Source organism: Haloferax sp. Q22, from assembly GCF_001482285.1.
Taxonomy (GTDB): domain Archaea; phylum Halobacteriota; class Halobacteria; order Halobacteriales; family Haloferacaceae; genus Haloferax.
Genome location: NZ_LOEP01000018.1, coordinates 109,213 through 164,253 on the forward strand (window position 1 = coordinate 109,213; position 55,041 = coordinate 164,253).

Annotated in this window: 57 protein-coding genes, 1 tRNA gene and 1 pseudogene (2 of these 59 cut by a window edge); 30 read left to right on the forward strand and 29 right to left on the reverse strand. The window is 67.3% G+C overall.

Annotation, left to right across the window (positions count from 1 at the left end; genetic code table 11):
* Nucleotides 1-942 carry the 5' portion of a small ribosomal subunit Rsm22 family protein gene (locus AM590_RS08365; RefSeq protein WP_058827077.1) on the reverse strand. 462 nt of this gene lie to the left of the window's left edge, so only the first 942 of its 1,404 coding nucleotides appear in the window; the start codon lies at nt 940-942; its stop codon lies beyond the left edge, outside the window.
* Nucleotides 943-1,030: 88 nt separating this feature from the next.
* Nucleotides 1,031-1,855, reverse strand: a complete 825-nt coding sequence (locus AM590_RS08370; protein ID WP_058827078.1) for a prephenate dehydrogenase/arogenate dehydrogenase family protein — start codon at nt 1,853-1,855, stop codon at nt 1,031-1,033.
* A gap of 126 nt (nt 1,856-1,981) precedes the next feature.
* Between AM590_RS08370 and AM590_RS08375 the strand changes: the two genes are divergently transcribed.
* The 3 genes from AM590_RS08375 (at nt 1,982) to AM590_RS08385 (ending at nt 4,327) form a co-directional block, all read left to right on the forward strand.
* The gene (locus AM590_RS08375; RefSeq protein WP_058827079.1) at nt 1,982-2,677 is read left to right on the forward strand and encodes a hypothetical protein; all 696 of its coding nucleotides are present in this window, start codon (nt 1,982-1,984) and stop codon (nt 2,675-2,677) included.
* A gap of 114 nt (nt 2,678-2,791) precedes the next feature.
* Nucleotides 2,792-3,637, forward strand: coding sequence for an NAD(P)-dependent oxidoreductase (locus AM590_RS08380; protein ID WP_058827080.1), 846 nt, complete (start codon nt 2,792-2,794; stop codon nt 3,635-3,637).
* Nucleotides 3,638-3,805: 168 nt separating this feature from the next.
* Entirely contained in the window at nt 3,806-4,327 is a 522-nt protein-coding gene (locus AM590_RS08385; RefSeq protein WP_058827081.1) for a hypothetical protein, read from the forward strand.
* Nucleotides 4,328-4,382: 55 nt separating this feature from the next.
* Here AM590_RS08385 and AM590_RS08390 read toward each other — a convergent pair whose 3' ends face one another.
* Nucleotides 4,383-5,558, reverse strand: a complete 1,176-nt coding sequence (locus AM590_RS08390) for a Xaa-Pro peptidase family protein (protein ID WP_058827082.1) — start codon at nt 5,556-5,558, stop codon at nt 4,383-4,385.
* A gap of 323 nt (nt 5,559-5,881) precedes the next feature.
* On the opposite strand from AM590_RS08390, the gene aroA reads away from it, so the two are divergent.
* Both aroA and AM590_RS08400 read left to right on the forward strand, forming a co-directional pair.
* On the forward strand, nt 5,882-7,174 hold the full coding sequence (gene aroA, locus AM590_RS08395) for a 3-phosphoshikimate 1-carboxyvinyltransferase (protein ID WP_058827127.1): 1,293 nt from the start codon (nt 5,882-5,884) through the stop codon (nt 7,172-7,174).
* A 66-nt stretch (nt 7,175-7,240) separates the two neighbouring features.
* A complete protein-coding gene (locus AM590_RS08400) occupies nt 7,241-8,482 on the forward strand; it encodes an alkaline phosphatase family protein (protein ID WP_058827083.1) in 1,242 nt (413 codons plus the stop codon).
* Here AM590_RS08400 and AM590_RS08405 read toward each other — a convergent pair.
* On the reverse strand, nt 8,471-9,001 hold the full coding sequence (locus tag AM590_RS08405; RefSeq protein WP_058827084.1) for a DUF6653 family protein: 531 nt from the start codon (nt 8,999-9,001) through the stop codon (nt 8,471-8,473). The genes AM590_RS08400 and AM590_RS08405 overlap by 12 nt on opposite strands.
* Before the next feature lie 106 nt (nt 9,002-9,107).
* On the opposite strand from AM590_RS08405, the gene aroC reads away from it, so the two are divergent.
* From aroC to AM590_RS08435, 6 genes are all read left to right on the forward strand, one after another.
* Nucleotides 9,108-10,265: a chorismate synthase gene (gene aroC / locus AM590_RS08410; RefSeq protein ID WP_058827085.1), complete on the forward strand. Its 1,158-nt coding sequence runs from the start codon at nt 9,108-9,110 to the stop codon at nt 10,263-10,265.
* A gap of 199 nt (nt 10,266-10,464) precedes the next feature.
* Nucleotides 10,465-12,360, forward strand: coding sequence for a 2-oxoacid:acceptor oxidoreductase subunit alpha (locus tag AM590_RS08415; protein WP_058827086.1), 1,896 nt, complete (start codon nt 10,465-10,467; stop codon nt 12,358-12,360).
* Between the two features lie 3 nt (nt 12,361-12,363).
* A complete protein-coding gene (locus AM590_RS08420) occupies nt 12,364-13,302 on the forward strand; it encodes a thiamine pyrophosphate-dependent enzyme (protein WP_004043633.1) in 939 nt (312 codons plus the stop codon).
* 118 nt (nt 13,303-13,420) lie between these two features.
* A complete protein-coding gene (lrpA1, locus tag AM590_RS08425; RefSeq protein ID WP_004043634.1) occupies nt 13,421-13,849 on the forward strand; it encodes an HTH-type transcriptional regulator LrpA1 in 429 nt (142 codons plus the stop codon).
* 114 nt (nt 13,850-13,963) lie between these two features.
* Nucleotides 13,964-15,307 carry a DNA polymerase IV gene (gene dinB, locus AM590_RS08430; protein WP_058827087.1) on the forward strand — a complete coding sequence of 448 codons (1,344 nt, stop codon included), beginning with the start codon at nt 13,964-13,966 and terminating at the stop codon, nt 15,305-15,307.
* 63 nt (nt 15,308-15,370) lie between these two features.
* Nucleotides 15,371-17,128: an ATP-binding protein gene (locus tag AM590_RS08435; protein ID WP_058827088.1), complete on the forward strand. Its 1,758-nt coding sequence runs from the start codon at nt 15,371-15,373 to the stop codon at nt 17,126-17,128.
* Between the two features lie 54 nt (nt 17,129-17,182).
* Here AM590_RS08435 and tpiA read toward each other — a convergent pair whose 3' ends face one another.
* From tpiA to AM590_RS08490, 10 genes are all read right to left on the reverse strand, one after another.
* On the reverse strand, nt 17,183-17,827 hold the full coding sequence (tpiA, locus tag AM590_RS08440) for a triose-phosphate isomerase (RefSeq protein ID WP_008320970.1): 645 nt from the start codon (nt 17,825-17,827) through the stop codon (nt 17,183-17,185).
* Between the two features lie 177 nt (nt 17,828-18,004).
* Entirely contained in the window at nt 18,005-18,526 is a 522-nt protein-coding gene (locus AM590_RS19830) for a multiprotein bridging factor aMBF1 (RefSeq protein ID WP_081909201.1), read from the reverse strand.
* Between the two features lie 70 nt (nt 18,527-18,596).
* A complete protein-coding gene (locus tag AM590_RS08455) occupies nt 18,597-20,021 on the reverse strand; it encodes a PAS domain-containing sensor histidine kinase (RefSeq protein ID WP_058827128.1) in 1,425 nt (474 codons plus the stop codon).
* A gap of 195 nt (nt 20,022-20,216) precedes the next feature.
* Nucleotides 20,217-20,819: a CDP-alcohol phosphatidyltransferase family protein gene (locus AM590_RS08460; protein ID WP_058827089.1), complete on the reverse strand. Its 603-nt coding sequence runs from the start codon at nt 20,817-20,819 to the stop codon at nt 20,217-20,219.
* Entirely contained in the window at nt 20,816-21,325 is a 510-nt protein-coding gene (locus AM590_RS08465; RefSeq protein WP_058827090.1) for an adenylate kinase family protein, read from the reverse strand. The genes AM590_RS08460 and AM590_RS08465 overlap by 4 nt, the downstream gene beginning before the upstream one ends.
* Nucleotides 21,322-22,407, reverse strand: coding sequence for a histidinol-phosphate transaminase (gene hisC / locus AM590_RS08470; protein WP_058827091.1), 1,086 nt, complete (start codon nt 22,405-22,407; stop codon nt 21,322-21,324). The genes AM590_RS08465 and hisC overlap by 4 nt, the downstream gene beginning before the upstream one ends.
* Nucleotides 22,408-22,464: 57 nt before the next feature.
* The gene (locus AM590_RS08475) at nt 22,465-24,045 is read right to left on the reverse strand and encodes a GMC family oxidoreductase (protein WP_058827092.1); all 1,581 of its coding nucleotides are present in this window, start codon (nt 24,043-24,045) and stop codon (nt 22,465-22,467) included.
* Nucleotides 24,038-24,658, reverse strand: a complete 621-nt coding sequence (locus AM590_RS08480; RefSeq protein WP_058827093.1) for a gluconate 2-dehydrogenase subunit 3 family protein — start codon at nt 24,656-24,658, stop codon at nt 24,038-24,040. Before AM590_RS08480 ends, AM590_RS08475 begins: the two co-directional genes overlap by 8 nt.
* 41 nt (nt 24,659-24,699) lie before the next feature.
* Nucleotides 24,700-25,092, reverse strand: a complete 393-nt coding sequence (locus AM590_RS08485; protein WP_058827094.1) for a DUF1648 domain-containing protein — start codon at nt 25,090-25,092, stop codon at nt 24,700-24,702.
* 37 nt (nt 25,093-25,129) lie between these two features.
* Nucleotides 25,130-25,861: a fumarylacetoacetate hydrolase family protein gene (locus AM590_RS08490; RefSeq protein WP_058827095.1), complete on the reverse strand. Its 732-nt coding sequence runs from the start codon at nt 25,859-25,861 to the stop codon at nt 25,130-25,132.
* Between the two features lie 307 nt (nt 25,862-26,168).
* On the opposite strand from AM590_RS08490, the gene AM590_RS08495 reads away from it, so the two are divergent.
* Both AM590_RS08495 and AM590_RS08500 read left to right on the forward strand, forming a co-directional pair.
* A complete protein-coding gene (locus AM590_RS08495; protein ID WP_042663792.1) occupies nt 26,169-26,885 on the forward strand; it encodes a metal-dependent hydrolase in 717 nt (238 codons plus the stop codon).
* A gap of 103 nt (nt 26,886-26,988) precedes the next feature.
* Nucleotides 26,989-27,387, forward strand: a complete 399-nt coding sequence (locus AM590_RS08500) for an OsmC family protein (protein WP_006600356.1) — start codon at nt 26,989-26,991, stop codon at nt 27,385-27,387.
* 102 nt (nt 27,388-27,489) lie between these two features.
* On the opposite strand, the gene AM590_RS21265 is transcribed toward AM590_RS08500, so the two are convergent.
* The 3 genes from AM590_RS21265 to AM590_RS08510 form a co-directional block, all read right to left on the reverse strand.
* Complete coding sequence (locus AM590_RS21265; RefSeq protein WP_004968055.1) at nt 27,490-27,624, reverse strand: hypothetical protein; 135 nt, start codon at nt 27,622-27,624, stop codon at nt 27,490-27,492.
* Nucleotides 27,625-27,702: 78 nt separating this feature from the next.
* A complete protein-coding gene (locus AM590_RS08505; protein WP_058827096.1) occupies nt 27,703-28,299 on the reverse strand; it encodes a DJ-1/PfpI family protein in 597 nt (198 codons plus the stop codon).
* Nucleotides 28,300-28,407: 108 nt separating this feature from the next.
* A complete protein-coding gene (locus tag AM590_RS08510; protein WP_058827097.1) occupies nt 28,408-29,190 on the reverse strand; it encodes an HAD-IIA family hydrolase in 783 nt (260 codons plus the stop codon).
* Nucleotides 29,191-29,268: 78 nt separating this feature from the next.
* On the opposite strand from AM590_RS08510, the gene AM590_RS08515 reads away from it, so the two are divergent.
* From AM590_RS08515 to AM590_RS08535, 5 genes are all read left to right on the forward strand, one after another.
* Nucleotides 29,269-29,523 (forward strand): hypothetical protein, encoded by a 255-nt coding sequence (locus tag AM590_RS08515; protein ID WP_058827098.1) that lies wholly within the window; start codon nt 29,269-29,271, stop codon nt 29,521-29,523.
* A gap of 72 nt (nt 29,524-29,595) precedes the next feature.
* Nucleotides 29,596-30,381 (forward strand): GTP cyclohydrolase III, encoded by a 786-nt coding sequence (locus AM590_RS08520; RefSeq protein ID WP_058827099.1) that lies wholly within the window; start codon nt 29,596-29,598, stop codon nt 30,379-30,381.
* A 3-nt stretch (nt 30,382-30,384) separates the two neighbouring features.
* On the forward strand, nt 30,385-31,383 hold the full coding sequence (locus AM590_RS08525; RefSeq protein WP_058827100.1) for a zinc-binding dehydrogenase: 999 nt from the start codon (nt 30,385-30,387) through the stop codon (nt 31,381-31,383).
* Nucleotides 31,384-31,389: 6 nt separating this feature from the next.
* The gene (locus AM590_RS08530) at nt 31,390-31,767 is read left to right on the forward strand and encodes a 6-carboxytetrahydropterin synthase (protein WP_042663785.1); all 378 of its coding nucleotides are present in this window, start codon (nt 31,390-31,392) and stop codon (nt 31,765-31,767) included.
* Nucleotide 31,768: 1 nt separating this feature from the next.
* A complete protein-coding gene (locus tag AM590_RS08535) occupies nt 31,769-32,866 on the forward strand; it encodes a glycosyltransferase family 4 protein (protein WP_058827101.1) in 1,098 nt (365 codons plus the stop codon).
* 23 nt (nt 32,867-32,889) lie between these two features.
* On the opposite strand, the gene hdrA is transcribed toward AM590_RS08535, so the two are convergent.
* The gene (hdrA, locus tag AM590_RS08540; protein WP_058827102.1) at nt 32,890-33,372 is read right to left on the reverse strand and encodes a dihydrofolate reductase HdrA; all 483 of its coding nucleotides are present in this window, start codon (nt 33,370-33,372) and stop codon (nt 32,890-32,892) included.
* Nucleotides 33,373-33,495: 123 nt separating this feature from the next.
* Nucleotides 33,496-33,876, reverse strand: a complete 381-nt coding sequence (locus tag AM590_RS08545) for a hypothetical protein (protein WP_058827103.1) — start codon at nt 33,874-33,876, stop codon at nt 33,496-33,498.
* Nucleotides 33,877-33,980: 104 nt separating this feature from the next.
* Between AM590_RS08545 and AM590_RS08550 the strand changes: the two genes are divergently transcribed.
* Entirely contained in the window at nt 33,981-34,238 is a 258-nt protein-coding gene (locus AM590_RS08550) for a hypothetical protein (RefSeq protein WP_042663780.1), read from the forward strand.
* Between the two features lie 195 nt (nt 34,239-34,433).
* Here the strand turns inward: AM590_RS08550 and AM590_RS20445 are convergent.
* From AM590_RS20445 to AM590_RS08565, 4 genes are all read right to left on the reverse strand, one after another.
* Nucleotides 34,434-34,610, reverse strand: a tRNA-Trp gene (locus AM590_RS20445).
* Between the two features lie 56 nt (nt 34,611-34,666).
* On the reverse strand, nt 34,667-34,894 hold the full coding sequence (locus AM590_RS08555) for a DUF5795 family protein (protein WP_013035372.1): 228 nt from the start codon (nt 34,892-34,894) through the stop codon (nt 34,667-34,669).
* A gap of 93 nt (nt 34,895-34,987) precedes the next feature.
* A complete protein-coding gene (locus tag AM590_RS08560; protein WP_058827104.1) occupies nt 34,988-35,374 on the reverse strand; it encodes a secondary thiamine-phosphate synthase enzyme YjbQ in 387 nt (128 codons plus the stop codon).
* Between the two features lie 42 nt (nt 35,375-35,416).
* Nucleotides 35,417-36,295 carry a DUF5794 domain-containing protein gene (locus AM590_RS08565; RefSeq protein ID WP_058827105.1) on the reverse strand — a complete coding sequence of 293 codons (879 nt, stop codon included), beginning with the start codon at nt 36,293-36,295 and terminating at the stop codon, nt 35,417-35,419.
* Nucleotides 36,296-36,973: 678 nt separating this feature from the next.
* On the opposite strand from AM590_RS08565, the gene guaB reads away from it, so the two are divergent.
* From guaB to AM590_RS20805, 4 genes are all read left to right on the forward strand, one after another.
* A complete protein-coding gene (gene guaB / locus AM590_RS08570; protein ID WP_058827106.1) occupies nt 36,974-38,470 on the forward strand; it encodes an IMP dehydrogenase in 1,497 nt (498 codons plus the stop codon).
* Between the two features lie 203 nt (nt 38,471-38,673).
* Nucleotides 38,674-39,762, forward strand: coding sequence for a TrmB family transcriptional regulator (locus AM590_RS08575; protein WP_058827107.1), 1,089 nt, complete (start codon nt 38,674-38,676; stop codon nt 39,760-39,762).
* Between the two features lie 153 nt (nt 39,763-39,915).
* On the forward strand, nt 39,916-40,506 hold the full coding sequence (locus AM590_RS08580) for a HalX domain-containing protein (protein ID WP_004977278.1): 591 nt from the start codon (nt 39,916-39,918) through the stop codon (nt 40,504-40,506).
* A 180-nt stretch (nt 40,507-40,686) separates the two neighbouring features.
* Complete coding sequence (locus AM590_RS20805) at nt 40,687-40,827, forward strand: hypothetical protein (RefSeq protein WP_008093006.1); 141 nt, start codon at nt 40,687-40,689, stop codon at nt 40,825-40,827.
* Here the strand turns inward: AM590_RS20805 and AM590_RS08585 are convergent, their stop codons facing one another.
* From AM590_RS08585 to AM590_RS08605, 5 genes are all read right to left on the reverse strand, one after another.
* Nucleotides 40,828-42,843, reverse strand: coding sequence for a hypothetical protein (locus AM590_RS08585; RefSeq protein ID WP_058827129.1), 2,016 nt, complete (start codon nt 42,841-42,843; stop codon nt 40,828-40,830).
* 134 nt (nt 42,844-42,977) lie between these two features.
* The gene (locus AM590_RS08590; protein WP_058827108.1) at nt 42,978-43,700 is read right to left on the reverse strand and encodes a hypothetical protein; all 723 of its coding nucleotides are present in this window, start codon (nt 43,698-43,700) and stop codon (nt 42,978-42,980) included.
* 139 nt (nt 43,701-43,839) lie between these two features.
* Nucleotides 43,840-44,265, reverse strand: coding sequence for a universal stress protein (locus AM590_RS08595; protein ID WP_058827109.1), 426 nt, complete (start codon nt 44,263-44,265; stop codon nt 43,840-43,842).
* A 99-nt stretch (nt 44,266-44,364) separates the two neighbouring features.
* The gene (locus tag AM590_RS08600) at nt 44,365-45,516 is read right to left on the reverse strand and encodes a pyridoxal phosphate-dependent aminotransferase (protein WP_058827110.1); all 1,152 of its coding nucleotides are present in this window, start codon (nt 45,514-45,516) and stop codon (nt 44,365-44,367) included.
* Complete coding sequence (locus AM590_RS08605; RefSeq protein WP_256364939.1) at nt 45,513-46,004, reverse strand: Lrp/AsnC family transcriptional regulator; 492 nt, start codon at nt 46,002-46,004, stop codon at nt 45,513-45,515. The genes AM590_RS08600 and AM590_RS08605 overlap by 4 nt, the downstream gene beginning before the upstream one ends.
* 130 nt (nt 46,005-46,134) lie before the next feature.
* Here AM590_RS08605 and AM590_RS08610 point away from each other — a divergent pair, with 130 nt between their 5' ends.
* On the forward strand, nt 46,135-46,764 hold the full coding sequence (locus AM590_RS08610; RefSeq protein ID WP_058827111.1) for a PH domain-containing protein: 630 nt from the start codon (nt 46,135-46,137) through the stop codon (nt 46,762-46,764).
* On the forward strand, nt 46,761-47,408 hold the full coding sequence (locus tag AM590_RS08615; protein WP_058827112.1) for a PH domain-containing protein: 648 nt from the start codon (nt 46,761-46,763) through the stop codon (nt 47,406-47,408). The genes AM590_RS08610 and AM590_RS08615 overlap by 4 nt, the downstream gene beginning before the upstream one ends.
* 63 nt (nt 47,409-47,471) lie before the next feature.
* On the opposite strand, the pseudogene AM590_RS08620 reads toward AM590_RS08615, so the two are convergent.
* A pseudogene (locus AM590_RS08620) lies at nt 47,472-48,929 on the reverse strand (Na+/H+ antiporter NhaC family protein).
* 230 nt (nt 48,930-49,159) lie between these two features.
* Between AM590_RS08620 and AM590_RS08625 the strand changes: the two are divergent.
* The 5 genes in view from AM590_RS08625 to AM590_RS08645 are tightly spaced (each overlapping or abutting the next) and all read left to right on the forward strand, a layout consistent with a single transcriptional unit that may run on beyond the window.
* Nucleotides 49,160-50,956, forward strand: coding sequence for a BatA and WFA domain-containing protein (locus AM590_RS08625; protein ID WP_058827113.1), 1,797 nt, complete (start codon nt 49,160-49,162; stop codon nt 50,954-50,956).
* On the forward strand, nt 50,956-53,412 hold the full coding sequence (locus AM590_RS08630) for a VWA domain-containing protein (protein ID WP_082677693.1): 2,457 nt from the start codon (nt 50,956-50,958) through the stop codon (nt 53,410-53,412). The genes AM590_RS08625 and AM590_RS08630 overlap by 1 nt, the downstream gene beginning before the upstream one ends.
* Nucleotides 53,409-54,032, forward strand: a complete 624-nt coding sequence (locus AM590_RS08635; RefSeq protein WP_058827114.1) for a chromosome partitioning protein — start codon at nt 53,409-53,411, stop codon at nt 54,030-54,032. The genes AM590_RS08630 and AM590_RS08635 overlap by 4 nt, the downstream gene beginning before the upstream one ends.
* Complete coding sequence (locus AM590_RS08640; RefSeq protein WP_256477609.1) at nt 54,022-54,990, forward strand: hypothetical protein; 969 nt, start codon at nt 54,022-54,024, stop codon at nt 54,988-54,990. Before AM590_RS08635 ends, AM590_RS08640 begins: the two co-directional genes overlap by 11 nt.
* A protein-coding gene (locus tag AM590_RS08645) for a MoxR family ATPase (protein WP_058827115.1) crosses the window boundary here: on the forward strand, nt 54,983-55,041 show its 5' end (the start). The gene runs 964 nt beyond the window's last position; 59 of the gene's 1,023 nt are visible here — the first part of the coding sequence; the start codon lies at nt 54,983-54,985; the stop codon falls past the right edge of the window. Before AM590_RS08640 ends, AM590_RS08645 begins: the two co-directional genes overlap by 8 nt.

The following is a 55,041-nucleotide window of genomic DNA, read 5'->3' on the forward strand; positions in this document are numbered from 1 at the left end:
GTCGAACGACCAGCCCCGGTCTGAGGGCGCGTAGCCGTCCCAGAGGCGGAGCGTCGGTGAGTACACCGTCACGTCGCCGTCGACGGGCGCGACCTCGCGTTCGACCTCGCGGAGGCCGATGCTCGTGTTCCGGTCGGCGGGCGCGATGGCGACGATTGCGCCGTCGTCGGCGAGAACGTCGAGGTATTTCTCGACGACCGCGACGGGGTCGTCGAGTTCGCTCAGGACGCTGGCGAAGAGGATGATATCGTACTCGCCGTCGGGGTCGAACGCCTCGGCAGTCTCGCGGTGGACGGTCGTCCGGAAGTTCCGGCGGGTCTCGCTGAGCATCCGGTCGAGCACGTCGGCGGAGGCGCTCGGCTCGACCGCGTGGTAGTCCACGACGGCGTCGTCGGGGAGGTAGTCGTGGAGGCCGAGCGCGGGACCTCCCGTCCCGGCACCCACGTCGAGCACGCGGGGGTTTCGCGGGAGCAGGCTCCGCTCTGCGAGGTCAGAGAGGACGTAGCCGACGACCGCGTAGTAGTCCGGGAGGTGGTATATCCCGTAGCCGAGCGCAGCGTCCTCGTCGTACTCGACGGGGTTACCCCGGTAGTAGTCCTCTTTGAGTTGGCGGACGCGCTCCCGGAGGCGGTCGCCCGACTCACCGACGTGCCAGTTCGCGCCGTAGCGTCCGATGAGCAGGTCTTCGAGGGCGAACGAGTAGTCGTCGGGGAAGGCCGCGGGCGACCAGTTCTGAAACGGTGCGGGGTCGTCGTTGGCGGGGACGAACGTGCCGTCGTCGCGCTCGAACAGGCCGAGGTCGTGGGCCTCCTCGCGGAGCGTCTGTTTCACCACGGCGGGATGCGGCGCGCCCTCGATGTACTCGGCTATCTCGTCGGGGTCGATGGGGCGGACGTTTCTGAGGTACTTCGCGTTGTCGCGGACGGCGTCTCTGTCTATCATCGGTGGGCTGTGGAGCGAGTCGCCGTCGCCCGCGCGGTGGGTGTCGGACTCACCGCGGGGCGTCGGCGTCGGTGTCTCCCTTCACTCGTCACTCGAACGGGTCGTGCTTGTCGGTCTGGTCTCGGGTGCGGTCGGCGGCGCTCGCGTCGCCCGCATCGCCCGACGAATCGACGCCGGCGTCGTTGCCGCGGGAGACGCGCCGGTAGAGGTCGGCGAACGCCTCGTCGTCGGCCGTCGCGAGGTCGCGGGCCGCGTCGGCGACGCGGTCGGCCCCGTCGCCGAACGACGATTGGATGTCCGCGTACACGCGCGGAGTGCCGCCGGACACCGAGTCGACGAGTTCGTCGAGCGCGGCGGAAATCGGCGTGGCGAACTCCTCGCGCACGTCGTCGGCGGCGAGGCCGAACGAGAGGACGGCGGCGTGGGCGGCCGCTTGGACCGTCTCCATCGCCGCGTCGTGTTCCTCCGGCGTCGTCTCGAAGACTCGGTTGCCGGCCGCGTCGAGGTCGGCGAGGAGGGCGTCGGTGTAGGTGCCCGATTCGTCGGCGACGGCGGCGACGTTGCCGGGGGCGTTGTGCGGGGCGAAAAGCGGGTGGAGGCTGAGTCGCTCGCGGTCGGGGAGGTGGTCGCGCATCGCCGCCACCGGAGGTCCCATCGCGCCGGTCACGTCGCACATCGCGGCGTCCGCGCGGTGGGCGTTGTCGGCGACGGCGTCGGCCGCGAGTCGCATCGGAACGGCGAGACAAACCACGTCGAACCGCTCGTCGCCGTCCAGCGGGACCGCCCGGCCGCCCAGCGCGTCCGCTGCGGCGACCGCGCTCTCGGGGTCCGCGTCGGCGAACGCGAGGTCGGCGTCGACGGTGCGGCCGAACCAGCGTCCCATTGCGCCCGCGCCGACGATGAGCACGTCCATCGGTACGGGTGTGGAGGTGCAGCGGCCAAAAGGGAATCGGTGGCGGCGGGTGTGGCGAGACCAGTCGGCTGGAGGCGTCCGAACCACCAGTTATTTCGATGACAGAATAGATGCTAACGAACGACGATGCCCTCCCCCAGTTCAGACTCCGATGCCGAACAGCGGACCCGACGACGCGTCCTCGCCGGGTTCGGGTCAGCGGTCGTCGCCAGCGCCGCCGGCTGTGGCGGACGAGTGCCCGGATTCGGCCCCGAACGAGTCGGTGCTGAGACGACGGTACGGGACGGAAGCGGTTTGGGGCCTCCCGAAATCGTCTGGCGGTACCCGCGACGCGAGGGCGACGAGGACGGTATCGGATACGCGGCCGTGGAAGCGAGACGGGTCGACCGCCTCGAAGGCCGCTTCCCGACGCTATCGCTCCAGTTCAACTCGACCATCGGTGGGCTCGCCGCCGACGAACCCTACGAGGGGTACCGCCCCGACTGGTTTCGCTTCCGGTTCGAACCGCCGTCGTCGTACGAGAAGGCGACCAGCTACGCGACCCGCGTCGAGCCGCCGGGACAGTGGGAGGGATTTTCGACGTACTACGACCGCAAGAGCACCACTAAGCGGACCGTGATCGAACTCCGAGACGTGCAGACGCAGGGGACGATTATCGTCCCGGCCGTGTTCGCCCCGACGACAGAGTCGCTCCCGAAGACGCTGTACTGCCAGTTTACTGTGCAGGCGTCCCATCCCGGTATCGCCGGGAAGACGGTGCGTGCCAGCGGTGAGGGCAATCTCCCGCTGGACGGTCTCCGTGGATTCTCGGCGTCGGACTGAGCGACCTCTGCGCAGGACTCCCGGCGAGACGTCCACCTGCACCCGGCCCGCAAACCACGTTCAACCGACACCCGGTGTACGAACCATCAAGTGGTCGATGGCCGATAAGAAACTATGGCATTCGATGATGTGGATTTCGAGGGTCGGACGGCCTTCATCACGGGAACCAGTCGCGGTATCGGGAAGGCCATCGCGCTCGACCTGGCCGACCGAGGTGCGAACGTCGTCTCGACGGGCAAGACCGTCGACGGGCGCGAGGACCTCCCCGGGACCATCGTCGAGACGACGGAGGAGATACGCGAGCGCGGCGGCGACTCCATCTGGTGTCAACTCGACGTGCGCGACGACGACTCGGTGCAGACGGCCATCGACGAGACGGTCGACGCCTTCGGCGGCATCGACTTCGTCGTCAACAACGCGGGCGCGATTCACATCGCCGGCTTCGAGGACACGCCGCCGAAGCGGTTCGACCTCCTCATGGACGTGAATGCCCGCGGGGCGTACGCGACCACGCACGCCGCGCTCCCGTACCTCCGCGAGAGCGACCACGCCCACGTCGTCACTTTCTCGCCGCCGATGCCCGCCCGCCCCGCCCCGGGAAAGGTCGCCTACGCGCTCTCGAAGTACGGCATGACGTTCATCGCGCAGTCGCTCGCGGGCGAACTCGACGCCGACGACATCGGCGTGAACGCGCTGTGGCCGGTCGCGGCCATCGAGTCCGAGGCGACCCGACACTTCGGGATGGGCGCGCCCGAGGATTGGCGCACCCCGCAGATTATGTGCGACGCCGTCGCCGAGCTGTTCTCGCGCGACCCGACCGACTGTACTGGCAACGCGTTCTACGACGAGGAACTGCTGTCCGAAGCGGGCGTCGACGACCTCTCGTCGTACGCCGTCGTCGAGGGGAGCGAACCGGGACCGATGTCGGCCCAGCTGTTCGATCCCGAATACGAACGGTGACCTCGATTATCGACGCTGAGACTCGGGAGCGGACGTTTATAATGGGTGAACTCGAGACCACTCGTGATGAGTTCATTGGTCGTCGCAACTAGAGAGACAGTCCTCTCGACGCGACGGTTTATCGAATCGGCAATTAGACTTATCTACTGGTGGAGAATCGCCTAGCCCATGGAGTTCCCTCGCCTCCCGACACGAGATACGAGCGGCCAGAAAGTCGTCTTGCCGGACGACTTAGAGGGTGAACAGACGCTCGTGCTCATCAGTTTCGACCGCCGCCAGCAGTCGCTGGTCGGGTCGTGGCGCGGGTACGCGAAGGAGTTGTGCGAGACGTACGGACATTTCGAGTACTACGAACTGCTCGTCCTCGGCGGGCGGAGCGGGATGATGCCGCCGATGTCCGGCGGCGGGATGTCGCCGGGTGCCGCCCGGAGCCGCCCCCACGACAACGCGCTCATCGCACGGGTGAACAAGACCGCGCTCCAGCGCCGCCTCGGACTGCTCGGCGAGGGCAACATCTACGCGCTTCTCATCGAAGATGGGACCGTCGTCCGGCAGGCAGCGGGCGTACTCACGCCCGAGACGGGTGATGCGCTGGAAGACCTGCTAAAACAGTGGCGCGAGGCCAACTCCGGCTGGACCGACGCGCCCGCCGCGTGCGGTTCGACCGGCGACAACGCCCTCGACAGCTAAGTTTTCACGCCGACCGTGATTCCGGTTCCGACCGCTTTCGCGTCCGTCATCCCGGCTACTCGACGACGAATTCGACCGGGTACTCCGTCAGGTTCTCGTAGCCGTCCTCGGTGACGACGACGAGGTCTTCGATTCTGACGCCGCCGATTTCGGGGTCGTACAGCCCCGGCTCGATGGTGATGACGTGACCGGGTCGAAGCTCCTCACCGCTCGGGCTCAGCGAGGGGAGTTCGTGCACGTCGAGGCCGACACCGTGGCCCGTGCTGTGGATGAAGCCGGTCTCCGCCGAGGGGTCCGCGCGGAGCGTGTTCTCGCCGGCCGCCTCGTACACGTCGCAGACGGCGTCGTGCACGTCGGCTCCGGTCGCGCCCGGTTCGACGGCGTCGAGAGCGGCCTCGAACGCCTCCTCGGTGAGGTCGAACCACTCGCGGATTTCGGGCGACGGCTCGCCTTTCACGAACGTCCGGGTCATATCGCCGTTGTACTTCGTCTCCTTGTCGCGCGGGAAGATGTCGATGATGACGGCCTCGTCGGCCCGGAGCGGGCCGCTCCCGCGGTCGTGCGGGTCGGCGGCGTCGGCCCCGCAGGCGACGATGGTCTCGTCGAGGGCACAGCCGTGTCGCAGGAGCGTCACCTCGATTTCTTCCTTGACGCGCTCGCTCGTCAGGGGTTCGCCCTCGTAGGTGAGCGTGCCGTCGTCGGCCACGTCGGCGTCGCGGATGAGGCCCTCGGCGGCGCGCATCGCGGCCTCGTTGGCGTCCTGTGCGGCGTGGACGTGCTCGACTTCCTCGTCGGCCTTCACCGCGCGGATGTTCGTGAGCACGTCGTCGGTCTCGGCCTCGACCACGACGCCCTCGTCGCGCAGGGCGTCGGCGGTGCCGAGCGGGAAGTCCGCGGGGACCGCGAGCGAGTCGATATCGTGGTCGGCGAGGAACGCCGCGACCGTCTTCGCCTTCCCGACGACCGAACCGTGTTCGGCGTGCTTGTCGCGGTAGTCGTAGTCGGAGAGCCGCGAGACGGTGTCGGCGCGGCTCTCTTTCTTCGCGCGGCCGAACTCCAGCGTTGAGACGAGGAGATGGATGCCCGCGGGCGTGTAGAGCGTCACATACGGGTCCGGCGCGTCGAACCCAGAGAGGTACAGCTGGTTGGAGTCGCTCCCGTCGGCCGAGATGAGATAGCCGTCGAACTCGTCGCCGAGGAACTCGGCCAGCGGTGAGAAATCGGGTTCCATACTCCGGGGTTCGCCCGGCCGGTAGTAAAGCTCTCGCGTCGCAGTCGGCGGGTTCCGGTATCGGCCCCGCGACGCGTCTCTTCGGGCGGGAGACGTGTCGCGAGTTCGCCGCCGGAACGCGCCGCGAGCGGCCGCAGAGATCCGCGCGACTCGGTGTCGCGTTCGCCCGGACCGCCCGTGCCGTCCATCCCGAGTGTAGTACGCTCGCCCGCGATATATGTTTGTTGGCAAACAAGAAACCGAGCGACCGCGCCGCCGTCGCCGTCCGGGAGAACGTCGCCGCGTCCGGTACCCTGATACCGGACCCTGCCGACCCCTCGCGTATGGACGCGCACGTCTCCCCGTCTCGGGTCGCCGGACGCACCCGAGCGCCGCCGTCGAAGAGTTACACCCACAGAGCCGTCCTCGCCGCGGGCTACAGCGACGAGGCGGTCGTTCGCGACGCGCTTGTCAGCGCCGACACCAAGGCAACCATGCGCGCGGTCGAGGCCTTCGGCGGGTCGGTCGACCGCGACGGCCAGACGGTCGAAGTCGCCGGCTTCGGCGGCCGCCCGGGCACGCCCGACGACGTGGTCAACTGCGAGAACTCGGGGACGACGATGCGCCTCGTCACCGGTTGTGCCGCCCTCGGCGAGGGCCTGACGGTCCTCACGGGCGACGCCTCGCTCCGGTCGCGGCCCCACGGCCCGCTTCTCGACGCCGTTTTCGACCTCGACGGCCGCGCTGAGAGCACGCGCCGGAACGGGCAGGCCCCGCTCGTCGTCGGCGACGGCATGACCGGCGGCACCGTCGAGATTCCCGGCGACGTGTCCTCGCAGTTCATCACGGCGCTCCTCATGGCCGGCGCGGTCACAGAGGAAGGCATCGACGTGGAACTCACGACCGAACTCAAGTCCTCGCCGTACGTCGATATCACGCTCGAACTCCTCGCCGACTTCGGCGTGGAAGCGACCCGGACCGACGACGGCTTCTCAGTCCCCGGCGGCCAGTCGTACGCCCCCGAAGGCGGCGCGTACAGCGTCCCCGGCGACTTCTCGTCTATCTCGTATCTGCTCGCGGCCGGCGCGGTCGCGGGCGCGGAGGGCGAGGACGTTGTCATCGAGGGCGCGCGACCGTCCGCGCAGGGCGACAGCGCCATCGTCGACATCGTGCGCGACATGGGCGCGACGGTGGACTGGGACGAGGAGGCCGGCGAACTGACCGTCTCCGCGGCCGACCTCACCGGGACGACCGTGGACGTGGGCGACACGCCCGACCTGCTGCCGACCATCGCGGTCCTCGGCGCTATCGCCGACGGCGACACGGTCATCGAGAACTGCGAGCACGTCCGCTTCAAGGAGACCGACCGCGTGAGCGCGATGGCGGAGGAACTCGCGAAGATGGGCGCGAACGTCACCGAACAACAGGACCGCCTCACGATTCACGGCGGCGAGACCGACCTCGTCGGCGCGGCGGTCGACGGCCGCGGCGACCACCGCATCGTCATGTCGCTCGCCGTCGCCGGCCTCGTCGCGGACGGCGAGACGACGATTGCGGGGAGCGAACACGTCGACGTGTCGTTCCCGAACTTCTTCGAGGCGATGTCCGACCTCGGTGCCGACATGACCGAAAACTGAGGGCGCGATCCGACAACGAACTGACCGGACAGAACCTTTTTCGCCCGCCCGGACGCCGACGGTGGTATGTTCGACGCCGACGCGCAGGCGCTCCGCGAGCGACAGTCGGACGGTGACTACCTTCTACCGGCCTACGGCGACTGGTGTTTCTCGCGGATTCCGGGGACCGTCGCCGACCTGCTCGGCGCGGACGCCGGGCCGCGACTCCCCGCGTCGGCGACAGCGGACTACGACGACGTGTCGCGGGTGGTCGTCTTCCTCGTCGACGGCTTCGGCCTCGCCCAGTGGGACGGCGAGCGCGACCGGATTCCCTTCCTCCGCGAGTTCGAGCGCGCGGGTCGCGTCACGCCGCTCACCTCCGTCTTCCCCTCGGAGACGGCCGCCGCGATGAACACGTTCCACTCGGGGGCGCTCCCGGCAGCACACGGCGTCGTCGGCTGGAACGTCTACGACCCCGACGCCGACGAGATGTTCGAGGCGTTGCCCTTCCTCCGGAAGGACGGCACCGAGCCGGAGCGACTCGACCGCGGCGACGTGGCCGACTGCGAGAGCGTCTATCCCGACCTCGCCGCCGCGGGCGTCGAGACGCACCACGTGACGCCGTTCCCGTCCGAGGAGACGGTCCCGCACACCTACGACCCGGAGGACCTCTCGACGTTTTCGGACGCCTTCGCGGCGGCGGCCGAGTCGGCCGCGGACCCGTCGTACGTCTTCGCGTACCTCCCGCAGACCGACGCCGTGGCGCACGCCGAGGGCGTCGACTCCGAGGCGTACCGCGAGACGGCCGTCGAGACGTTCGACCGCGTGGAAGACGCGATAGCGACGCTCGCCGAAACGACCGACGACGAAGACGCGGGCGAGACGCTCGTCTGCGTCACCGCCGACCACGGCCTCGTCGACACCGACCCCGAGCGCAACCCCGACCTCTCGGAACCGCCGTTCGACCTCGTCTCGGACCTGCGGACGCTCACGGACGGGACGCCGATTCGGTTCTCGGGAAGCCCGCGGAACGTCCACCTTCACCTGAGAGACGACCGAATCGACCCCGTCTACGACCTGCTCACGGCCGAGTTGGACGCGCGGGTGTTCCGGAGGCGCGAGGTGCTGGATCGGGGACTGTTCGGCCCCGAGCCCTCGCCGACGTTCGAGCGGCGACTCGGTGACCTCGTGGTCGTCCACCGAGACCTCGGCGTCTGGTACGGCGACGAGGAGCCGGGGAACCTCGGCTTCGTCGCCATGCACGGCGGGCTTCACCCCGACGAGATGCTGATTCCGTTCGCCACGGCGACGCTGGACTCACTCCGCTGAGTCAGCGTCGGGGCCGCGACCCGTCACGCCCGTCTCCTTCACGATGGCGTCGACCCACCAGAGCTTGAGGGCCATCACGCCGAGCGTGCCGAGGAGCGTGCCGACCGGCCTGCGCCGAATCGCCGAGACGAAGGCGTAGGCCGTGACCGGGATGTTGAGGACGTTGAGCACGTTCGGGTAGTCGAGACCCATCGTCCCGCGCTCGGCGTCGAGCCACTCGCGCTCGGCGAGAACGATTCGACTGAGGTAGTTGTCCGTGCGCGCGGGGCGCGGGAACAACACCGGGTTGACCGCGGTGAACGCGAGGGCGGCGAGAAAGAGCCGGCGGTCCCGTCGGTAGACGGCGTACATCAACACCGGGTAGACGAGGATGCGCGTGCCGGCGCTCCACGGGTTGGCGTGGCGCTCCCAGAAGGTCGCTTCGAGGCGGTCGCGGAGTCCGGAAGCGGAAGGGGACGCGGCGTCGGGGTCGGGAGCGGAATTGGAGGCGTTGGGGTCGGAGGGAGGCGTCGATTCCATACGGCGGGTTCGTCGGCATCGACCATGAACGTGGGGTCGCCGAACCCCCGCCCACGATTGCGCCTTTCTACAAACACTAAATGGGCGGCCACCCGAGGGGCGGGTAATGAACGGCAACGAATTCGGTCGTCTCTTTCGGATGACCACCTACGGCGAGAGCCACGGCGACGCGATGGGCGTCACCGTGTCCGGCTGTCCCGCCGGCGTGGAGCTCTCGGTCGAAGACGTACAGCACGAACTGGACCGACGCAAGCCGGGCCAGTCGATGATTACGACGAGCCGCGGCGAACCGGACGCCGTCGTCGTCAACTCCGGCGTGCAGGACGGCTACACGACGGGCACGCCCATCGGGATGGTCGTCCAGAACAAGGACGCGCGCTCGGGCAAGTACGAGCCCTACGTGACCGCGCCGCGGCCCTCCCACGGCGACTTCACCTACTCGGCGAAGTTCGGCACGCGCAACTGGGGTGGCGGCGGTCGCTCGTCCGCGCGCGAGACGGTGAACTGGGTCGCCGCCGGCGCGGTGGCGAAGCAGGTCATCGAGCAGAGCGACTACGACATCGAGGTGAAGGCGCACGTGAACCAGATCGGCGACGTGGAAGCGCCGGAGGTCTCCTTTGACGACCTGCGCGAGCACACGGAGGAAAACGACGTGCGGTGTGCGCACCCCGAGACGGCGGCGGAGATGCAGGAACTCATCGAAGAGTACCAGAAGGAAGGCGACTCCATCGGCGGCTCGATCTACTTCGAGGCGCAGGGCGTTCCGCGCGGCCTCGGTGCGCCGCGGTTCGACTCGTTCTCGGCGCGGCTCGGACAAGCGCTCATGTCGGTTCCGGCGGCGACGGCGTTCGAGTTCGGTCTCGGCCGCGAGGCCCGCGAGTGGACCGGCCACGACCGCAACGAGAACTGGGAGTTCGACGAGGAGGGCGACCCCCGCCCGGTCGGCAACAAACACGGCGGCATCCAGGGCGGCATCACGACCGGCGAACCCGTGTACGGCGAACTGACGCTCCACGCGCCCACGTCCATCCCGAAGAAGCAACGGACCGTGGACTGGGAGACCGGCGAGGAAAAGGAGATTCAGGTCGTCGGCCGGCACGACCCCGTGCTCCCGCCCCGCGGCGTCCCAGTCGTCGAGGCGATGCTCTACGTGACTATCCTCGACTTCATGCTCCTCGGCGGACGCATCAATCCCGACCGCCTCGACGGGCAGGCCGGCGAGTACGACACACCGTACCACCCGTCCAGTCCGGACAACGAGTAGCGAATCCGATTCCGCGTTATCGTTCACTCTATTCCGCGGGCGTGACAGCCCGTTTGTCCACTTTCGATGGTGGGACGGTGAGTCAGTTTAACAATATTAAGTCCTTCATTATCTTTCCTTGTTAATCCATAGCAAAGTCTTTAATCGGACCCTCCCCAACTTTTCAGGTAGCGCCCCAGCGGGGCCGTGAGCTCAACATATGACTGACCACGAACTTATCTGGCGGATCGCAGGGGGTTCCGGTGACGGTATCGCCTCGACGAGCCAGAACTTCGCCAAAGCCCTGATGCGAGCGGGGCTACACGTTTTCACGCATCGCCACTATCCATCGCGCATCCGCGGTGGCCACACGTACACCGAAGTGCGCGTGAGCGCAGATCCCGTCAAGTCTCGCGGCGACGGGTACAATTTCCTCCTCGCGCTCGGTGACTCCTTCGCCCGCAACCCGAGCGAGGGTGCCTACTACGGCAACGAGGAGATCAAGCCGCTCTCGGAGAACCTCGACGAACTCAACGAAGGCGGGGTCATCGTCTACGACTCCGGTCTGCTCGACGCCTCCGAGATCGAGGACTTCGACGAGCGCGTCGAAGAGAACAACTGGCACGTCTACGATATCGACCTGCGCACCATCGCTCGCGAACACGGTCGCGAGGTCATGCGCAACACCGCCGGTGTCGCCGTCACGTGCGCCATCGCCGACATCGAACCCGACGTCATCAAGAGCCTGATGTCGGACGCGATGCCCGACAAGATTCTCGAACCGAACCTGACCGTCTTCGACGACGCCTACGAGATGGTCCAAGAGGAGTACGACGTCGAGGCTCCCGACGTGTCCGCGCCGACCGGCGAACACGACGAAGAGCAGGTGCTTCTCTCCGGCTCCGACGCCATCGCGTACGGTGCCATCGACGAAGGCTGCCGCTTCATCGCGGGCTACCCGATGACCCCGTGGACGGAAGTCTTCACCATCATGACCCAGAACCTCCCCGAGCTCGGCGGCATCTCCGAGCAGGTGGAGGACGAAATCGCCGCGGCCGCACTGGCAATCGGTGCCTCCCACGCGGGCGTCAAGGCGATGTCCGGCTCGTCCGGTGGCGGCTTCTCGCTCATGTCCGAGCCGCTCGGTCTCGCGGAGATCACCGAGACGCCGCTCGTCCTCGTCGAGGCCATGCGCGCCGGTCCCTCGACGGGTATGCCGACGAAGCCCGAGCAGTCCGACCTCGAGCACGTCCTGTACACCTCGCAGGGCGACTCCCACCGCATCGTCTTCGCGCCCGGCACCGCCGCCGAGGCGTACTACCAGACGCGCAAGGCGTTCCAGATCGCCTACGAGTACCAGATTCCGTCCATCGTCCTCTACGACCAGAAGCTCGGGGGCGAACTCTCGAACGTCCCGGCGTCGGTCTTCGACGAGGAACCGAACGCCGACCTCGGCTCGGTCCTGACGGAAGCGGAACTCGAAGACGCGCCGCACGACGACTCCGGCAAGTACCAGCGCTTCCAGCACGACACCGAAAACGGCGTCTCGCCGCGTTCGCTGCCGGGCCAGAAGGGCGGTCGTTACCTCGCAACGGGTAACGAGCACATGCCCGCGGGTCACATCTCGGAGTCCCCCGAGAACCGCGTCGCGCAGATGAACCGCCGCATGCAGAAGGTCGACAACATCCGTGCCGAACTCGACGCCGACGGCGAGTTCAACACGGTCCACGGCGACGAAGACGCCGACCTCGGTCTCATCACCTTCGGCAGCCAGCAGGGCACCGTCGAAGAGGCCGCCGACGTTCTCAACGAGAAGGGCCACTCGGTCAAGGTCCTCGGCGTCTCCGAGATGATGCCGTTCCCGAAACAGCAGGTCGCGGACTTCCTCGACAGCGTCGACGAGGCGCTCGTCGTCGAGATGACCGCCTCCGCCCAGTTCCGCGGACTCATCTCCAAGGAACTCGGCGGCTACGGCGACCAGATGTCGAGCCTCCTCAAGTACAACGGCAACCCGTTCGAGCCCGCCGACATCGTCGAGGGCTTCGAGACGGCGCTCCTCGAAGGCGAGGAGCTCCCAGACAACCGCACGAAGTTCGTCCCCAAGGTGGGTGAATAAATCATGAGTGCATTCAGCGCAATCGGTGAAGAAACGGAGCAGGACCAAAACGAGTTCACCCCCGGACTCGAACCCCAGCCGACGTGGTGTCCGGGCTGCGGTGACTTCGGTGTCCTCAAGGCGCTCAAGGGCGCGGCGGCCGAACTCGGCCTCTCGCCCGACGAGATGATGGTGACGACCGGTATCGGCTGTTCCGGCAAGCTCAACAGCTACTTCAACAGCTACGGGTTCCACACCATCCACGGCCGCTCGCTGCCCATCGCCCGTGCCGCGAAGCTGGCGAACCCCGGCCTGACCGTGGTCGCCGCCGGCGGTGACGGTGACGGCTACGGCATCGGTGGCAACCACTTCATGCACACCGCCCGTGAGAACCACGACATCACCTACATCGTGTTCAACAACGAGATCTTCGGCCTCACGAAGGGCCAGACCTCGCCCACGTCGCCGATGGGTCACAAGTCGAAGACCCAGCCCCACGGCTCGGCCAAGACGCCGCTCCGCCCGCTTTCGATGTCCCTGAACGCCGGGGCGTCGTACGTCGCGCGGACGGCCGCCGTCAACCCGAACCAGGCGAAGGACATCATCGTGGAAGCCATCCAGCACGACGGCTTCTCCCACGTCGACTTCCTCACGCAGTGTCCGACGTGGAACAAGGACGCCCGTCAGTACGTCCCGTACATCGACATCAACGACTCCGACGACTACGAGTTCGACAACACGAACCGCTCGGAGGCCTCTGAGATGATGTTCGAGACGGAGAACGCCCTCCACGAGGGCACCGTCCTCACCGGCCGGTACTACGTCGACGAAGACCGCCCGTCCTACCAGCAGGAGAAACAGCGCATCGGCGAGATGCCCGAAGAGCCGCTCGCAGAGCGCTACTTCGACGACTCCTACGAATGGGAGCGGACGTTCGACAACTTCCTCGACAAGCACAAATAACGCCGCCGACGCCGTAGTCGGCGCTCGGTTTCCGGCCGGCGGCCGCGCCGGTTCGATGTGACCGAGAAGCCTTTTCGGATTCGCAAGATATTTTTCTCCCGTGAGAAAACCAACGGGCATGGAAACCACGTCCACGGAAGGACGCATCCTCGCGGTCTTGGAGGAAGACGCGAAGGCGTCGTATGCCCAGATCGCAGACAGGGCGGACGTGTCGAAGCCGACGGTTCGGAAGTATATCCGAAAACTCGAAGACGACGGCGTCATCATCGGTTACTCGGCCGACATCGACCCGAAGAAACTCGCCGGGCAGTCTATCGCCATGGTCGGCATCGACGCGACCAGCGAGCGCTACGTCGAGGTCACGCGTATCCTCAAGGAACTCGACTCGGTGGAGGCGCTGTACACGTCCTCCGGCGACCACATGCTGATGGCCGAGGTCCGCGCCGTCGACGGCGACTCCCTCGGCGACGTCATCTCCGACGAGATTCTGTCTATCGACGGCGTCACGGCCGCACACCCCTCGTTCCTGCAGGAGCGACTGAAGTAACACGACGACGACCGATTTCGTCCGACGCCACCGACCCGCCGCGTCCTTCCGTCCTCGTTTTACTTTCGCCGCGCTATCTGAAGCTTCAGGTACATCGCGCCCGTCACCTCGACCATGGCGGAGGAGACGCTGCCGGGCACGACCGCCGACGACGGCCCCGACAGCATCGTCCTTCACGTCGACATGGACTGTTTTTACGCCGCCTGCGAGCGCCTGCGCGAGCCCGAACTCGACGGCGAACCGGTGGTCGTCGGCATGGGCTACGAACCCGGCGAGGGCCACGGCGCGGTCGCCACGGCGAGCTACGAGGCCCGCGAGTTCGGCGTCGAGAGCGCCCAGCCGATTTCGACCGCGCTCGAACGCCTCCCGCGAATCGAGAGCCTCGACCCCGACGACGACCCTGCGGCGGCGGGCCACTACCGAACCGTCGACCTCGAGTTCTACAAGGAGGTCGCCGCCGACGTGAAGGCGATTCTCCACGACTGCGCCGACGTGGTCCGCGAGGTGAGCATCGACGAGGCCTACCTCGACGTGACAGACCGGACTGGGTGGGACCTCGCGGCCTCGGGCGACCGGACGCTCGCGCAGGGCTTCGCCCGCTACGTGAAACAGCGCATCGCCCGCGAGGTCGGCGTCGCGGCCTCCATCGGCGTCGCGCCGAACATGTCGACCGCGAAAATCGCCTCCGATTTCGACAAGCCCGACGGGCTGGTCGTCGTCCGCCCCGGTGAGGTGCGGTCGTTCCTCGCACCCATCCCGGTCGAAGAGGTCCACGGCGTCGGCCCCGTGACGGCCCGAAAGCTCGGGACGCTCGGCATCGAGACGGCGGGCGACCTCGCCGAGGCCGACGCCTCGGTCCTCGAAGCCGAGTTCGGCTCGCGCGGCCGCGAACTCCACGAGCGGGCCCGCGGTTACGACGACCGGACGGTCACGCCGACGGGCCGGCCCAAGAGCCTCTCGCGGGAGTCGGCGTTCACCGAGCCGACCGACGACATCGAAGACAAGCGGGAGGTCATCCGCGCCCTCGCGGCGGACGTGGCCGACCGCGCGAACTCTCGCGGGGCGATGTACCGGACCATCGGCATCAAGGTGGTCGTCCCGCCGTTCGACATCAACACGCGGGCGACGTCGCTTTCCGGGCCCGTAGACGACCCCGAACTCGTCGAGTCAGTCGCGCTCGACTTACTTGACGACAAGTTCGCGGAGACGACTGTCCGAAAACTCGGCGTCCGCGTCTCGAAGCTCTCCTTCGCGGACGCCGACCAGTCGAGCCTCGACGGTTGGGAGTCGGCCGGGTCCGGCGACGACAACCCCGATGACCGCGTCGGTGACGACGGCATCTCAGACGACCGCGTCGGCGACGACGTCAGCGACGAAGCCGGCGACGACGAGCCCCCGAACGCAGGGGGTGGGGTCCGCTCGCATGAGGGCCAGTCGTCGCTCGTCGAGTTCGACTGAGTCTTTCGATACGACGGGGCGAGGGGGAGGAACTATGGCGTCCGAGAGAGTCCACCAAATCGGATGACGGATTCGGACACGGAAACCATCTCGGTCGCCGAGATCAGCGACGGTCCAGGGGGAGAGGGAATCGAAGAACCGGGGACGACGGTCGACCTACCGGTGGTCGATATCCTCACCGGCCGGGGGTTCGTCACCGGCAAGTCGGGGTCGGGGAAGTCGAACACGGCGTCGGTCATCATCGAGAACCTGCTGTCGGCGAACTTCCCGGTGCTCATCGTCGACACGGACGGCGAGTACTACGGCCTCAAACAGGAGTTCGAACTGCTCCACGCCGGGGCCGACGACGAGTGCGACATTCAGGTGAGCCCCGAGCACGCGGAGCGACTCGCCACGCTCGCGCTCGAACAGAACGTTCCCATCATCCTCGACGTGTCCGGCTACCTCGACGACGCGGCCTCCGACGAACTGGTGACGGAGGTCGCAAAACACCTCTTTGCGAAGGAAAAAAAGCTCAAGAAGCCGTTTTTGATGCTCATCGAGGAGTGCCACGAGTACATCCCCGAGAAAGGCGGGATGGACGAGGCGGGCAAGATGCTCATCAAAATCGGGAAGCGCGGCCGCAAGCACGGCCTCGGCGTCGTCGGCATCTCCCAGCGCCCCGCCGACGTGAAAAAGGACTTCATCACCCAGTGCGACTGGCTCGTCTGGCACCGCCTCACGTGGCGCAACGACACCAAGGTCGTCGGGCGCATCCTCGGGTCGGAGTACGCCGACGCCATCGAGGACATGGGCAACGGCGAGGGTTTCCTTGTCACCGACTGGTCCGAGTCGATTCGGCGCGTGCAGTTCCACAAGAAACAGACGTTCGACGCGGGCGCGACGCCGGGCCTCGACGACTTCGAGCGCCCGGACCTGAAGTCCGTCGACGGCGACCTCGTCTCGGACCTCAAGGAGATATCCGACGAGAAGGCCAGACAGGAGAGCCGCATCGCCGACCTCAGACAGGAGATAGACAAGAAAGACGCACGGATTCGACAGCTCGAACGGGAGTTAGAGGAGGCGCAGGACCTCTCTCGGATGGCCGACCAGTTCGCGCAGGCGATGTTCCAGAAGGCCGAAGCGCCCTATCGCGGCGGCGACGGCCGTAACCTCAACCGCCCCACCGACAAGCAGGCCGCGCTCGGCGAGTACAACGAGGCCAGCGATGGCGACGTGGCGGACGCGGCCGCCGACGCCGCCGCAGAGGCCGACGATACGACCGATAACGCCGGCGACACACCGCCTCGGCGACCGCTCGAAGCGCCGTCCGGCCCGCCGTGGCCGACCCACGGACTGCTCTCCGAAGGCGACGAGGCGGAGGCCAACGGCGCGGGCGACGCGGGCGCTGCGGCCCCACCGGCTGACGACGAGTCGTGGATGGCGGCCGCCGAGATGGGCGACTTCGAACCGGCCGAACTCCACCCTGCGCCGGGTGCCGAGAGCCGCCGCGACGTAGTCGACCGCATGACGGCCATCGTGAACGCGCTGGGGGACGTGCACCACGGAATGCTCGCGCACTACCGGGAGCGCGGCATCTCAGACCCGCTCGCCGCCCACGTCGCCGCGGGCGAGACAGGCGACCAGCATCTCGCCTACGGCCGAAACCGGTCGCTCCGCCGGGCGGGATTCATCCGTCACGCCGGCCGTGGGAAGTACGAGTACGCGCTGCCGGACCTCGTGAGCGACGAGTACGCGGACCTCTTGGGCGACGACGAACTCCGGGAGACGGTCGCGGCTATCGAGGCGTCGTTCGTCGAAGAAGAAGCCGACGGCGAGTAGACGCGAGACGCGACGCGGGCCGTCGGTCGGAGTCAAAGCGGTTTTTCGACGCGCTTACAGCCCGGAGACGAGGTCTTCGAGCGCCGCGCGCGGGTCGTCGGCCTTGGCGACGCCGGAGGCGAGCAGGATGCCGGACGCGCCGAGTTCCTCGGCGGTCACCACGTCGTCGCCGGTCGAGATGCCCGCGCCGCAGTAGACATCAACGTCGTCGTCGACGTTGGCCGCAGCGTCGACGGCGTCGGTGACGATGCCGGGGTCGGCGGTCGCGACGGAGACGTCGCCGCCGATGAGTTCCGGCGGCTCGACGGCGACCGAGTCGGGGCCGAGCGCGGAGACCGCGCCGATTTGGGCGGGGTTGTTGGCGCAGACGCAGGTTTCGAGGCCCGCTCGCTCGGCGGCCTGCACGGAGCCGTCGATGTCGGCGAGCTTCAGGCGCTTTTCGGAATGGTTGATGAGCGTGCCGACCGCGCCGGCCTCGGCGACGGCCTCGGCGAGGGTGCTGCCGGTGTGGCTGCCGTGGCCGTTCGGGTCGACGTGCTGGGCCCACGTCTCGACGCCGGTGTCGGCGACGCGGGAGATGTCGGCCGCCTGCGGGGAGACGGCGATGCGGACGCCGGACTCCTCGGCCACGTCGCGCGCGGCGGTGGCGACTTCGATCGGGTCACACGGGTACGCCTTGAGATTGACTAGGATGAACACAGTCGAACTCGCGTCCGGCGAGACTAATAAATTGGTTTTCGGGGCCGCGATTGCCACGAGACGGCGTCTCTCGGGCGGAAAATCGTGATAAACGGAACGGGGGACTCGGTCGAGCGGTCCCCCACGACGGTCGTCGGCGTTGTCGGCGTCGGCGGCAGTCGCTGGGGCGGGGTCGCGTCAGTCCTTGCGCTTGACGACGTCGCCGAGAGTGGTCGTCGTGGAGCCGCCACCGGACCACTCGGAGTCGTCGTCGCTCTCGCCTTCGACCAGCGAGATATCGAGCTTGCGTTCGATTTTCTTCCGGACGGAGTCCGGCGGCATGATGTCGCCGCGTTCGAGCTTGCGGATGAGGCTCGCCTTCTCGTTGAGCGACTGGGCGAGCTCTTCTTGGCTCATTCCGCGGGACTCCCGCGCCTGCCGGATGCGGTCGTCGTAGTCGGTCGCGATTTCGTCCATGTCGTCGAACATGTCGCGGCGGCGGCGCTTCGACGACGAGGAAGAAGACGACCCCGAGGAGCGAGAGGAGTTCGAGCCCGACGAGGAGGAGGTGGAGTACTTCGTGCTCGCGCTGGAAGTCGACTCGGTGCGGACCTCCGTGCCGAACTCGGCGCAGTCGTCACACAGCTGTAGTTCTGCGCCTTCGACCTTCACAGTCTTCAGAGAGGCTTGGTCGGAGCCGCACATCTCGCACTGAGGCATACACTCACGTACCCGCCCGCCGCGTATAAAAGGCACGCCACCGGCCACCGAATCGACCGGGACGTGGTCGCTACCGACTCCCGTCCGTCAGCGGGAGTGTCAGTCGGACGGTGCTCCACCCGTCGCGTCGGTCGTAATCGACTCGGCCGCCCGCGGATTCGACCACCCATTTGACGACCCACAGCCCCAGCCCGGAGCCGTGGCTGAGTTGCGTGATGTCCTCGTCGCCGAAGACGGCGGCCCACTCGATTTCTGGGATGCCGTCGCCGTCGTCGCTGACGCGGATGGTCGCGTCGTTCTCGCACCGTTTCGCCTCGATGCGGACCGTCACGTCCTCGGAGGTGTGTTCGAGCGCGTTCTCCACGACGTTGGCGAGCGCCTGCGCGAGTTTCGGCCCGACGGACACCGGGAGCGACGGCGGGAGGTCGAGGTCGAACGTCGCCGCGGGGTATCGGGTCCGCCGCGACTCGACGACGGCGTGGACCGTCGCGGTCGCATCGACCACCTCGTCGGGCCGTTGGTCGTCGAGGACGGCGGCGGCGGTTCGGGCCTTCTCGCTGACCCGCAGGAGCGTCTCGGTGTGGTCGGCGATTCGCGCGGCCGCGTGGTCGACCCGCGGGTCGGCCGTCGCCTCACGTATCTCTTCTGCCATGCCGAGGACGACGTTCATCTCGTTTCGGAGGTTGTGCCGGAGGACGCGCTGGAGCACCTGTAAGTGCTCTCTGGCCCGGCGCTGACTGGTGATGTCTGAGTAGATTGAAAAACCGTACTGCCTCCCGTCGCCGCGGCTGTAGGGGATACCTCGGTAGAGGAACTCCCGTCTCCCCCACGCGGTCTGGCGGGTGACGATGGCGTGATTGGCCTTCCCGTCGGCGGTTCGCTGGTCGAAGTCGACCGCCTCGTCGTCGGCGTTCGGCGGGACGATGAAGTCGTTGAGCGACTCGCCGCGCACCTCCGCCGCGTCGTAGCCGAAGACGGCCTCGAACCCCGGATTGACCGACCGGATAATCGGTTCGACGCCGACGATTTCGAACTCGATGACCGCGTCGTCGACGAGGTCGAACAGGTGGTCGAACCGGTCGCGCTCTGTGTGCAGTCGCGCGGCCGCCGGCTCCGACAGTTCGCGGCAGACCGCGCCGACGACCCGGCCCGCGCCGGTGGCGTCCGAGTCGCCGGCGCGGTTGGCGTCTCCGCTTCCGGCACCGGCTCTGCCACTGCCGGCTCCGTCACCGGGATACGGGGCAAACTCGATTTCGACCCCGACGGCTTCGGCCGCCCCGCCGCCGACTCCCGAGAGCCGACAGCGGCACCGACGGCTCTCCCACCCACTCGCCGCTCGCACGGCGGCAGCAGCCTCGCGAACCTCCGGCCAGTCTCCGTCGGCGAGGAAGTCCGAAAACGGTCGCCCGCGGAGCGCAGCGGTGTCCGTCCCGAGATGTGCCGCGAATCCCGCTCCCGCGTGGACGACGACGCCCGCCGCGTCGAGGACGAACATCACTCGGCGACGGCCGAGCACCGCGGGCGCTCACTCACGGCGCGAGAAAACAGATATCGTGGGGTTCGGTGGCGAAATTGCGCGAGTATGTGAGTGTGTGTTGCGCAGTTGTGTCTCATTCGATTCGTTCTCTGGTGATGATCTGAAACATATAAATCCGCGGTAGCGGGCAACATCCTCGGGCAGTTGGTCGGGTTACGTCAGGTCGCCCCACGCGCCCCAGAAGCGCTGGACTGCGGTGAGGTGGCCGACGACGGCGAAGAACACGAGGAGCCAGCCGACGAGCGTGAACCCGCCGAGCGTGCCGGTGTAGACGGCGGACGCGAGGCCGACGAGACCCATGAGCGCCAGTCGGTCGGCGCGCCCGACGAGACCGCCGTAGGCGCGGCCGAGCCCGACCGCCTGAATCTGCGTGCCGAGGTAGGAGGTCATGAGGACGCCCGTGACGGCGGCGAGACCCAGCGCGAACGAGTCGATACCCGCGGCGAGACCGACGAGGACGACGATGTCGGCGTAGCGGTCGAGGACGTGATCCAGTAGGTCGCCGGCCTTCGAGGAGACGCCCTGTTCGCGGGCGAGGGCGCCGTCGACGAGGTCAAGCCAGCCGTTACAGAAGACGAACACCGCGCCGAGGCCGTACCAAAGCGGGTCGGCGAGGCCGAAGGCGACGCCGGCAGCGACGGCGAACCCGAAGGCGACGACGCTCACGCCGTTCGGCGAGAGGCCGGCGGCGTCGGCGACCGAGACGAACGGGGCGAGCAACTTGTCGGCGGTGTCGCGGTACTGGTCCAGCGTCATAGGTAGTCGATGAAGTCGACGGTCCCCGCCGAGGGTTCGCGCTCGCCCGCGACGACCGCCGCGATGTCGTCGGCGACGGCGTCGGGGTCGCGGTCGGTCGTGTCGATTTCGTACACCGACTCCTCGCCGTGGAACTCGACGGCCTCGCCGAGAATCACGTCCAGCGCTTCGGACTCGCGGTTCTCTCGCGCCTTGGCCTCGGATTCACCGCGGTCGAGAAGGCGCTGTTCGAGGATGTCAGGGCGACAGCGAAGCACGACCACGCGGTCGGCCTCGAAGTGGTGTGCGAGGTGGCTCTCGACGATGCCGTCCCAGTCGCCGAGTTCGTCGCGGGCGGCGTCGAGGTCCACCACGAGCGTGTCGCGGTCCTCGTCGCGCTCGGTCCAGAGGCCTTCGTCCTTGACGAGTCGGTTGAGGTGGACCACGTCGAGGTCGAGATCGTCGGCGACGCGCTCGGTGGCGGTGGTCTTGCCGGTCCCGGGCGTGCCGGTGACGACGACTCTCACGCCGGCGGCACCTCCGAGACGATGCGGTTGAGCACGTCCACGGCGCGCTTCGTCTGTGCTTCGGTGCCGCAGGAGACGCGGATGCACTCCGGCAGGCCGAAGCTCCCGCAGTCGCGGACGATGACGCCCTCGCGTTGGGCGGCCTCGGTGACGGCGGTGGCGTCGCCGACCTCAACGAGGACGAAGTTGCCCTCGCTTTCCCACGTCGGCGCGTCGAGGTGCTCGCGGAGGTACGCGCGGGACCACCGGGCCGACTCGACGGACTTCTCGACGTGTTCCTCGTCGTCGAGCGCGGCGAGCGCGGCGCGGCAGGCGACCTCGCTGGCGGCGAACGGCGTGTTCACGCGGGCGTAGGCGTCGGCCCACGCTTCGGGGACGCAGGCGTAGCCGATGCGGAGGCCGGCCAGCCCGTACGCCTTCGAGAACGTCCGCAGGACCGCGATGTTGTCGTACTCCGAGAGCAGGTCGATGGCCGACGGTTCCTCGGCGAACTCGCCGTAGGCCTCGTCGACGACGAGGAGCGTGTGGTCCTCGACCGACTCGGCGAGTTCGACGAGTTCGTCCCGCGGGAGCACAGAGCCCGTCGGGTTGTGCGGCGTCGTGAGGTAGACCATGCGCTCGCCGTCGTAGGCGTCGAGGACGAGGTCGGCGGTCTGATCGAAGTCGTCGCCCTTCGACACCTCGTACTGGGCGGCGTCGCCGTGGTGGTAGCGGGCGCTCATCGAGTAGTACGAAAAGCCGGGCGACGGTTCGAGAATCCGGTCGTCCGGTTCGAGCATCGCGCGCGTCAGGTAGTCGATAGAACCGTCAGCGCCGGGCGACACCCACACCTGTTCGGCTTCGAGGCCCCACTTGTCGGCGAGGCGTTCTGTCAGGTCCGTGTGGGCCGTCTTCGGGTAGACGCTCACGGTCGGGGCGGCGTCCTCGATGGCGGCAACCGCCTTCGGACTCGGGCCGTGGGGGTTCTCGTTCGAGGAGAGTTTCGTCAGGTCCTCGGGGTCCATCCCGAGTTCGCGGGCGACCTCCTCTGTCCCGCGGCCGGGTACGTAGGGAGCGTGCGCGGAGAGGTCCCGTGGTTGCATGGTCGGAAAATGCGGGTCGCGGTTCTTAAGCGTGCGTACTCCGGGACGGTGCGGTCCTCATCCGAGCGTCGCCCGAAGCGACTCGGCGAGTCGAAGCGAGAGCGCCGCGATGGTGAGCGTCGGGTTCATCGCCCCGCCGGTCGGGAAGACGCTCGACCCCGAAATCCAGAGGTTGTCGAGGTCGTGGGCCCGGCACTCGGCATCGACGACGCTCGACTCGGGGTCGTCGCCCATCCGCGTCGTCCCCATGTGGTGGTACGCGGGGCCGGTCTCGTCGGGGCCGACGGTCCAGCGGTCCTCGACGCCGAGGTCGTCCAGCACACGCGCCTGAATCTCGTTGGCCCGCGAGAGCGCGGCTTCCGTCTGTTCGTCGACGGACCAGTGTATCTCGGGGACGGGGTCGCCGAGGTCGTCGGTCGTCTCCCGGTCGAGGCCGACGTAGTTGTCCTCGCGGGGGAGCTGTTCGACCAGCGCGCCCATGGACACGTGCGTACCGTAGCTCTCGTCCAACTGGTCGAGCAGGTCGTCGCCCCACGTGTCGGCGTGGAGGGCGTCGATGACCGGCGACGGGCCGGCGTAGTTGAGAAACTCCAGTTTGAGGCCGTTGACCGGGTCGGCGTCGTCGTAGAACTGGTGGCACTCACTGGTGTTGAAGCCGACGTGGTTCTGTCGCGTGGGGCGGTCGAGGCGGCCGCCCATCCCGGCGAACAGGTGGTCCATGAAGTACCGACCGACGGCGCCCGAGGAGTTAGCGAGGCCGTCGGGGTAGCGGTCGGAGTCGGACAGCAACAGCAGTCTGACGTTCTCGACGCCGCCGCAGGCGAGGACGAACTGGGTCGCCTCCTGCCTGTGGGTCTCGCCGTCGGGTGTCGTGTAGGCGGCGGCGACCACGCGCTCGCCCGCCTCGTCGTGTTCGAGCCGTCGGACTCGCGCCCGGTCGATGACCCGCGCGCCCGCGGCTTCGGCCTTCTCGACGTGGGACTCGGCGGTGTACTTCGCGCCGGAGGGACAGACCGGCTTGCACGTTCCGTAGCCGACGCAGGGCGACCGGTCGTCGTACGGTTCGGAGTTGCGGGCGTTGCCCACCGAGTGCATGTCGATGCCGAGGCGCTCGCAGGCCTCGGCGAAGATGGAGTCCGAGTGCGACGGCCGGAAGGCGGGAAGCGGGTAGGGCTCGTCCCGTGGCGGCGCGTAGGGGTTGTCGGCCGCGCCCGCGACGCCGAACTCGCGCTCTGCGGCGGCGTAGTACGGTCGGAGGTCGTCGTAGCCGATTGGCCAGTCGGCCCCGACGCCGTGTCTGGCGTCGAGTTCGAAGTCGCGCTCGTGGAGGCGCATCACCATCCCCTGCCAGTGGAGCGTCGACCCGCCGACGCCCTTCACGCGGGCGGCGTTCAGCGGGTAGAACGACTCGCCGGTGGAGGAAAACGCGTCCCGCGGGCCGCCCATCTCCCACGGGCCACCGAGGCCGGGACGGACGTGCTGTTCCAGTTGCTCCCGCCTGTCGCCGTCGAAGCGCGGCCCGGCTTCGAGGACGACGACCGTCGCGCCCGACTCGGCGAGACGATGGGCCACGAGGCCGCCGGCGGGTCCGGCACCGACGATGCACACGTCGGCGTCGGCGACGGAGGACCTATCCATCGCCCTCACCGCCGGAGTCGGTCGTCTCGGGGTCGTCCATCGTCGCCCGCCGGTAGCTCTCGGCCCCGCCGGGGTGGCCGATGGGGTTCTCGATGCCGACGAGGCGGCCACCGGTCGGCGAGGCGTAGAAGGCATAGAGCAGTTCGTTCACGACGTGAAACCGAAGGCGCTCGGAGAGCGTCCCGTCCGGAACGGGGTCGGCCGCGTCGACGCCGAGTTCGCGGAGCAGGCGGTCGCGGTCGTCCGCCGGCAGGTCGGCGAAGGCCGCGCCCTCCCAGTCGCGGGCCACGTCGTCCAACTCGGTCGCGGCATCGACCATCGCGGCCCGACGCGAGTCGTCGCGCGTGCGCCCGACGACGTAGGTCTCGACGAACTCCGAGACTCCTTCGGCCGCACTCGGGTAGACCACCTCGCCCGCGGCGACCATCGTCTCGCGCACCGCGGTCGGCGGGGTGTCGTCGGCGTCTCCGTCACCGCCGCGTTCGCCGTCCGAACCGCGACCCTCGCCGGTCGACTCGGCGGTCGGCGGGTCGAACTGCGTCAGCGACACGGCCCCGCCGGTGACGCCGAGACCGGCGAGCACGGCCAGCGCGTCCCGTCGCGTCAGTCGCATTCGGCGGGGATTAGGCCAGCCTAATTATAGGGTTTGTCCTCTCAGCCCGCGCGGTCGAGGACGACAGCGACGACGCCGAAGGTGACGACCGCGGGAACGACCGCGACGAGCATATCGAACCGCGCGCCGAGGTTGTACGCGAGGACGAGCGCCTGCACGTACGCGAGAAACGTCGCCAGCACCGCGTCGAAGACGGGAGGAACCCTGTTTCCGATGTCCGTCGCCCCGACGAACTGGGTGACGAGGAGCACGCCGACACCGATTGCGGGGATGAGAGCCACGCCCAGCGGGGCGGCGACGACGGAGTCGGGGGTGCCGCCGATTCCGAACTGAATCGCGACCGAGGAGGGAAGTGTGGGGAGAGCCACGAGGCCCGCCACGGCGCTGAGCGCGAGAATCGCGACGCCGACGAGTGTCAATCGAGGGACACGCATACGGCTCCGTCACGGCTCCGAGGTGAAAAAAGGAGGCTCAGTCCTGTCGAACGTCGTGTTCGAGGACGCCGACGCCCTCGACTTCGACCTCGACGGTGTCGCCGTCTTCCAGCGGGCCCACGCCCTCGGGCGTCCCCGTCGAGATGACGTCGCCGGCTTCGAGCGTCATGTAGGTCGTGATTTCGGCGACGAGGTCGGGAATCGAGAAGATGAGATGTTCGATGCTGGAGTCCTGTCGCGTCTCGCCGTTCACGCGGAGCGAGATGCTCGCGTCGTCGGGGAGGTGGTCGGGGTCGGCGAGGACCGGCCCGAGGGGGGCCGAGCCGTCGAACGCCTTCCCGCGGACCCAGTTCGTCTCGATGTCCTGGTCGTCGCGGTTGGACACGTCGTTCATCACGGTGTAACCGGCGATGACGTCCTCGGCGTCCTCGGGCGCGACGTTTCGGCACTGCTCGCCGATGACGACCGCGAGTTCGGCCTCGTGTTCGACGTTCTCCTTGCCCGCGGGGAGCGTCACAGTGTCGCCGTGACCGGCGAGCGCGTTCGGCGGCTTGAGGAACAAAAGCGGCCGGTCGGGGACCTCCTCGTCGCGCTCCTCGGCGTGTTTGGCGTAGTTGCGGCCGATACAGACGATTTTCGACGGCTCGCATGGGGGGAGCACATCGACCTCGTCGAGGTCGTAGCGCTCGCCGCCGAAGGAGACCGAATCGCCGTGCCACTTGCCGGTTCGAACCGCGCCCGCGGGGTCGCGGAATCGGACGTGATGCATGCCCCACGCGTTGGCGGGCGGCGTGATAGGCTTTTACATTGCACGAGTCGGCCGGTGGCGTGGGACATTCTTGCACGATTCTCATCGTTTTTGTGGTTATGGGGTGACGGACGTGTATCGGCCGTCCCGGACAGTTCGTTCGAGTGGACTCGGGCGGCCGATTCTGCTGTCGAAACCGACACGAGAGCGGCGGAGCCGCCCCGTCGGATGTCGCCGAGCAACTCCGATGAGTGACACCGCCGAAAAGCGGTCACACCGCCCCCTGCGAATAGCTTTTTGTGTATTTCGCCTGTAACAACCGAGTGCTATGGAACTCACCTGGCACGGTCACTCGACGTGGTACGTCACGGTCGGAGACACCTCGCTTCTCATCGACCCGTTCTTCGACAACCCCGCCACGTCTCTCGACCCGAGCGACGTGGAGACCCCCGACTACGTCCTGCTCACCCACGGGCACGCGGACCACATCGCCCACGCAGGCGAGTTCGACGGCGCGACGGTCGTCGGCACGCCCGAACTCACCGGCTACGTCGAAGCCGAGATGGGCGTCGACGAGACCATCGGGATGAACATCGGCGGGACGGTCGAACTCGGCGACGCGTTCGTCACGATGGTCCGTGCCGACCACACCAACGGCATCAACACCGGCTACGAGCACGAGGCCGGCATGCCCGGCGGCTACATGATTAGCGATACGCTGCCGACACAGGAGACCGACGCCGACTCGACGACGTTCTACCACGCGGGCGACACGGGACTCATGACCGACATGCGCGAGATTTTCGGCGCGTACTTCGAACCCGACGCGGCCGCGCTTCCGGTCGGCGACCACTACACGATGGGGCCGTGGCAGGGCGCTGTCGCCGCCGACTGGCTCGGCGTCGACCACGTGTTCCCGATGCACTACAACACGTTCCCGGCCATCGAAATCGACGTGCGCGACTTCGAGCGCGAGGTGAAAGCCGCCGGCAGTCAGGCCGAGGTCCACGCCCTCGACGGCGACGAGTCGTTCACGCTCGAATAGGCCCTCGCCCTGCTCGGCGACGCCCCGTTTCGGGTCGTCGCTTGTGCACACCGTTGTCCTATTGAGGAACTTTTAGGGTCGGTCGCTCCGTTCCTCGGAATGAATGTCCGACATCCAGACCTCTACTGTCAGTGAGGACGGTTTCGCATGCACGAGCCAGGTCGGCGACTTCGACCTCCAGATCGACGCCACCGACGAAACGGGTCCGAACCCGAACGCCGCGCTCGTCGCGACGTACGCCTCCTGTTTCCTCCCCGCCTTCCGCGTCGGCGGTCAGAAGACGGGCTTCGACGACCTCGGTAAGGTCCAGATCGACGCCGACGCCGACCTCGACGACGGCGACGACCTCACGAGCATCAGCTTCGACGTCTACGTGGAGTCCGACCTCTCGGACGACGAGTTCGCCGAAATCACGGAACTCGCCGAGGACATCTGCCACGTCCACGACGCGCTCCGCGACGAGCTGCAGGCCGACGTGACCGTCGTCGGCGACGCGTTCTAAGCGTCGCTCGCCGCTCGCGCCGACACGCACTCGCATTCTTTTCGCAGAAATCGAAGCCGCCAGCGACGGGTGTCGCGGCGGACTCGGGGACGCCCCGCCGGGTCAGTAGCGGCGCTTCTTATAGCTTCGAAGACTCATAGCCTCGCCTTCCACGATGATAACCTCGCGGTCTTGGGGGTCCGATTCGACGACGTCGTCGACCTGTTCGCGGAAGTACGGGCTGTTCGGCTCTTCCATACCACTCCCTTCGTCGCCCCTAATAAAAATCTTTGTCAGACATTCTCACACGCGATATCGTGTGAGCGTCGCACCGAATCAGTCGTCAGCGGCCGCTGCGGCCGGTTCGTGGCTGATTTCGGTGCCGAGCACGTCGAGGAACGCCGCCAGCCACTCGGGGTGGTCCGGCCACGCCTGCCCGGTGACGAGGTTGCCGTCGACGGTCACCTCGTCGACCCACAAGCAACCCGCGCGCTCGACTTCCGCGCGAACGGCGGGATAGGCGGTCATCTCGTAGCCGTCGAGGACGCCCGCGGCGGCGAGAATCTGTGGCCCGTGGCAGATTGCGGCGACCGGCTTGCCCTCGTCGAAGAAGTGCCGGACGGCGTCCAGTACCTCGTCGTAGCCGCGGAGATACTCCGGTGCGCGGCCGCCGGGGACGACGAGCGCGTCGTAGTCAGCGGGGTCGATATCGGCGAACGTCGCGTTCAGCGCGAAGTCGTGGCCGCGGGTCTCCAGATACGTCTGGTCGCCGCGGAAGTCGTGGACTGCGGTCTTACACCGGTCGCCGTCTTCTTTTTCCGGACACACCGCGTGGACCTCGTGACCCACCATCTGCAGCGCCTGGAACGGTACCATAATCTCGTAGTCCTCGACGAAGTCGCCGGCGAGGAGCAGAATCTTCTTTCCGGACATGGGCTTCACCCAGCCAGTAGTTGTCGCGTCAGAACGATAATGATTGTGCAGGTGGTGATGGTGGCGGTTCGGAAGTCGAGGTTTGGCCGCTCTGCGGCCGAAAACCGGCTACTTCGAGAGGATGCGACCGATGTCGCCGAGGCCGTCGAGGACGTGGTCGGGTTCGTACTCGCTCGCCGCGAGGGCCGCGTCGTCGGTCACGCCGGTTCGGACGAGCGCGGTCCCCATGCCCGCATCGAGGCCGAACGCGATGTCGGTATCGAGGCGGTCGCCGACGATGAGGACCTCTTCGGGCGGCAGGCCGAGTCTGTCGAGGACGTACTCCTGTGCGACCCGCGAGGGCTTGCCGAGAATCGCGTCGGGGTCGCGCTCGGCGACGCCCGCGACGGCGTTGATAATCGCGCCCGACCCGGGGATGTCGCCGTCGGCGGTCGGGATGATGACGTCGGGGTCGGTGCCGTAGAAGGCCGCCCCGGTGCGGAGCGCGCGGTTGGCGTCGCGGAGGTCGTCGTAGTCGAACTCGCGGTCGATGGCGACGACGACGACTTCGGGCTCGTCGCCCGCCCCGACGAGTTCGAGGCCGGCGTCTCGAAGCTGATCGTGGAAGCCCGACTCGCCGATGCAGAACGTCCGCGCACCGGGGTGTCTGTCGGCGAGGTACGCCGTGGTGGTCGTGCCCGAGGTGACGACCTCGTCGGCGGTCGCCTCGATTCCGGCCCGGCGGAGCCGCGCCTCGTAGGCGACGGGGGCCTTCGTCGGGTTGTTCGAGACGAACAGTCGGTCGAGTCCGGCGGCGTCGACGGTCGCGAGTCCGTCGAGCGCGCCCGGGATCACTTCGTCGCCGCGGACAACGGTTCCGTCAACGTCGAGAACCACACCTCGGTAATCCATCGTCCTCGGTAGGGAGCCGGGGCTGTTGAACGTTCGCCCGAGAGAACTATTATGTTCATTGGTAACATATGTTGTCGTATGGGTGTCTCTTCGAAGCGGTTGGTCGGGTGGCTTCGCGGGCCGGCGACCGGCAACAGCGCCATGGGCGTCTACGGGCTCGTGACGGCGATGGTCGCGCTGTTTCTGACCTACTCCATCGTGGCCACGTTCTCCGTCGTCCTCCCGCTGTTGTCGACGACGGCCATCGTCCTCACGGCGCTCGTCGTGTGGGTGCTGACGTGGGCGGTCCTCGACGTGGTCGCCAGCCGGACGATTCGCGAGTCGTCGGCCTGAGGGACTCACGGGGTTGCGGCGGAACCGTCACAGAACCAAAGACCAATATGCGCGTCGCCCTACTCGTCTACCGTGACGAACACGCAGCTGACACTCGTCCAAATCGACAACTACGGGCCGTGGACGGTCACCCCGGACCCGCGGCGGGAGATGGACCTCCAAACGCTCCAGTCGCGGCTCTTCGCCGACTTGGCCCAGTTCGTCGGCTCTCGCGACGGGTACGCGTTTTTCACCCGGTTCGACAACATGGTCGCGGTCACGAACGGGCTCGACCGCGACGACCACGAACTGCTGCAGGAGTCTATCGGAAACCGCTATCCCGTAACGCTCAGTCTCGGTATCGGCGCCGACCGGTCGCCCGCAGTCGCGCTCGAACGCGCCACCGACCGCATCCAGCGCGCCGGAAGCGCGCAGGACGGTGACCGCCGCGAGGTGCTCTCCGGGGAGACGCTCGCGGACGCCGACCGCTCGGCGACCGACCTCCAAATCGCGCACTTCGACGTGAACGACGCGACGGGCAAGTACACCGACCGCCTCAACGAGTTCGACACGTTCATCCACATCGAACAGGGCTACGCGTCGCTCATGCGCCACCTGCGCGAGGAACACGGCGCGCTGTCGTTCTTCGTCGGCGGCGACAACATCATCTCGGTCACGCCTGACCTCACAGAAGAGCAGTACCGCGCCGCCATCGACCACGTCGAGGCCGAGGCGGACGTGGAACTCAAAGTCGGCGTCGGCACGGCGTCGAACGCCCACGAGGCCGGCTTCGCGGCGAAGCACGCGCTCGAAGACTGCCGCCACCGCGGCACGACCGTCGAGTTCGCCGACGCGGCCGTCGAGACCGCAGACGACTGAACGATGGAGGGTCGCGCGGTCTACTTCGTGGCCCCCGAACGCGTCGAGGTCCGCGACCGCGACGTGCCCGCTCCCGGCCCCGGTGAGGTTCGCGTCCGCACCCTGACCTCCGCCGTGAGCTCCGGGACCGAGCGACTCGTCTACCGCGGCGAGGCCCCGACCGACCTCGCCGCCGACGAGTCCATCGCGGCGCTCGACGGCGACCTCTCGTTTCCGCTCCGCTACGGCTACGCCGCCGTCGGCGAAATCGAGGCCGTCGGCGACGACGTACCGGACTCGCGGCTCGGGAGCCGCGTCTTCGCGTTCAACCCCCACGAGAGCCGCTTTCTCGCGTCCCCCTCGGAACTCATCTCCGTCCCCGACGACGTGACCGACGAGCGCGCCGCGCTCCTGCCGACCATGGAGACCGCGCTCAACTTCGTGATGGACGGTCGGCCGCTCATCGGCGAGCACGTCGTCGTCTTCGGACAGGGCGTCGTCGGCCTCGTGACCACCGCGCTCCTCGCGCAGTTCCCGCTCGGGAGTCTGACCGCGGTCGACTGCGTGGCCGAGCGCCGGTCCATCGCCGAGGGTCTCGGTGCCGACGAGGCGGTCCACCCCGAGTCGCTGGACGCCCCCGCCGACGGGGCCGACCTGACGCTCGAACTCTCGGGCGACCCCGACGCGCTCGACGACGCCCTGTCGGTGACGCGGTACGACGGCCGGGTCGTCGTCGGATCGTGGTACGGCACCAAGCCCGCCACCCTCGACCTCGGCGGGCGGTTCCACCGCTCGCGCATCAGCGTCGAGAGCAGTCAGGTCAGCACCATCGACCCCGACCTCCGGGGGCGCTGGGACGCCGACCGCCGCTTTTCGTTGGCGTGGGACCACCTCGAAGACCTCCCGCTTGACCCGCTCGTGACCCACCGAATCAGCGTCGAGTCCGCCGCGCGCGCCTACCGTCTCCTCGAAGACGCCCCCGACGAGGCCGTCCAAATCCTCTTTACCTACCGGAACGCTTGACAGTTCATGTACCGCGTCTCGGTTCGCAGGGACCTCATCGCCCAGCACTACCTGACGGTTCCGAACCCCGGACCGGAGGGTGAGCTCCACTCCCACACGTTCACCGTCGAGGTCGAACTCTCGGGCCCGGAACTCGACGAGTACGGCTATCTCGTCGATATCGACGACGTGAAGGCCGCGCTGGACGCGACGCTGTCTCGCTACCGCGACGAGACCATGAACGAACTCGTCGAGTTCGCCGGGCAGAACCCGAGCGTCGAGCGGTTCGCCCGCGAGGTGTGCGAACAGTTCGTCGAGGCGGCGTCACTCGACGCGCCCCAACACGTCTCCGTTCGCATCTGGGAGGACGACGTCGCGAGCGCGACCTACGAGACGCCGCTCTGACGTGCGGGTTGGAATCGTTGTCTACGGCCCGCTCGACGGCCGTTCGGGAGGTTATCGCTACGACTCAGAACTCGTCGATGGGCTCCGCGCCGCCGGCGACGACGTGACCGTCGTCTCGCTCCCCGAGCGGTCGTACCGAAAGCGACTCCGAGACAACGTCTCCGCCGCGCGTCGCCTCCGCGGCCTCGACGTAGACGTGCTCTTGCAAGACGAACTGTGTCACCCCTCGCTCGCCGGCGCGAACGCCGCGCTCGACGACGACGTTCCAGTCGTCTCGGTCGTCCACCACCTCAACTCGCTGGAGCAGTTCCGGGCGTGGAGACGACACGCCAGACGCGCCGTCGAATCCCGGTATCTCCGCTCCGCGGACGCGTTCGTGTTCAACAGCGAGACGACGAAAGAGACGGTCGCGGCCGTCACCGACCCCGAACCGAGCGTCGTGGCGTACCCCGCCGGCGACCGTTTTTCGTCGTTCGGCGCGCCCCTCGGCGACGACGAGATACGGGTGCGCGCCGCCGACGGGCCGCTCCGGGTCGTCACGGTCTGTAACCTCGAACCGCGGAAGAACGTCGACGGCCTGCTCCGCGGTCTCTCCCGTGTCCGCGGCGACTGGGAGTTGACGGTCGTCGGTGCGGCGGTCGACGCCGACTACGCCGACTTCCTTTCGGACCTCGCCGTCGCCCGCGGCGTCGACGACCGCGTGACCTTCACGGGCCGGCTCTCGGACGCCGACCTCGCCGCGACGCTCCGAGAGTCGCACCTGTTCGCGCTCCCCTCGCACTACGAGGGGTTCGGCATCGCGGCGGTCGAGGCGATGGGGTTCGGCCTGCCGGCGCTCGTCTCGTCGGCCGGCGGCGCGAGCGAACTCGTCACTCACCGCGAGGACGGTTTCCTCGTGGACCCGGCCGATTCGGCCGAAATCACCGACGCCGTGGCTCCGCTGTGTCGGAACCGTCGACGACTGCTGTCGCTCTCGCTTTCGGCCCGCGACCGCTTTCTCGCGCACCCGACGTGGGACGAGACGGCGGCGACGGTTCGCTCGTTCCTGTTGGACCTCGTCGATGCCGACAACACGGGGTCGTCCCCGGCCCGGAAGTAGCCGCCGCGGTCGCCGCTGCGGTCTTAGTTGTGGGCGACGCGGACCCACTCTTGGAGCGTGAAGCCCTCGTAATCGGTCTCCGAATCGAGTTTCCACTCGTCGTCCCACTCGGGGTAGAACGTGTCGCCCTCGTACTCGCCGGGAACGCGGCTCAGCACCATCCGGTCGAGGTGTGGTTGGAACAGCGCGTAGATGGCGGCCCCGCCGATGACGTAGGCGGTCTCCGCGCCCAGCGATTCCGCGATGTCGACCGCCTCCTCGACGCTCGCCGCGCGGTGAGCCGTGTCGACCGAAAACGACCGCTCGCTTCGGCTCATGACGATTTGGGCGCTCCCCGGCAGGTCGTCGAGCATCGACTCGAACGTCGTCCGGCCGAGCACCACCGGATCGTCGGCGATGCGGTTTCGGTACTGTGCTTTGTCGGCGGGGATGCTCGGCCACGGGAGTTCGCCGTCGCGGCCGATGACGCGGTTCTCGGCGAGCGCGGCGACAGAGACGAGTTCCATCACTCTCACGTCGGGAGCGCGCGAGAAAATCGTTGTGCAGCGCCGGCGTCGTCTCGTGGTCGTCCCGTGGTCGTTCCGGGTCGTCCCGGGTCGTCGGACCGTCGACGACCAACGGGCCGACGCTCAGCCGCTCCGTTCGACGATTCGCCGACAGTCCTCGATGAACTGGAGGAGGTCCGTCCCGGCGTCGGTTCCGATGCTGATAATGATTCGCTCCGCCTCGGAGAACGGAAACTGCAGGACGAACGCGTTCTCGTAGTAGTGGACGACGGCGCGGCGTTCGCCGATGGGATGGGTGTCGATTCCGGGCGTCGCAAACGGCGTCTCGACGCGGAGGTCGGAGACGACTTCAGTCAACGTCCCTTTCGTGTATTGCTCCGAGAGGTCGTCGCGGAGATACTCCAGTTCGTATCCGTCGTCGTCGGCGATGACTACCGTCCGGAGTCCGTCGCCGATTCGCCTGCTGAGGTACTCGGCGAGTCGGCGCGCTGTGTCCCGTACCATACCGCGCCGTCGCTCCAAGCGCCTATAGTTCATTGGTATCTTTGTGGTATTTTCTCCGGGCCGAACGTCAATAGTTTTCAAACGAGCGACAACAACTGCGGGGTATGGAGAAGCAACCGCGGGACGTCCGGCGCGACGGTGCGCTAGTCCTCCTCGGGTTCGCGGGGTTGGTCGCGCTCCGGGTGTTGGTCCCCCCGGACTCGGTCACCGGGGTTACCGAGGTGTTTCGGGGCGTCCTCTTCGGCGGGTCCGTCTCGGTGATGGCGGCGGGCGTCTTCCGCGTGCCCGACGAGCAGGCGTTTCGGCTGACGGCCGCGGTGGCCGCGGGGTTCGCGCTGGGCACCCTCGCGTTTCTACTGTGAGGGCGGCTTCGTGGCCCTTGCGGAAGAACTGTATTGACTGGACTACCGAACTGTTCGCCCCTCACCCTTGGCGGCGCTGTCGCTCTTCTCTGGTGGAGAATCGCTCACAGAGAACGCACCTCCGGGGTTCCGCTAAACCGGCGGTACAGCGCCTCTGCTACTAAATAAAACCCTACGAAAGGATTAAGTTTAGAGTGGGGCCGGAGGGATTTGAACCCCCGATCGACTGATATCTCCGGTGGGCACCTCGGAACTCCAGAGGGTCGTCAACACGGCCGATGATCAGTCGGCCGCTCAGTATATCAGCTGGAGTGTCGTCCCGGGCACCAAGCCTCTGGAGTCAGTCGCCATGCCGGGCTTGGCCACAGCCCCGATTCGTGCTGTCTGCACTCTCTCGTATGGCGATTTTTCTTAAAGGGGTTTCGATTCTACTCGTCGCGGTCGTCGTCGGCCCAGTCGCACTCCTGGCACTTGTAGGCCGTCACGAACTCCGTCACGCTCGGCATGTAGCCCACCTGGATGACGTTCTCGCCGCACTCCGGGCAGTCGAAGTCGGCGTCCTGAATCGGCTCGGCGTCCATCGGGCGCTCGCCCTCGACGAGTTCGGCGAGCGTCTCGGGCGTGACCATCCGTCCTTGTACGACGCGGTTGCTCATACCCGTGCAACCGTCCCGAAGTAAGTAAGCCCTCCGCCAGCGGTTGGAGTCCGCGTCGCCGCGGGCGGCCGCGAGGCCGCACCCCGGACCGGTTCAGGGCGTCGCCACCGTCACGGTCCGGGTGCGCGGGCCGTCGCACTCCACGAGGAGGACGGACTGCCACCGCCCGAGGTCGAGGTCGCCGCTCGCGACCGGTATCGAGACGCCATTGCCGACGAGGAGTGCCCGGAGGTGCGAGTCGGCGTTCCCGTCGAGTTCGTCGTGGTCCCAGCCGTCGTCGGGGACCGCCTCGGCGAGCATCGACTCGATATCACCGAGCAGTCGGGGTTCGGCCTCGTTGACGCAGACGCCGGCGGTGGTGTGTTTCGAGAAAACCGTACAGACGCCGTCGGAGTCGGCGGGTATCGCGTCCGCGACTTCGTCCGTCACGTCGATGACCTGAAGCCGGCGCTCGGTTCGAACGTCGAAGGTCCGTCGCATGCGACGGGGTTCGTCGGCTGGGAGAAAAAGTCGCCCGGCGGGTTACAGCCACGGCGCGCGGGACTCCTCCTCGCCGGGGTAGCCGTACCCCGGTTCGGAGTCGTCGTCGGTCTCGTCCGCGTCGTCCACCAGCGCGTCGTAGTCGGTCGGGTCGGCGTCGTCACCGCCGTCTGCGACCGCGCCGTTGGCGTTGGGCGTGGCCGACTCGGGGGAGGGGGCGTCGTCGACGAACTCGTCGAGGTCCGCGCCGTCGGAACCGGGGTCGAACGAGAACAGCGCGGTGACGCCGAGGACGCCGAGGGCGACGGGCGCTTGCGTCGGCATCAGGCCGAGCACTTCGAGCGCCAGCATGCCGAGGGCGACCGAGCTACCGAAACGGAAGAGGTCGATGTCGACGTTGCCGCGGAGCCGCGGGGCGAACAGCGCGACGGCACCGGCGAAGCCGACGCCCGTGCCGGCCGCCGCACCGGCGCTGAGCAGGCGCATCGGGTTGGGGTTGACGATGAGTTCGAACCCGGAGGGCTCGAGGCTCGCAACGAGGCCAAGTCCGATGATGATGCTCGGCGAGGGGAGGTACTCACCGACCTTCGAGGAGGCCGTCTTCGCCGCCACGGCGAGGATGACGAGGCCGGCGAAGCGGTGGAACACCTCGAAGTTCAGGAGCGTCTCGATGGTCTCCGCGACGGCGGCCTCGGCGACCGCCACCGGGATGAGCAATGCGCCGAGCAGGAGGATGGACGTGAGTTGTTCGCGGCGCGTGCCGTCCATCTCGGCGAGGATGACCGCGACCGTCGCCGACCCGCCGAAGATGAGCAGGCCGGTCTGGAGGATGCCCGTGACCGAGGGGTCGCCCGTTGCGGTCGTCAGCGCCCCCGCGATGATGAGCGCTGGGAAGATACCGTCGATGAGGGGAAGCCCCATGACGGTTGCGAGCAGACGGGTGGCACCCCCTACCTGTTGCTCGAGGCGAAGGGCGACCGGGTGGCGTGAGACACTCATTCGATGTTACTGGCCTTCACCATGGCCCAAGCGGCGATACGAACGCAATTCGGACAGGGGCGTGCTGGCGCTCTGCACGCGAAGCCCATTTCGTCCGAAATTGAACTCCCGTTTAAATGTCTGCCACATCGCTGTAAAGAGAATGCCGGAGTCGGAGGTCGTTTGACCGGCAATGCGCGATGCGGCGGGACACGTGGAGTCCATACAAGATTACATTAGGACAGGAGTATTAAACGTTGTGTGGGATACGACCGCATGGAACATAGATTTCTCTGACCCTATTATAAAAGGGGCTGACGATTCTTCGGATATAGGTTGAAATTTCGAAGATACGGTGGTACAAGTTCGTGAATATGGTGATTATTCACGATGGTCTTGTGATTCGGTACACCGTGACGAGGGGACGAACGTCCCGGCGCGGTCGGGGTCAAGGGCGTCCGTCACTCGCGGGTGTCGTCACGTGTTCTGGTGTCCGTCTCGGTCCGCCGGCGATGCGAAGAATACTCACGCACATGTATACATCACCGAACTGGTTTGCGATACATCGACACGCCCGTGCTATCTCGCAACCCTTTTGTCGTCGCCGCAACCACGCTTGATATGGCGAACGACGTTCCTGACCGAGAACCCTTCACCGAGAAGCTACGGGTGCCCGAATCCCTCACATTCGACGACGTGCTGCTCCGCCCGATGGAGAGCCGGGTCGAACCCGACGACGCCGACGTGTCGACGCGCGTCTCGAAGAACGTCGAACTCAACATTCCCATCCTCTCCGCGGCGATGGACACCGTCACCGAGAGCGGGATGGCTATCGGGATGGCCCGCGAGGGCGGTCTCGGCGTGCTCCACCGCAACATGAACGCCGAGCAGATGGTCCGCGAAATCGAGCGCGTCAAGCGCGCCGACGAGCTCGTCATCCGCCGCGAGGACGTGGTCACGGCCAACCCCGGCCAGACCATCAGCGAGGTCGACGAGATGATGGAGCGCGCCGGCGTCTCCGGTGCGCCCGTCGTCGACGACGACGACGTGGTCCTCGGCATCATCTCCGGCACCGACATCCGTCCCTACCTCGAAGTCGGCGAGTCCGACGAGGTCGGCGAGGCCATGACTGACGAGGTCATCACGGCCGAGCGCAACGTGACCGCCCGCGACGCGCTCGAACTCATGTACGACCACAAGATAGAGCGCGTCCCCATCGTCGACGACGACAGCCGCCTCGTCGGCCTCGTCACGATGCAGGGCATCCTCCAGCGCCGCGAACACGAGAACGCCGCCCGCGACGACGACGGCCGCCTCGTCTGCGGCGTCGCCGTCGGTCCGTTCGACGACGAGCGCGCACAGATGGCCGACGACGCCGGCGTCGACGTCATCTTCATCGACTGCGCCCACGCGCACAACCTCAACGTCATCGACACCGCCCGCGACATCAAGGAGTCCGTCGAGGCGGACGTCGTCGTCGGGAACGTCGGCACGCGCGAGGCCGCGGCCGAACTCGTCGACTTCGCGGACGGCATCAAGGTCGGCATCGGCCCCGGTTCCATCTGTACGACCCGCGTCGTCTCCGGTTCCGGCATGCCTCAGATTTCGGCCGTCGCGGAGGTCGCCGACGTCGCCGCCGAGTACGATATCCCGGTTATCGCCGACGGTGGCATCCGCTACTCCGGCGACGCCATCAAGGCAGTCGCCGCCGGTGCCGACGCCGTCATGCTCGGCTCCTACTTCGCCGGTACCGACGAGGCCCCCGGCCGCGTCATCACGATGAACGGCAAGAAGTACAAGCAGTACCGCGGCATGGGCTCCGTCGGCGCGATGCAGTCCGGCGGTGCCGACCGCTACCTCAAGGAGGACAACGAGGACGAGGAGTACGTCCCCGAGGGCGTCGAGGCCGCGACGCCGTACAAGGGCTCGCTCGCGTCCGAGCTTCACCAGCTCGTCGGTGGCATGCAGTCCGGCATGGGCTACGTCGGCGCCGAGACCATCCCCGAGGTCAAAGAGCGCGCCCGCTTCGTCCGCGTCTCCGCCGCCGGCCAGACCGAGGGGCACCCCCACGACGTGATGATTACCGACGAAGCGCCGAACTACAGCCCGAGCGAGTAACGCGTTCTCCGGTCTGTTCCGGTTCTCCCGTCTCGTTCGGTTCTTCGGCGCTCCCGCCTCTTCCGCTTCTTCGGCCCCGCTCACTTCTCTCGGCGCTCTCGTCATCCACACCGAATCAGCGGTCTGACGGTTCGTTACCCGGTTGCACGCGGGACGAGAACATGGGATAATTAATACGGATGTATGTCGTGCATCTACAAGCGATGGATACCGCGGAGCTACGGACCGCACTTCGGAACGCTGGGTTGTCACAGTATCAGGCGGAGGCCTACGTCGCGCTTCTGCAGCTCGGAGCGGCGAGCGCGACCGAACTCGCCGACGCCTGTGCCGTCCCGACCGCCCGTATCTACGATGTTCTCCGCGACCTCGAAGCGAAGGGCTACATCGAGACCTACGAACAGGACAGTCTCCACGCGCGAGCGTGCGACCCCCGGTCAGTGATGGAGGACCTCAAGAGCCGCGCCGTCCAACTCGACGAGGCGGCAGAAGAAATCGAGACGCGCTGGCAACAGCCAGCGGTGGACCGGCACATGCTGAGCATCGTCAAGCGCTTCGAGACGGTGTTCAAGCGGGCCGAAGAGATGATACGAGAGGCGGACGGAGAGGTGCAACTGTCCGTCACCCCCGAGCAGTTCGACGAGCTCAAGCCGGCGCTCTCGGAGGCGTACGAGAACGGCGCGCTGGTGAAGGTCGTGTTGCACCCCGAGCGGACCGACGAGCTCGAACCGCTCGCAGAACAGGAGTACGACGGGGTCGCCACGGAGGTCAGACACCGCACCCTCCCGACGCCGTTCGTCGCTATCGTCGACCGGACGGGCGCGTGTTTCGCGCCGCACGACAGCTCGGTGAACCAGTACGGCGTCCTCGTCGACGACTACACGCTGGCGTACGTCTTCCACTGGTACTTCCAGACGGCGCTGTGGGAGGTCTGGGAAGTCGTCTACGACGCACAGACGGACGAACCCCCGTTCGTGTACTCCGACATCAGACACTTCGTGCAGGACACGGAGCCGCTCATCCGCGACGGGAAGCGTATCATCACCCACATCAAAGGCTACGAGACCGACGAACGCGACCCCATAGAGTTCACCGGCGAAGTGACCGACGTGTACTACACGGCGGTCTCCGCGCCGACAGACACGTTGTCGTTTTCCGAACTCGCGGGGCAGGTCTGTCTGACCGTCGAGACCGACGAGGGAACCTACACCGTCGGCGGGTGGGGCGCGGTCTTGGAGGACGTCGAGGCGAACCGAATCACCGTCGAAGAGATCTCAGAGACATCTGACAGGTGAAATCTGTTCGATTCGCCGGAATGTATAACAACTCCGGGGGGCAATTAGTGCGCACAAGCGCAGTTTCGGACGGCGTTAGACAAGAGGTATTTTGATATACCACTGCACGACATTGAGTTTCGTGAGCGTCCCCGGAACACCCCTACACTACCAATGAGCGCAGAACAGCCACTGGTGCTCATCGTTGAAGATGAGCCTGACCTCGCCGATCTGTACGCAACCTGGCTTAGGAACGACTACAGCGTTCGTGTCGCCTACGGCGGCCGCGAGGCGCTGGATAAGCTCGACGACGAGGTTGACGTTGTTCTCCTCGACCGTCGAATGCCCGACCTCTCGGGCGACGAAGCGCTCTCGGAGATTCGGGACCGTGGCTTCGAGTGCCGCGTCGCGATGGTGACCGCAGTCGAGCCCGACTTCGACATCATCGCTATGGGCTTCGACGACTACCTCGTCAAGCCCGTCTCGCGTGAAGCGTTGACTGACACCGTCTCTAACCTCATCCTGCGAAACGCTTACGACGTCGGGATTCAGGACCTGTTTTCCCTCGCGTCGAAGAAGGCGCTCTTAGAGTCCGAAAAGGACGAAGCGGCGCTCGAAGAAAACGAGGAGTATCAGCAGCTCACCGCCCGGTTGACCGAACTCCGGCGCGAGCTCGACGAGACGCTTGGTCAACTCGACGAAACCGAGGGAATCTCCGCAGTCTACCGAGACATCGGCGGCGAAGTCGATATCGACAGCTCCTAATCGGGTGTGAGCGTTCCGGACGACGACCCCTTCCATTTCTCTTTCCCGCTTTCGCGCGCCCACAGCGCCGTTTGCGGCGTCGACGATTACTTGCGACACGTGTTCACTTAATTAAGTTATTTTCATATCAGATATACACGAAAAATTATATTTCGCGCTCGCTCCTTGGGGTAAGTGCACATGTCCGACGACAGCAACCAGATGGTCGCGTACCTCCGTCAGAACCCCCGCATGATGGGCGTCCTGTTCACGCTCACGCTCCTGCTCTCACAGGCAGGAAGCGTGGCAGCCGGCAACACTGGAGTCATCTACGGCCCGTAATCACGAGAGGAATTCGCAGTCCCAGTAGACGGTATCGTCGTAGACGACCGGAATCTGTTCTAACGCGAGGAAGTTTCGAAGCTCCGCCTCCGTGAGCCTGATGTCGGAGAGACCCTGCGAGGAGAGATAGTATTCGTTCGTCTCGGGTAAGGCGGGAATGATAAGCGACCCGGGCCCGCATCGAGACGTTGGATACGAGTTGTACGAGAGACTGTACTCGTCGTCTGACAGCTGTGCGACCTCACAGAGTACCGCCACACCACTTTCGGTCTGAACGACCGACAGCCCGCCGTCCCCGACCACGCCGTACTGGTGGGCGATGTCGCTGTCGGTTCGGACCACGTCGAGAGATGCCTGCAGCGGGAACCCCCCGTTAAGCAGTCGGGCCAGCGTGCGCCCCACGCCGACCGCCTGACTGTTGATGACCTCGCTGAACGTGACGATACCGCCGATAGCGCCGGCCTCGACGAGCGCAAGCCCCTGGTCGTACGACTGGCAGGCGTTGAGGAAGAACGCCCCCGTCCCGACGTGGTCGAGCGTCTCGGCGTCGACCCTGCCGTCGTGACACTGGAAACCGTCGTCGTCGATGTGGCCGATGTAGTGGAGGAAATCGGTCGGCTCGGCGAGTATCTCCCGAAGCTCCGCCCGGCTGAGGTCGTAGTGAGCGTCGATGTCGAACGACAGCCCGTCGCGCGAGCCGTACACCTCGTCGACGATGTTCGTCTCGGCGAGCATCTCCGGGTCGTTACAGACGACCGTGATACCGATGTCTCCCTGCGTCGGCTTGCGCTGAAGCCGGTTCCGGTAGGCGGCGGGCGTGGTCTTGCTCGCGCCAACCGGCGTTCCGTCGCTTATCCACGCCTGCTCGACCGAGTCGGTCGAACTGGGCTTGACGTACGTCTCGTTCGGGGTCGTCGCGCCCGCGCTCCTGACGATGTCGTCGCGGAGGAAATCGTCGACGACGGCGGCTTGCACCTCCGAGTGGGAGACTTCGGTCCCCGTCGGCGTCCTGACGACCGCGAGGTCGTTCGTGATGAACGGCAGGAGTTCGATGTTGTCGGTCTGCGGCGCGACGTGCGTCGTCAGCTTCCACTCCGGGACGAGGTCGGCGATGTGCTCGTAGGGTATCTCGAAGTACGCCGAGAGCTGTTCGCCGAGCGACGCGTCGTACAGCCGCTCGACGTCGATGTCCGTCCGCGACTCGACCGTCTGGCGCTCGTGGAGCGGCACGTCGTAGATGCCCTCCGTCCGAACGACGCAGTCGAGGAAGAACGTCCGTTTGAGCGCGCGCGCGACCGACTCCTCGAAGCCGTGGGGGCCGTCGAAGTCGTGGACGAACCCGTCGGCGACGAGTCGGGGGGCGTCACCGGGGACGAGTCTCGCGCCGAGGTAGTACGCCAGCGGCGTCGCCACGAAGATGTGACTCAGCGTCGGCGGAAGTTCGATCCGGACGCCGGTCTCGGGGACGTGAAGCCCCTCCGGGATATCGAGCTCGTCGCCCAGTTCGAGGAGCGGCGGGTGCCCCCGAAGCGTCGGATACGACCGCTCGACGCTCGTGGTCTTGAGCGCAGAGCTAAACGCCGAGACGGCTTCCATCACGTCGAGCGGGTCGTCCGTCGTCGTCACCGTCGTCGCGGGGCTCTCGTGCGACGACCGTGCGCCGACGTACACCGTCTGCGGCTCCTCGAACGAGAGGACGGTTTCGAGCGGCTTCGCGTCGACGGTCAGCGGCCCCTCGACTCGGAGGTACGTCTTGACCGCACCGAAGAGCTCGATGCTGTAGGTTGCCGCGTCGAGTTCCTCGTGTCCCTGCTGGTCGACCTGCGCGAGCATCGACCCCGCCTCGTCGCGGACGCAGACCACCGTGTTCGCCGCCAGCCCGATACGGTCGGTCTCGATGCGGACCGCCGCGTCCGTCGGGAGCGAGAACCGACGCCGGTCGGCCGGCTCGGGCGCGACAGGCGACGGCGTGCGAAGCATGAACTGGTGGCGTTCGACGTTGTCCCGAACGACCAACCCCGCGCCTTCCGAAGGGAGCGAAAAGCCGACTTCCAGCGTGGAAGACGCGTCAGTCCGCTTGCCCTGCCCGGACGATTCCATTGAGTCTATGTGACACGATTAGGGTAAAAAACGTATTGGTCGTGAGAAATTCACGGTTCCAACGGGAACCAGCCGGACGAGACCTCTTTTCGCCGAAGGTGCCAACGTTGGCGAGCCTCCGCACCCTCGACGTCGAGTTCGACGACGGCGTCGAACAGCGGTTCGAGCATCCGGTTTATCTCGTCCTCGCGGTCGCCGGGAGACCAGACGTGGACCATCCCGTTTCGCGCGCGGACGTGAGACGTCATGACGTGGAGAAACCGAAACACGTGGTCCCGCTCGTACCGCGAGAGGAGCGACGGCAGACAGTCGAACGCGACGCGGAGTTCGGCCGGAGAGAGCCCCCCGGCGAGGCTGTCGAACTCGGTCACGTCGGTCGCGAGTTCCGCGCCGAGTTGGCCGAGGCCACCGCTCACCCGGCGTTCGCAGGTCTCGACCGCAGTCGGGACGACAGCCGACGGTGACGACGACGACGACGCCGTTGCGCTCCGTTCGAGCGTCGAGTACCGCACCACGCGGGTCCACTCCTTCGAGCGTTGGATATCGGCGTCGAGACGGGTATCGAGCGGCGTCGAGTCGTTGAGAACTAACAGGCGGCGTCGCGGCTCGTCGGGAGCGCCGAGCATCTGCTTGGACGCGCGCGAGTAGAGTTCCGTCGGAACCGACCCGACGACGAGGAGCGCGCTCCCTCGTCGCTTGAGGTCGTCCAGCCCGAGTTGGAACGTGGACGTGTCCTCCGTCACGGCGATGTCCGTGTCACCTCCCGAAACCATTCGTGTTGCACGAGGAAACCATATTTAATAATACTTTGCGTGTTGGTCTCTCGAAATGTGCCACCAAGTGTCATGATCGATGGTGCACTCTGAGCAGGGCGTCTTCGGTCGCCTCGGCCACCTGGGACGGCCGAGTCGACTACCCCGTCGCCCGGACAGTCAGCACGGGAACCGACGCGGTCCGGACAACGCGCTCGGTGACGCTCCCGAGGAGCACGCGCTCGACACCCGTCCGGCCGTGGGTCGCCATCGCGATGACTTCCGCGCCGTGTTCCGCCGCGTAGTCGAGGATGGTTTCGTGGGGCGCGCCCCGCCGCACGGCACCGACCGTCTTGATGCCGCGGCTCTCGCCGCGTTCGACGACCTCATCCACGACGCGTCGGCCCTCCTGCTCCAGCGTTTCGAGGACTGTCCCGCCGATGATTCCCGCGTTATCCCGCGTCGTGTTCACGACGAACAGTACGTGTACCGTCGCGTCGTACCGCTCCGCGAGGTCGAACACGTGCGGTATCGCCTGTTCGGCCGCCGGACTCCCATCGACGGGGAGCAGGATTTCGTCGTACATCGTTGGATGTACGCACCCTGACTGTGTGAATGCTTCGCATACTCACACGTGCGCGTCGGTCGGTGAAAAAACGAAAAAACGGGTGCGAACCGGGTCAGATCAGCCGCTGACGTACGCCTCGATACGGTCCATCGCCTCGCGGAGTTCGCGCATCCCCGTCGCATAAGAGACCCGAAGGTGGCCCTCGCCGCCCTCGCCGAAGACGCTCCCCGGGACGAGCGCGACGTTCTGTTCTTCGAGGAGGCCCTCGGCGAACGCCTCGTCGTCGCCGTCGGGAGCCTCCGGGAAGACGTAGAACGCCCCTTTCGCCTCGAAGCAGTCGAGTCCCATCTCCTCGAAGCGCGCGAGGACGAACCGCCGGCGGCGGTCGTACTCGCGGCGCATCTCGTCGACGGAGTCGTCGCACGACCGCAGCGCTTCGAGCGCCGCGTACTGCGCAGTCGTGGGCGCCGAAAGCATCGCGTACTGGTGGACCTTGTTCATCGCGTCGATGGCTCCCGGCGGTCCCATAGCGTAGCCGAGGCGCAGGCCGGTCATCGCGTAGGCCTTCGAGAAGCCGTTGAACACGATGGTCCGCTCGCGCATGCCGGGGTGGGTGGCGATGGAGGCGTGGTCGTCCTCGTACCGGAGGTCCGAGTAGATTTCGTCGGAGAGCACGACGAGGTCGTGGTCCCTGACGAACGAGGCGACGTCGGCGAGTTCGTCGTCGGTCATCACCGCGCCGGTCGGGTTGTTCGGGTAGCAGAGCACCAACACGTCGGCCTCGTCGGCCCCGGCGGCTTCGAGCGCCTCGGGCGTGAGTTTGAACTCGTCTTCGGCGCGGGTCGGCACCGGGAGCGGTTCGCCGCCGGCGAAGATGGCTCCCGGCGTGTACGAGATGTACGACGGCTGGGGAATCGCAACCACGTCGCCGGGGTCGACGAACGCCCGGAACGCGAGGTCGACGGCCTCGCTCGCGCCCGTCGTGACGATAATCTCGTCTTCGGGGTCGTACTCCTGCCCGTAGCGGGTGACGCGCTCCGAGATGGCCTCACGGAGTTCGCGCATGCCGCGGTTCGACGTGTATGAGGTCTTGCCGCGTTCCAGCGAGTCGATGGCGGCGGTCCGGGCGGCCCACGGCGCAGAGAAATCGGGTTCGCCGACACCGAGGGAGATGACGTCGTCGACCTCCTCTGCGAGTTCGAAGAACTTCCGAATCCCCGACGGCGGCACCTGTTTGACGCGGTCCGAAAGCTGGTCGCCGAGCGTCATGGCGACACTGAGAGCCGGTCGTCGTCGTCGCCGTCGCCGAGTTCGATGCCCTCCTCCTTGTAGGAGTCCATCACGAAGTGCGTGACCGTCTTCGTGACCTCGGGGATGGGGGCGATGCGCTCGGAGACGAAGTTCGAGACGGCGTGCATCGACGCGCCCTCGACCTCGATGAAGAAGTCGTAGTCGCCGGAGACGAGTCGAAGCGTGGCGACCTCGGGGAACCGCGCGATGCGGCGGGCGATCTCCTCGTAGCCCGTCTCGCGGTCGAGTTCGACGTCGACTTCGACCTGCGCCCGGACGTGTTCCTCGTCGACGTTGTTCCAGTCGACGACCGCCTGGTAGCCGCGGATGACCCCGTCGTCTTCGAGTTCCTCGAGCGCTGCTGCCACTGCTTCGGCGTCTGCGCCCAGTTGGCGGGCGATGTCATCTACGCTCTCGCGAGCGTCGTGACGCAGCAAGTCGAGCAGTGACTGCTTGTCCATGGACAGTCCGTTGCGGGCATCCGTAAAATGGTTTGCCCAACCGGGCGGAATTGTCGTGTTAGGTGGTACCGTGTTCCAAAGATTCCGGCCCCGTCCGGCGGAACACTATTCCACCGCCGGCGGAAACCTGTCCGGCATGAACGCCGAGTTCGATTGGCTCACCCTCGACGACGACGAAGCGGTCCTCTGGGCCGACACCCCGCATCCCTACAGCCTCGTGCCCTCCTTCATCGTCGGCGTCCCGCTCTCGCTCGTCCTCGTGGGCATCCCGCTCCTCGTCGGGTCGTACCTCTCCCACAAGAACACGAACTACGTCGTCACCTCCGACGCGCTCTACCGGAAGACGGGCGTCCTCTCCCGGAGCGTCCAGCGCATCGAGTTCGACAAGGTACAAGACACCTCCTACAGTCAGACGTTCCTCGGCGCGCAGTTCGGCTACGGCTCCGTCAACATCAGCACCGCCGGTGGAAGCGGCATCGAGATGAGTTTCCAGAACGTCGCCGACCCGCAGTCGCTCCAGACGCTCGTCAACGAGCGAATCAAGCGCCGCTCCGGGGCGGAGACCGACGCGGAGGGGAAGGCCGCCGTCCTCGACGACATCCTGACCGAACTTCGTGCGATTCGACAGGCCGTCGAAGGTGGGGAAAGCGTCGCCGCGGACGACGCCGCGCCTGACGGGGACGGAGCCGAGTCCGCCTCCGACGCGTCGGCCGACGCGCTCGAACCGAGCGACTTCGAGTTCGACGCGACGACTGACGAGCGATGACGGGCGGCGATTCGAGACCTGCCGGTTCGTCTCCCGACGACCCCGCCGCGACCGAGTCGGCGACCGACTCGACGGCCGACGCAGCGACCGACTCGGAGACCGCCGCGGCCATCGACGACTGGCTGGCACGCGGCGACGACGAGACCGTCCGTTGGGAGGGTCGCCCGCGGATACAGACCGTCATCCCCGCCGCAGTCGTCGGTCTCACCATTGTCGTCGTCGCGGCCGTCGCGGCCGCCGCGAACGGCGTGCCCGAAGTCGCGGTCGTTGGCCTCGTCGGCCCTCTCCTGCCGGTGTGGTCGTACCTCCGCGTCACCAACACGCGCTTCGTCGTCACCGACAGGGCGCTCTACCGGAAGACGGGCGTCCTCTCCCGGACGGTCCAGCGAGTCTCCCTCGACCGCGTCCAGAACAGCGCGCTCTCGCAGGGCGTCGCGGGGTCGCTGTTCGGCTACGGGACCGTCGCAGTCGAGGCCGCGGGCGGCGGCGCAATCCGGTTCGATGACGTGGACGACCCCGGTGCCGTGCGCGACCGAATCGAGGGTCGCGACGACCGCGATGGCGACGAACTCCCCGGCACGGTCGAGCAGTGGGCCGCCGTCCGCGACGAGGTGCGGGCGCTCAGAACGGCGGTAGAGCGATAACAGAAAAGCGATCGTTTTCGGTTCGGTATCGGTATCGCGACGCAGAGAAGGTTTCGCGTCGCGTCAGTCGTCGTCCGACGCCGGAGCGGCGGGGCCGGGCTGTGCCGTGCTGTTCCCCGAGAAGCCGACGCCCGCGAGGACGAAGGCGAACAGCACGAGCGGCGAGAGGTAGCCGAAGAAGTAGTACCACATGTAGTCGAACGTCGCCACACCCTAGACACCGGCCATGTACGCGCCGCCGGCGTGCCACGGGAGGAGCGCGCCGGTCGGGGTCCCGGCGGACTCGATGGCCTGCGAGAGGTCCGAACTGTCGAGGCCGAACTCGTCGTAGGTGTCGCGGAGCGTCATGCCGGGGACGACGATGCTCATGTACTGCTGGGCGGTGAGCGCGTTGGTCAGCATCGCCGAGACGCCAGTGGAGGCGACGAGCAGGCGCGGGCTCCGAATACCGCGCTGGAGGCGGTGGGCGAGCACCGCGAGGACGCCTGTCTGTTCGAGCAGGCCGCCGAGCGTCAGCGCCGCGACGACGACGGCGATGGTCCACGCGGACCCCGAGACGCCGCCGGAGGCGAGCAGGCTGTTGACGAGTTCGGAACCGGTCTCCGGGCCGGTACCGCTCATGAACGTCTGCCACGCCGTGACGAACGACGCGCCCTGCACGAGGATGCTCGTGAACGCGCCGGCGAACGCGCCGGCGAGGAGGACGGTCAGCGCGGGGTAGCCCGCGGCGGCGAGGCCGAAGGTGACCGCGAGCGGCAGGAACGCGAGGAGCGTGATGTCGTACGAAGAGGCGAGCGCGGTCTGAATCTCGGCGATTTGGCCGGCCGGAATCGCGCCGGTGATACCGAGGCTGAGGACGACGAAGCCGACAAGCGAGAGGCCGAACGCGACGGTCGTCCCGTTCCGCATCGCGTGGATGTGGTCGTAGAGGTCGGTGTTCGTGACGGCGGCTGCGAGGTTCGTCGTGTCGGACAGTGGTGACTGCTTGTCGCCCGCGTACGCGCCGGAGAGAATCGCGCCGGCCGTCATGGGCTCGGGGACGCCGAGCCCGGAGCCGATGCCGATGAAGGCGACGCCGAGCGTGCCGACCGCGGTCCACGACGAGCCGATGGCGAAGGTGGCGATGCCGACGAGGAGCGCCGTCGCGGGCAGGAACACCTGCGGCGACAGCAGGTCGAGACCGTAGTACATCAGCGCCGGAATCGTCCCCGCAGCGACCCACGTCGAGACGACGCCGTAGATGACGAACAGAATGAGAATCGCCTGTAGTCCCATCGCCAGGCTGCGTTCGATGCCCTCGTAGAGGTCCTCCCAGGTGTAGCCCCAGACGAACCGACCGAGGAGGCCGACCAGCGCGATACTCCAGATGAGCGGGATGTGCGGGTCGAGTCCCAGCCACGCCGACCCGAGACCGAGGAAGGCGACGAGCCCGAGAACCGGAACGAGCGCCTGTCTGAGCGTCGGGCGCTGCTCCGGGGCGATGTCGTCGTACGACCGCGGTGTGTACCTATCAGTTCCCATCGTAGCTCAACAAATAACTTTAGAGCATAAAATTGTGTCGTGTTATGCTTCAAGTGCATTGTTATGCAATGTCGTACTTTTGTTTGACAATATGATGCTCAGCAGTAATTCATCGAGCGAGTGGCCCCGAGCGGTTGCGTCTAACATTCACGTATTATGATAGGTCGATATTTCGGAACGTGTCAACGAATAGGGAAACAGCCATACCGGAGGCGCGCCACGGGTCGGGCATGGTCTTCGACGAGTTCTTCTTGTTTCCCCTCGGGTTGGTCGCCCTCTTGGGGGTGGTCCCCCTCGTCATCCTCTATCTGCTGCGGCCGGAGCCGGTCCGGCGCACCCTTCCGACCTTCCGGTTCCTCGCGGACTCGGCGGGACGAAACGCGTCGAACCCAATCTTCGACCGCCTGCTCCGGAGCCTGCTCCTCCTCATCCAACTGCTCGCGCTCGTCGCGCTCGTCGGCTCGCTGGCGACGCCGTACGTGATGGTTCCCGAGTCGGAGACGGTCCAAGAGACCGTCCTCGTCGTGGACACGAGCGCGAGCATGGGCGTCCGCGACGGCGGGGGGACCCGATTCGACAGCGCTCTCGCCGCGGCGCGAAACGAGGTCTCCGGCACGACCTCAGTCGTCGCGGCGGGGTCGAACGCGAACGTGGTGCTCCGCCGGGGGAGTGCGACCGAAGCCCGCGCCGCCCTCGACGACCTGCGCGCGAGTGCGGCACCCGGCGACCTCCGCTCCGCGATTACCGCCGCCGCCTCCATCGCCGGCGAGGACGCTCGCGTCGTCGTCCTGAGCGACTTCGCAGACGACTCGCCGTGGAGCGACGCGGTCCGCGAGGCCCGCGCCCGCGGCCTCGTGGTTCAACTCCGGCAGTTCGCGGGCGGCGGACAAGGCAACGTCGGCATCGTCGACCGGCGCTTCTCCGGCACGAACGTCACCGTGACGGTGAAGAACTACGGCGACTCGGCGACGACGCGGACGCTCTCTCTCGCCGGCGCCACACGGGAGGTCCGGATGGACCCCGGCGACGTGGCGACCGCGACGCTTCCGGTCCCTGCGGGCGGCGGACGCGCCGAACTCTCGCCGGGCGACGCCTTCCCGACCGACGACGCGCTGTACGTCGCGGCCCCCGAGGACGCCTCGGTGGACGTGCTCGTCCTCACGAACGACGAGAACCGCTACCTGACGGCCGCGCTGTCGGTCATTCCCGAGGTATCGCTGACCGTTGACAACCCGCCCACGGCGGTCTCGACGAACTACGACGTGATTATCTACAGCAACGTCAACCCCGGTCGCCTGCTCTCGGGCAACGTCGAGGCCGGCCGCGAGGTCGTCGCCGACGGCGGCGGCGTGGCGATTCAGGCACAGGAGGAGTCGCCGAACTACGGCGACCTGCAGCTCGTCTCGCAGGCGAGCATCGAGACGAACCCGACCGTCGGGACCGTCGAGAGCCACGAGATAACCCGCGACATCACCTTCCCGCCGCCGACCGAGTACGTCGCGGGCGACCTCCGCGCGGGTCAGTCGCTTGTGACCACGACCGGCGGCACCTCACTCGTCGCCGTCGAGCGCCGCGGGGCCGGCCGCGTCCTCTACTACGGCTTCATGGAGGACAGCTCGGCGTTCAAGTACAACTACCAGTACCCCGTGTTCTGGAAGCGCTCGGTGTTCTACCTCGCCGGGCGCTCGACGCTCTCCGAGCTGAACCGGGCGACCGGCGGGTCGCTCGCGGCGGGCGCGAACCAGACCGTCGAGACGCCCGCGGGCGAGGCGACCGGCCCGGAGGTCCGCCTCGCCGACGCCGGCTTCTACCGCGTCGGCGACGAGCGGTTCGCGGCGTCGCTCCTCAGCGAGGCCGAGTCCGACGTGGTCGCCGCGTCGCTGGACGGCGAATCGGCCCCCTCGGACTACCCGACGCGGGTCGAAGAGCGTGACGTTCCGGACCCGCTCATCGAGTGGGCCGCGCTGGTCGCGCTCGCGGTGACGATGGTCGAGTTAGCCTACCTGCGCCGGCGGGGTGACCTCTGATGGCGGCGCTCGGGTCGGCGTCGGCCGCGCTGACAGCGCTCGACGCTGTCGCCGCCACGGCTCCCGCCGCCGCGACGACGCCCCTCGCGTGGACGGTCGAGGCCGCCGGCCGGACCCTCGGCCTCCAGCGCCCGCTGTTCCTCGTCGCGCTCCCGGTGGCCGCGCTCCTCGCGTGGGCACTCATCTTCCGCGGGGCCGAGGGGACCGCCGGCGGGCGCTCCCGGCGACTCCTGTTCGCGTCCCGATTCCTCGTCGTCCTGTGCTTGGTCGTCGCGGCCGCGGGCCCGTACACCGTCACGACGCGGATGTCCGACGGCGACCCGCAGGTGACGCTGCTCGTCGACGACTCCGACAGTGCGGCCGTCACCGAGGACGTGGCGTCGCAGCTCGCGGCGGACATCGAGGCCGAGGGCGTCCCCGTCACAACCTCGACTGTCGCCCGGGGCGAGGAGTCGCCTATCGGCGACGCCGTCGCGGCCAACCTCAGGCCCAACGGAACGGTCGTCCTCGTCTCGGACGGGCGGGTCACCTCGGGGCGGAGCCTCGCGTCCGCGACGACGCTCGCCCGCGACCTCAACGCGACCGTGAGCGCGGTCGCGCTCGAACCGACCGACACCGAACACTACGTCACCGTCAGCGGCCCGTCGAAGACCAGCGTCGGCGTCGAGAACGCGTTCCTCGCGCAGGTCGACGGAGTCGTTCCCGAGGACGCCGAGGGCGCGACCGTCGAACTCGTCGTGGAGGTCGACGGCGAGGAGGTTGCCCGCGAGGCGGTCAACACGACCGGCGGCGTCGAGTTCTCCCAGACGTTCGAGACCACCGGAACCCACCGCGTCACCGCTCGCATCGAGAGCGACGACCGCTTCCAGACGAACGACGTGTTCCGCAAGACGGTCCGCGTGGTCGAGCCGCCGCGGGTGCTGTACGTCTCCCGCGGCGACTACCCGTTCCGCGACTACCTCTCGGAGCTGTACGACGTGGAGACCGCCGAGGCCGTCCCCGCGGACCTCTCGTCGTACCACGCCGTCGTCTTACAGGACATCCGCGCCGAGGACGTGGGTAACACCGACTCGCTCCAACGGTTCGTCATCGACGGGGGCGGCCTGCTGACCGTCGGCGGGCGGAACTCGTTCGAAAACGGCGGCTACGACGGGTCGAGCCTCGCGTCGATGCTCCCGGTCACGACCGGCGAGGGCGCGTCCCAGCAGACGAACCTCGTGTTCGCCATCGACGTCTCCGGCAGCGCGGAAAGCGGCATGCGCGTCCAGAAGTCGGTCGCGCTCGACGCGCTCGACCAGCTCGGCGACGAGAACCAGGTCGGCATCGTCGGCTTCAACTACCGCGCCTACGAGGTCTCGCCGCTCCGCCCGCTCGGGCCGAACCGCGAGTCGACCGCCGACCTCATCCGTCGGCTCCAGTCCGGCGGCGCGACCGACATCGCCGTCGGCCTCGAGGGCGCGGCCGAGCAACTCGGCGACAGGCGCGGGACGGTCATCCTCATCAGCGACGGACACGACCGGTTCCAGGACGCCGCGAGGGTCGCGGACCGACTCGGCCGCGACGGGGTCCGCGTCATCACCATCGGGACCGGGCCGAGCCCGAACGAACAGACCCTCCGGACCATCGCGCGGGCGTCCGGCGGGAACTACCTCAGGGCCAGCGAGACCGACCGGCTTCGCATCCTCTTCGGCGGGTCGAACCGCCAGTACGCCGGCGACGGCCTCACGGTCGTCGACCAGAACGACTTCGTCACCGCCGGCGTCGAACTGACCGCGAACCCCGGCAGCGTCAACGACGTGTCGGTCAGGAGCGGCGCGAACTTCCTCGTCGCGGCCGATGACGGAACCCCCGCAGTCGCCTCGTGGCGCTACGGCCTCGGCCGCGTCGCGACCATCACCGCCTACGCGGGCGACGGCACGCTCGACGGCCTGCTCCAGAGCCCCGACTCGCTCCTGCTCACGAAGTCCACGAACTACGTCATCGGCGACCCGGAGCGGAAGGCGACCGGCGTCGCCGAGGTGGCGGACACCCGCGTCAACCAGCCGACGACCGTCGTTTACCGCGGCGGCGAGCGCCCGCGGGGCGTCGAGGGGCTGTCCTTCTCGGCGGTCAGCTCCGGCGTCTACGAGGCGACAGTCGTCCCCACGGAGACTGGTTACCGGGACGTGCTCGACACCGCCTTCGCAGTGAACTACCCCGCCGAGTACGCCGGGTTCGGACGGGCTGCCGCGCTCGAAGCCGCCGTCTCCGACAGCGGCGGGACGATGTACGACCCCGAAGACGCGACCGAAATCGCCGCCTCCGCCCGCGACAACGCCGCCGGCGTCCAACCCGTTCGCGACGACTGGGCGGCCGCGTTCGTCGCCGTCGCGTTCTTCCTCTACCTCGCCGAGGTGCTCGTCCGGCGTCTTCAAGTGTATCGGGGTCGAACGCAAAGTGAAGGTGGTTTGATATGAGCGCCCTGGGTCGGTCCCTGAATCTCGGTCTCGTCCTCGTTATCGTCCTCCTCACCGCCGGAACCGTCGGCGCGACGATGTTCTACCAGTACTCGGTCGATTCGCTCGACCAGCAAAACGAGCAACTGCGCGAGCGAAACGAGGCGCTGGAACAGGACCTCTCGCAAACTCGACAGAACCTGTCGGCGACACAGGCGGAGCTACAGGAGCTGAACAGCAGCCTCGAACGCACCCGCGGCGACGTCTCGCAGGTCGCGAACAACCTCGAAGACGCGGAGTCACAGCTCGAATCGACTCAAAGCGAGCTGTCGTCGACCCGGAGCGAACTCCAGGAGACCGAAAGCAATCTCCGAGACGCTCGCAACCGTATCAGCGAACTCACGGCGACGCTCGACGAACTCGAAGAACAGCGCAACCGGCTCGAAAACCAGATAGACGACCTCGAAACGGATAACGAGGAACTGGAAGAGACGAACGCCGAACTGGAGACCCAGATAGAGACGCTCCGGTCCGACATCAACGAACTCGAAGACCGGGTCGACGAACTCGAAGCCGACCTCCGGCGGGCCTGTTCCGAGTTCGAAGACGGCAACGAACCGGCGGTGTGCAATGGTGTCTGAACCATCCCCGTCCGAACCGGGCGACAGCAGTGACGTTCCCGGCGCTGCCGACACGTCCGACGCACCCGACGCGCCTGACGCGCCCGCCGGCTCGAACGCGGGAAGCGCCCGCCGCGAGGCGATGGCCGACGCCGTCAGCGAGGTCCGCCGGGAGGCCGCGAAGGCCGCCGCCGTCTCTAGCGTCGTCGACGCCGCGGTCGCGACGCTGTTGGCGAACATCGCGTTCCGGGTCGTCGAGTTACCCGTCCAGTCGTCGGTGTCGCTCGGCTTCCTCCCGCGGGTCGACCCGGCCGTCTCGGTCCACGTCGCCGTCCCAATCGCCCTCGCGGTGGGCCTCCTCGTCGGCGTCGCGGAGTACCTCATCCTGATGCGGGTCCCGCCGGTCGAGCAGTTCGAGGCGGTGAACCCCTCGGTCGCCGAGGCACTCCGGACCGCCCGCGACCTCGTCGCCGACGAGGGGAACCCGAACCGCGATTCGCGCATGTCGGTCGCGCTCTACGACGACGTGCTGTCCCGCCTGCGGGAGTCGTCGTCGGTGGAGCTTCTCCCGACCCGCCGTATCGTCGGCGCGCTCCTCGTCGCCCTGCTCCTCTCGGCGGGGAGCATCCAAGTCGCCGTCTCGGACATCCAGTTCGATGGGCTCGCCGGCGACGGCGGACCGGCGGGCGACAGCCTCGACCGACCCGACGAGGAGGCGGGGCTCCAGAACGGGAGTTCGATTCTCGGCGACCCCGAGGACGTGGCCGCCGGCTCGGAGCAGTTGAACGCCACCGTCGCCGGGACCGGCGGGAGCGGCGACGGGCCGGAGTCGTCGGCTGCGGCCTACGACTCGACCGGCTACGGCGGCGATAGCGCCGTCGAGAGCCAGCGCGCCGGCTACCTCGCCGACGACACGCTCGAAGAGGCCGACCTGATTCGCGACTACACCCTGAAGATACGAGAGAACGACGATGAGTGACAAACGAGACTGGCTCGGCGACGACGGACAGCAGACCGCGGCCGAAGGCGA

What these genes read in the sequence shown, in the direction of transcription:
- AM590_RS08490 (WP_058827095.1), bottom strand. Translation starts at nt 25,861, where the DNA reads ATGCATCACGTCCGATTCCGCGACCCCGCGGGCGCGGTTCGAACCGGC.
- AM590_RS19830 (WP_081909201.1), bottom strand. Translation starts at nt 18,526, where the DNA reads ATGCCTCAGTGCGAGATGTGCGGCTCCGACCAAGCCTCTCTGAAGACT.
- aroC (WP_058827085.1), top strand. Translation starts at nt 9,108, where the DNA reads ATGAACGGCAACGAATTCGGTCGTCTCTTTCGGATGACCACCTACGGC.
- AM590_RS08575 (WP_058827107.1), top strand. Translation starts at nt 38,674, where the DNA reads ATGGATACCGCGGAGCTACGGACCGCACTTCGGAACGCTGGGTTGTCA.
- AM590_RS08630 (WP_082677693.1), top strand. Translation starts at nt 50,956, where the DNA reads ATGGCGGCGCTCGGGTCGGCGTCGGCCGCGCTGACAGCGCTCGACGCT.
- AM590_RS20805 (WP_008093006.1), top strand. Translation starts at nt 40,687, where the DNA reads ATGTCCGACGACAGCAACCAGATGGTCGCGTACCTCCGTCAGAACCCC.
- AM590_RS08475 (WP_058827092.1), bottom strand. Translation starts at nt 24,045, where the DNA reads ATGGATAGGTCCTCCGTCGCCGACGCCGACGTGTGCATCGTCGGTGCC.
- AM590_RS08625 (WP_058827113.1), top strand. Translation starts at nt 49,160, where the DNA reads ATGGTCTTCGACGAGTTCTTCTTGTTTCCCCTCGGGTTGGTCGCCCTC.
- AM590_RS08460 (WP_058827089.1), bottom strand. Translation starts at nt 20,819, where the DNA reads ATGACGCTGGACCAGTACCGCGACACCGCCGACAAGTTGCTCGCCCCG.
- AM590_RS08640 (WP_256477609.1), top strand. Translation starts at nt 54,022, where the DNA reads ATGGTGTCTGAACCATCCCCGTCCGAACCGGGCGACAGCAGTGACGTT.
- AM590_RS08595 (WP_058827109.1), bottom strand. Translation starts at nt 44,265, where the DNA reads ATGTACGACGAAATCCTGCTCCCCGTCGATGGGAGTCCGGCGGCCGAA.
- AM590_RS08560 (WP_058827104.1), bottom strand. Translation starts at nt 35,374, where the DNA reads ATGCGACGGACCTTCGACGTTCGAACCGAGCGCCGGCTTCAGGTCATC.
- AM590_RS08635 (WP_058827114.1), top strand. Translation starts at nt 53,409, where the DNA reads ATGAGCGCCCTGGGTCGGTCCCTGAATCTCGGTCTCGTCCTCGTTATC.
- AM590_RS08435 (WP_058827088.1), top strand. Translation starts at nt 15,371, where the DNA reads ATGACGGATTCGGACACGGAAACCATCTCGGTCGCCGAGATCAGCGAC.
- AM590_RS08565 (WP_058827105.1), bottom strand. Translation starts at nt 36,295, where the DNA reads ATGGGGCTTCCCCTCATCGACGGTATCTTCCCAGCGCTCATCATCGCG.
- guaB (WP_058827106.1), top strand. Translation starts at nt 36,974, where the DNA reads ATGGCGAACGACGTTCCTGACCGAGAACCCTTCACCGAGAAGCTACGG.
- AM590_RS08495 (WP_042663792.1), top strand. Translation starts at nt 26,169, where the DNA reads ATGGAACTCACCTGGCACGGTCACTCGACGTGGTACGTCACGGTCGGA.
- AM590_RS08545 (WP_058827103.1), bottom strand. Translation starts at nt 33,876, where the DNA reads ATGGTACGGGACACAGCGCGCCGACTCGCCGAGTACCTCAGCAGGCGA.
- AM590_RS08455 (WP_058827128.1), bottom strand. Translation starts at nt 20,021, where the DNA reads ATGTTCGTCCTCGACGCGGCGGGCGTCGTCGTCCACGCGGGAGCGGGA.
- hisC (WP_058827091.1), bottom strand. Translation starts at nt 22,407, where the DNA reads ATGCAACCACGGGACCTCTCCGCGCACGCTCCCTACGTACCCGGCCGC.
- AM590_RS08590 (WP_058827108.1), bottom strand. Translation starts at nt 43,700, where the DNA reads ATGGTTTCGGGAGGTGACACGGACATCGCCGTGACGGAGGACACGTCC.
- AM590_RS08405 (WP_058827084.1), bottom strand. Translation starts at nt 9,001, where the DNA reads ATGGAATCGACGCCTCCCTCCGACCCCAACGCCTCCAATTCCGCTCCC.
- AM590_RS08385 (WP_058827081.1), top strand. Translation starts at nt 3,806, where the DNA reads ATGGAGTTCCCTCGCCTCCCGACACGAGATACGAGCGGCCAGAAAGTC.
- hdrA (WP_058827102.1), bottom strand. Translation starts at nt 33,372, where the DNA reads ATGGAACTCGTCTCTGTCGCCGCGCTCGCCGAGAACCGCGTCATCGGC.
- AM590_RS21265 (WP_004968055.1), bottom strand. Translation starts at nt 27,624, where the DNA reads ATGGAAGAGCCGAACAGCCCGTACTTCCGCGAACAGGTCGACGACGTC.
- AM590_RS08380 (WP_058827080.1), top strand. Translation starts at nt 2,792, where the DNA reads ATGGCATTCGATGATGTGGATTTCGAGGGTCGGACGGCCTTCATCACG.
- AM590_RS08510 (WP_058827097.1), bottom strand. Translation starts at nt 29,190, where the DNA reads ATGGATTACCGAGGTGTGGTTCTCGACGTTGACGGAACCGTTGTCCGC.
- dinB (WP_058827087.1), top strand. Translation starts at nt 13,964, where the DNA reads ATGGCGGAGGAGACGCTGCCGGGCACGACCGCCGACGACGGCCCCGAC.
- AM590_RS08615 (WP_058827112.1), top strand. Translation starts at nt 46,761, where the DNA reads ATGACGGGCGGCGATTCGAGACCTGCCGGTTCGTCTCCCGACGACCCC.
- AM590_RS08580 (WP_004977278.1), top strand. Translation starts at nt 39,916, where the DNA reads ATGAGCGCAGAACAGCCACTGGTGCTCATCGTTGAAGATGAGCCTGAC.
- AM590_RS08530 (WP_042663785.1), top strand. Translation starts at nt 31,390, where the DNA reads ATGTACCGCGTCTCGGTTCGCAGGGACCTCATCGCCCAGCACTACCTG.
- AM590_RS08515 (WP_058827098.1), top strand. Translation starts at nt 29,269, where the DNA reads ATGGGTGTCTCTTCGAAGCGGTTGGTCGGGTGGCTTCGCGGGCCGGCG.
- AM590_RS08555 (WP_013035372.1), bottom strand. Translation starts at nt 34,894, where the DNA reads ATGAGCAACCGCGTCGTACAAGGACGGATGGTCACGCCCGAGACGCTC.
- AM590_RS08370 (WP_058827078.1), bottom strand. Translation starts at nt 1,855, where the DNA reads ATGGACGTGCTCATCGTCGGCGCGGGCGCAATGGGACGCTGGTTCGGC.
- AM590_RS08375 (WP_058827079.1), top strand. Translation starts at nt 1,982, where the DNA reads ATGCCCTCCCCCAGTTCAGACTCCGATGCCGAACAGCGGACCCGACGA.
- AM590_RS08505 (WP_058827096.1), bottom strand. Translation starts at nt 28,299, where the DNA reads ATGTCCGGAAAGAAGATTCTGCTCCTCGCCGGCGACTTCGTCGAGGAC.
- AM590_RS08550 (WP_042663780.1), top strand. Translation starts at nt 33,981, where the DNA reads ATGGAGAAGCAACCGCGGGACGTCCGGCGCGACGGTGCGCTAGTCCTC.
- aroA (WP_058827127.1), top strand. Translation starts at nt 5,882, where the DNA reads ATGGACGCGCACGTCTCCCCGTCTCGGGTCGCCGGACGCACCCGAGCG.
- AM590_RS08400 (WP_058827083.1), top strand. Translation starts at nt 7,241, where the DNA reads ATGTTCGACGCCGACGCGCAGGCGCTCCGCGAGCGACAGTCGGACGGT.
- AM590_RS08500 (WP_006600356.1), top strand. Translation starts at nt 26,989, where the DNA reads ATGTCCGACATCCAGACCTCTACTGTCAGTGAGGACGGTTTCGCATGC.
- AM590_RS08600 (WP_058827110.1), bottom strand. Translation starts at nt 45,516, where the DNA reads ATGACGCTCGGCGACCAGCTTTCGGACCGCGTCAAACAGGTGCCGCCG.
- AM590_RS08485 (WP_058827094.1), bottom strand. Translation starts at nt 25,092, where the DNA reads ATGCGTGTCCCTCGATTGACACTCGTCGGCGTCGCGATTCTCGCGCTC.
- AM590_RS08420 (WP_004043633.1), top strand. Translation starts at nt 12,364, where the DNA reads ATGAGTGCATTCAGCGCAATCGGTGAAGAAACGGAGCAGGACCAAAAC.
- AM590_RS08480 (WP_058827093.1), bottom strand. Translation starts at nt 24,658, where the DNA reads ATGCGACTGACGCGACGGGACGCGCTGGCCGTGCTCGCCGGTCTCGGC.
- lrpA1 (WP_004043634.1), top strand. Translation starts at nt 13,421, where the DNA reads ATGGAAACCACGTCCACGGAAGGACGCATCCTCGCGGTCTTGGAGGAA.
- AM590_RS08415 (WP_058827086.1), top strand. Translation starts at nt 10,465, where the DNA reads ATGACTGACCACGAACTTATCTGGCGGATCGCAGGGGGTTCCGGTGAC.
- AM590_RS08610 (WP_058827111.1), top strand. Translation starts at nt 46,135, where the DNA reads ATGAACGCCGAGTTCGATTGGCTCACCCTCGACGACGACGAAGCGGTC.
- AM590_RS08525 (WP_058827100.1), top strand. Translation starts at nt 30,385, where the DNA reads ATGGAGGGTCGCGCGGTCTACTTCGTGGCCCCCGAACGCGTCGAGGTC.
- AM590_RS08390 (WP_058827082.1), bottom strand. Translation starts at nt 5,558, where the DNA reads ATGGAACCCGATTTCTCACCGCTGGCCGAGTTCCTCGGCGACGAGTTC.